The organism is Nocardioides sp. CFH 31398 (assembly GCF_022436705.1).
GTDB lineage: Bacteria > Actinomycetota > Actinomycetes > Propionibacteriales > Nocardioidaceae > Nocardioides.
The window spans coordinates 55,876-113,546 of record NZ_JAKUHT010000024.1 but is presented as its reverse complement, the minus strand read 5'-3'; the positions used below and the strand labels follow the sequence as shown (position 1 = coordinate 113,546).

Genomic DNA, 57,671 nt, shown 5'->3' with positions numbered 1-57,671 from the left:
CAGCTGGGCGACGACGCCCGCCCCCAGGTCGAGACCGGGGGTGCCCTGGCGCGTCGTGCTCCACGTCGCGGGCACGACCGCGGCCACCTCGGCGCGCATCGTCACGGGGACCTCGTAGCAGGAGCCGCAGACGTGGGGTCCCACCCAGGCTCGCAGGCCGGGGCCGGCGCCGAGCTCGCGCAGCCGTGCCACGGTCCGGGTGACGACGCCGAGCCGGACGCCCTCGCGGCCGGCGTGCGCGACGCCCAGGGCGCCGGTGCCGGGGTCGGCGAGCACCACCGGGACGCAGTCGGCGACCCGGACCATCAGGCCGACGCCCGGCCGGGCGGTGACGAGCCCGTCCCCGGTGGGGACGTCGTCACGGGGCCCCGGGCCGGGGTCGTCGGCGACCTCGTGGACGACGTCGCCGTGGACCTGCGTCATGCGCGCGAAGCACGCGCCCGTGGTGGCCTCGAGCCGCGCCAGGGCCTCGGCGAAGCCGTCCCGGGTGCCCTGGAGGTCCAGCTCGGTGTCGGTGAACCGGACCTCGACGGTGCCGGCCGCGGCCGGCACCGACGCGGAGTGGAGGAACACGCCTACTTGAGGAAGTCGGGCACGTCGAGGTCGTCGTCCTCGAACTCGACCGGCTTCGGCGCGGGCTTGGCCGGGGTCTCGTTCCGCTCCTCGCGGGGGGTGTCCCGGGCGGCGGGCGCCGGGGCCGGCGTCTCGCGCGGGGCGGGGGCGCCTGCGCGCTCGGCGGCGGGGCGGGGGCGCTCCTGGCCGGCGGAGGGGGTGCTGGGACGGGAGGCGCTGGCGCCACCGCCGGACGGCGACGGGGAGCCCGACGGGCCCGAGGTGCCCCCGGAGGCGGAGCCACCCGAGGCGCCCGCGCCACCCGAGGCGGGGCGGGCGCTGCGGCGCAGCGCCATCCCGTCGTCGCGGCGCTTGGGCATGCCGCCGTCGAACCCGGCGGCGATGACCGTGACCCGCACCTCGTCGCCGAGGGCGTCGTCGATCGTCGCGCCGAAGATGATGTTGGCCTCGCCGTGGGCCGCCTCCGCCACCAGCGCGGCGGCCTCGTTGATCTCGAACAGGCCGAGGTCGGAGCCGCCGGCGATGGACAGCAGCACGCCCTGGGCCCCCTCGATGGAGGCCTCGAGCAGCGGCGAGGAGACGGCCATCTCGGCCGCCGCCACGGCGCGGTCGTCGCCCCGGGCCGAGCCGATGCCCATGAGTGCGGAGCCGGCGTTGGCCATGACGGACTTCACGTCGGCGAAGTCGAGGTTGATCAGGCCCGGGGTGGTGATGAGGTCGGTGATGCCCGAGACGCCCTGCAGGAGGACCTGGTCGGCCTGCTTGAAGGCGTCGAGGACCGAGACGCTGCGGTCGCTGATCGACAGCAGGCGGTCGTTCGGGATGACGATGAGGGTGTCGACCTCCTCGCGGAGCGCGGCGATGCCCTCCTCGGCGGAGTTGGCGCGACGACGACCCTCGAACGCGAAGGGGCGGGTGACGACACCGATGGTCAGGGCGCCCAGCGAGCGGGCGATCTTCGCCACGACCGGCGCCCCGCCGGTGCCCGTGCCGCCGCCCTCGCCGGCGGTCACGAAGACCATGTCGGCGCCCTTCATGACCTCCTCGATCTCGTCGGCGTGGTCCTGGGCCGCCTGGCCGCCGACCTCGGGGTTGGCCCCCGCGCCGAGACCGCGGGTGAGCTCGCGGCCGATGTCGAGCTTGACGTCGGCGTCGCTCATCAGCAGCGCCTGGGCGTCGGTGTTGATGGCGATGAACTCGACGCCCTTGAGACCGACCTCGATCATCCGGTTGACGGCGTTGACGCCGCCGCCGCCGATGCCGACGACCTTGATGATGGCCAGGTAGTTCTGTGCTGCCACGGCGTGATCGCCTTCCGGTGGGGTGCCCGGTCGGGTTCCGGGGCCTGCTGGTGCTCTGGTCGGTTCGAGGGAAAACCTTAACCCTCTGGCTGAGGGTTATAGTTATGTCAACCTCGTGCAAGTAGAACGTTAGGGCCGGGCGGGGCACCGCGCGACCGACACGCCCGGTTCGGTGCCGAGCAAGTCACACGCGTCACTCCGGTCGGCCCCCGCGTCGGGGGCTCAGGCGCAGGCGGGGTCCGTGCAGTACGTCGGGTCGCTCGGCACGCTGACGTCGTAGGTCAGCGCGTCCTGGCGGAGCATGACGGCGAGGACCGACGACTTCTGCTCGGAGGACTCCGCGCTCCCCCACCGCACGGTGCGCCCGTCGCGCAGCGACAGGGTGATCGCGTCGACCGAGTCCACCCGGACCGCCTCGACGCGCTCGGCCAGGCCGGCCGGCATGGCGACGACGACCCGGGCGGCCTCGCGCAGCGCCTCCGCGGTCACCGAGGAGTCGGTCTCGACGCGCGGCATCGGCGGCGGGTCACCCTGGTAGCGGCGGAAGGCGACGCCGTCGACGTCCATCCCGCGCACCACCCCGCCGATCTCCACCAGGGCGACGGCCTCGCGCTCGACCACCGACACCCGGACCGCGTCCGGCCACTCGCGTGACACGTCCGCCTCCCGGACGGCGGCCAGCGACTCCACGCGGCTGCGGATGACGTCGAGGTCGACCCGCGCCAGCGGCTCGCCCTCCTCGACGGCCGCGGCCCGCCGCACCTGGTCGGGGGTCACCGTGTCGGTCGCGCCGGCGACCTCGACGCCCTCGACGTCGAGGACGTCGGACCAGCCGACCAGCCACACCCCGACGCCCACGAGCACGAGGACGAGCGACGCGGCGAGGGCGGCGCGCCACCCCCGCAGCCGCCGGGCCCAGCGCCGCCGGGTGAAGCGGCGCCGCTCGTCGCGTCCGCCCCGGGGGGTTCCGTCAGTCACCGTCGGCCTCCTCCCGCTCGGACAGCGCCGCCAGGGTGAGCGGCGCGAGCCGGGTGACGTCACCGGCGCCGAGGGTCAGCACCAGGTCCCCGGGCCGGGCGCGACCGGCCAGGAACGCGGGCACGGTGTCGGCGTCCGGCTCGTGACGCACCACGTCCTCGGGCAGCGGCACCGCGTCGGCGACGAGCGCGCCGGTGACCTCGGGGTCCGCGTCCTCGCGGGCCAGGTAGACGTCGAGGACGACGACCTCGTCGGCCGCGCCGAGCGCCGCGCCCATCTCCGCGCCCATGAGGCGGGTGCGGGAGACGAGGTGCGGCTGGAAGGCCACGAGCACGCGGCCGTCCCCCGCGACCGACCGGGCGGCCTGGAGGTCGCCGGCGATCTCCGCGGGGTGGTGGGCGTAGCTGTCGTAGACCGCGACGCCGCCGACCGTGCCCTTGTGCTCCATGCGACGGCGGGTGCCGGTGAACGCCTCCAGGCCGGCGCGCAGGTCGTCGAAGGCGTGGCCGAGCCGCAGCCCGCAGGCCAGGGCGGCCAGCGCGTCGAGGACGTAGTGGCGCCCGGGGATGCGCAGGCTGAGCGTGCCGAGCTCGACGCCGTCGTCGTGGACGGTGAACCGCGAGGTGGTGCCGGCGAAGACCAGCCCGCTCGCGCGGACGACGGCGTCCTCCGACTCCCCCACGGTCACGACCTGCAGGTCGCGCTCACGGGCGGCGTCGGCCAGCCGGGCCGCGCCCGGGTCGTCGACCACGAGGACGACGAGCCCGCCGGGGACGATGCGGTCCAGGAAGTCGGTGAACGCGGCGGCGTAGGCCTCCTCGGTGCCCCAGGAGTCGAGGTGGTCGGCCTCGACGTTCGTGACGATCGCGGCGTGCGGGGTGTAGACGAGGAAGGCGCCGTCGCTCTCGTCGGCCTCGGCCACGAAGAGGTCGCCGGTGCCCTCGCCGGCGTTGGTGCCGGTGGCGGTGAGGTCGCCCCCGACGGCGTACGTCGGGTCGGCGCCGGCGGCGAGCAGCGCGGAGACCAGCAGGCCGGTGGTGGTCGTCTTGCCGTGGGTGCCGGCGACGGCGACGGTGCGCCGTCCGGCCATGACGGCGGCCAGGGCCGCCGAGCGCGGCAGCAAGCGCAGCCCGCGGGCCTGCGCCTCCACGACCTCCGGGTTGGTCTCGCGGACGGCGGTCGAGACCACCACGGTGTCGCCGGCGCCCAGGTGGGCGAGGTGGGCGGCGTCGTGGCCGAGGTGGACCTCGGCCCCCTCGGCGCGCAGGGCCGCCAGCGTCGGGGAGTCGGTGCCGTCGCTGCCGGAGACCGCGATGCCGCGGGCGAGCATCAGCCGGGCGATGGCCGACAGCCCCGCCCCACCGATGCCGACGAAGTGCACGCGGCCCAGGTCGGCGGCGGGAAGGATGACGTCCGGGACGGCGACCCTCACGACGCCTCCCCCGCGGCCTCCAGCACCATGCGCGCGAGGCGCTCGTCCGCGTCGCGCGGCACCCGCCGGCGCGCCGCCTCCGACATCACGGCGAGCCGTGCGGGGTCGGTGATCAGGCCCGGGACGGTGTCGGCGACCCACTCGGGCGTGATGGCGTCGTCGGAGACGAGCAGCCCGCCGCCGTCGTCGACCACGCCGCGGGCGTTGTGGTCCTGCTCGCCGTTGCCGATGGGCAGGGGCACGAACACGGCCGGCAGGCCGACCACGGCGGCCTCGGTGACGCTGGACGCGCCCGCGCGGCACACGACGAGGTCGGCGGCGGCGTACGCCAGGTCCATGCGGTCCACGAAGCCCTCGACCCGGTACGGCGTCGCCACGTCGGGCGCCACGGTGAGGTCGGTGTTCTTGGGGCCGACGACGTGCAGCACCTGCACCCCGGCGGCGGCCAGGGCCGCCGCGGCCCCGGTGATCGCCTCGTTGAGGCGGCGGGCCCCCTGGGACCCGCCCGTCACCAGCAGGGTGGGGCGGTCGGGGTCGAGCCCGAAGTGCGCGCGGGCCTCGGGGCGCAGGGCCGCGCGGTCGAGGGTCGAGATCATGCGCCGGATCGGGAGGCCGACGTGCTCCGCCCGGGGCAGCGGGGTGTCGGGGAAGCTCACCGCGACACGGGCGGCGACGCGTGCTCCGACCTTGTTGGCCAGGCCGGGCACGGCGTTCTGCTCGTGGACGACGAGGGGCAGCCGGCGTCGTCGCGCCGCGAGGTAGACCGGCAGCGACACGTAGCCGCCGTACCCGACGACCACGGCGGGGTCGACGCGGTCGAGGACGGCGCCCGCCTCGCGGACGGCGGCCCGCAGCCGGGTCGGGACGCGGGCCAGGTCGGCCGACAGCGACCGCGGCAGCGGCACGGGTGGGATCAGCTCGAGGGGGTAGCCCGCGGCGGGCACCACCCGCGTCTCGAGCCCGCGGCTCGTGCCGACGCAGGTGACGGCCACCTCGCGGCCGGTCTCGGCGGCGAGGCGGACGAGGGCGTCGGCGGTGGCCAGCAGCGGCGAGGTGTGGCCCGCGGTGCCGCCACCGGCGAGCACGACCCGCAGGGTGCCGGGCGCGACGGGTCGGTGGGTGGCCTGGGGGTCATGGGGAGGGGAAGGGTCGTTCGACATCGTGGGTCCGAACCTAGCCGCGGCGGCGCTCGGCCAGCGCCCTGGCCGCCTCCGGCTGGCGTCGGGCGAACCCGATCAGCAGGCCGAGGGCGACGAGGGACGGCAGCAGCGCCGAGCCGCCGTACGAGACGAGGGGCAGGGGGATGCCGATCACCGGCAGCAGGGCCAGCACCATGCCGAGGTTGATGAGGCTCTGCCCGAGCAGCCAGACGACGATCCCGAAGCAGGCGTAGCGGACGAACGGCTCGGTGCTGGCGGCCGCGATGCGCACCGCGGCGTAGGCGATCGTGGCGAACAGCACGAGCACCAGCAGGGTCCCGACCAGGCCGAGCTCCTCGCCGAGGACGGCGAAGATGTAGTCGGTGTGCGCCTCCGGGAGGTAGCCCCACTTCTGCTGGCTCGCCCCGATGCCCTGGCCGAAGACGCCCCCGCTGGACAGGGCGTAGAGGCCGTGGGCGGGCTGCCAGCCCGCGTCGTGGTAGTCGGAGAACGGGTCGGTGAAGTTGAGCAGCCGCTCGCGGCGCTCGCTGCTGGTGGAGGCCAGCCACAGCGCGACCGAGGCGACCGCGGCGAAGGCGATGGCGAACAGCCGCAGCGGGGCGCCGACGACCCACAGCATCCCCAGCAGGATGGCGGCGAGGACCAGCGCCGTGCCGAGGTCGCGCTGCCACACCACCAGGCCGGTGACCGCCAGCAGGACCGGCGCGACGGGGACGAGCACGTGCGACAGCTCGCCCAGGCGCCGCTCCTTCAGCGCGTAGACGTGCGCGGCCCACAGCACGATCGCGAGCTTGGCGATCTCGGACGGCTGCACCCGCAGCGGACCCAGCGCCAGCCAGTTCGTGTTGCCGTTGACCGACGTGCCCAGCGGCGTGGCCGTGAGGGCGAGCAGGACGACCGCGACCCCCAGGGCGGGCCACGCGAGCCAGCGGATGGCGCGCAGGGGCAGCCGGGAGGCGACGTACGCACAGGGCAGGCCGATCGCGACCCACAGCAGCTGACGGGTGACGACGGCGTAGGAGTCGCGGTCGTGGACGTTGTAGCTGTAGACGCTGGAGGCGCTCAGCACCATCAGCAGGCCGATGGTCAGCAGCAGGCCCGCGGCGCCGAGCAGCAGGTAGTAGGTGGCGAGCGGCCGGTCCAGCGAGGTCCGCAGCGCCCGCCAGGCGTGCACCGGCGCGGCCAGCCTGGCGCGCAGCCCCGGGCCCGCCGGCGCGGCCGTGCCGCCGGCGTCCGGGCGGGCGCCCGTGGTGGAGCCCGTGGTGGTGGTGGGGCCGGGATCGAGGGTGGTCATCGTGTCCCTGCCTCCGGGTCGCGTCAGTCGGTCGGCCGGCCCAGCCGCTCGCGGACCGCCTCGGCGAAGGCGTCGCCGCGGGCGGCGTAGTCGGTGAACTGGTCCATCGACGCGCACCCCGGGGCCAGGAGCACGGTGTCGCCGGGCTGGGCGAGTCGTGCGGCGGCCTCGACCGCGCGGCCCATGGGGCCGGTCCGCTCCGCAGTCTCGTCGCCCTCGACGCGTACGACGGGGACATCCGGGGCGTGTCGCGCGAGAGCCTCGGCGATCAGGTGCTGGTCGTGCCCGAGCAGGACGGCGCCCCGTAGCCGGCCGGCGACGTCGCGGACGAGGTCGTCGAACCGGGCGCCCTTGGCGAGCCCGCCGGCGACCCAGACGACCGGGTCGTAGGCGAGCAGGGAGGACCGGGCGGCGTGGGGGTTCGTGGCCTTCGAGTCGTCGACCCAGCGGACGCCGCGGCCGGCCTCGCCCTCCGCCACGACGGCGATGCGGTGCCCGTCGGGCCGGAAGGACCGCAGCCCGTCGCGGACGGCGGCCTGCCCGACGCCGTGCGCGCGGGCCAGCGCGGCGGCCGCCAGGGCGTCCTCCACGACGTGCGGGGCCGGCGAGAACAGGTCGTCGATCGTGCACAGCTCCGCCGCGCTCGTCGCGCGGGCGGCGACGAAGGCGCGGTCGGCGAGGATGTCCTCGACCAGGCCGACCATCCCGACGCCGGGGGTGCCGAGGGTGAAGCCGATGGCGCGGGCCCCCTCGACGACGTCGGCGTCGCGGACGAGCTGCTCGGTGAGCGGGTCGGCGGCGTTGTAGACGCAGGCCCGCGAGACGCCCTCGTAGACCCGGCCCTTGTCGCGGGCGTAGGCGTCCATGTCGGGGTACCAGTCGAGGTGGTCCTCGGCGACGTTGAGGCAGACCGCCGACTCGGCGGCCACGGTCCGGGTGTGGTGCAGCTGGAAGCTGGACAGCTCGACGGCGAGCACGTCGTACGGCGTGGGGTCCATGACGGCCTCGGTCAGCGGCAGGCCGACGTTCCCGGCGGCGACGGCGCGGAGGCCCGCGGCGCGCAGGATCGACTCCAGCATCCGCACGGTCGTGGTCTTGCCGTTGGTCCCGGTGACCGCGAGCCACGGCGTCGACGTGCCGTCGGGGCGCTTCTCGCGCAGCCGCCAGGCCAGCTCGACCTCGCTCCACACCGGGATGCCGCGGCGCTCGGCCTCGGCGACGAGCGGGGCGTCGGGCCGCCAGCCCGGAGAGACGACGAGGACCTCGGCGTCGTCCGGCATCGCGGTGGCGGCGGTGCTGCCGGGGCCGAGGTGCACGTCCGCGCCGAGGACGCCGAGCAGCTCGGCCCTCTCGGTCAGGGCCTCGGTCTCGCGGTCGTCGACGGCGACGACCCGGGCGCCGACGTGGGTGAGGTTGTCGGCGGCGGCGAAGCCGGAGACGCCGAACCCGGCGACGACGGCACGCACGCCCTCCCAGTCGTCGCGGCCCAGCCGCTCGACGCGGGGGCCGCCCTGCGACTCAGACATTGGCCACCCACTCGCCGTAGAAGATGCCGAGGCCGGCGACGACGAACAGCCCGGTGATGATCCAGAAGCGGATCACGATGGTGACCTGCTCCCAGCCCAGCATCTCGAAGTGGTGGTGCAGCGGGGTCATCCGGAAGACACGGTGACCCGGCCCGACGCGGAAGACCCGCCGGAACAACCCGCTGGCACGGCTGGCCTTGAACACCGACACCTGGATCATCACCGACAGCGTGGTCAGCAGGAACAGCCCGCCGAGGATCACCAGCAGCAGCTCGGTGCGGGTCAGGACGGCGAAGCCGGCCAGCGCGCCACCGAGCGCCAGCGAGCCCGTGTCGCCCATGAAGATGGCCGCCGGGGAGGCGTTCCACCACAGGAACCCGAAGCAGGCGCCGGTGATGGCGGCGGCGACCACGGCGAGGTCGAGCGGGTCGCGGACGTTGTAGCAGGACGCCGTGGGGGTGGTCTGGCAGAACTGGTTGTTCTGCCAGATGTTCACGAACGTGTAGGCGCCGAACACCATCACCGAGGCGCCGGTGGCGAGGCCGTCGAGCCCGTCGGTGAGGTTCACGCCGTTGCTCGTGCCGGCGATGATGAACCAGATCAGCAGCACCGCCACGACGAACGGCAGCGTCAGCCAGTCGATCTCGCGGATGAAGGAGATCTTCTCCGAGGCCGGTGTCCGGCCGTTCTCGTCGGCCAGCCACGGCGACAGCGCGAGCGCGGCGAAGACGAGCGCCACGACGGTCTGCCCGACCATCTTGGCCTTGCTGCGCAGCCCCAGCGAGCGCTGCTTCCAGATCTTGATGAAGTCGTCGAGGAAGCCGACGAGGCCCAGGCCGACGAAGAGGAACAGCAGCAGCAGCGCCGAGGCCGACGGGACGCTCATCGTGAGGAGCTTGGCGACGAAGTAGCTCACCACCGTGGCCAGGATGATGACGATCCCGCCCATGGTGGGCGTGCCGCGCTTGGTGTGGTGGCTCGTCGGGCCGTCGTCCCGGATCTCCTGGCCGTAGCCCCTCTTCGACAGGACCGAGATCGCCACCCTGGTGCCGAGCAGCGACATGATGAGCGCCAGCCCGCCCGAGAGGAGGATCGCCCTCACGCCGGGTCTCCCTCCATCAGTGAGTACGCCACGTGCTCCAGGGCGACGCCGCGGCTGGCCTTGACCAGGACGACGTCGTCCGCCGCGACATTCTGGCCCACCCAGGCGACGGCCTCGTCGCGGCCCGCCGTGCGCACCACCACCGGGGTGTGCTCCACCACGCTCGCCGAGCCCGACCCCGAGCCCGACGTTGAGTCCGACGCCGAGCCCGACCCTGGGCCCGACGCTGAGTCCGACGCAGGGCCCGACGCCGTCTCCGCGCCGTCGGCGATCCCGGCGGCGGCCCCGCCGGGGGTGCCGTCGACCACCACGACGACGTCCACGCCCTCGCGCACGGCGGCGCGGCCCACCTCGACGTGGGCGTCGTACGTGGAGTCGCCGAGCTCCTTCATCTCGCCGAGGACGGCCACCGAGCGGCGGCGCGCGCCGGACTCGGTGGCGGTCATGTCGACCAGCGTCACCAGGGCGGAGACGACCGAGGCGGGGTTCGCGTTGTAGGCGTCGTTGAGCACGAGGAGCCCGTCGCCGCGCTCGGTGACCTCCATGCGCCAGCGGGAGTCGGGACGGGCGGCGGCCAGGCCCTCCGCGACCTCCCCGAAGCCCAGGCCGGCGGCGAGCCCCATCGCGGCGGCCGCCGTGGCGTTGGCCACCTGGTGGCGTCCGGGCAGCGGGAGGAGCATCTCGGTGCTCTCCCCGGCGTGGGCCAGCCTCATCTGGGCGCGGCCGCGGCCGTCGACCGCCCGGAGCTCCCCGACGACGTCCGCCCCGGGGCCGCCGAAGGTCACGACCCGTGCCGCCGTGCGCGGACGCATGGCGGCGACGCGGTGGTCGTCGGCGGCGAGGACGGCGGTCCCGTCGGGCGCGAGGGACTCGACGATCTCCCCCTTGGCCTGCGCGATGGCCTCGATGGAGCCGAACTCGCCGAGGTGGGCGGAACCGACGTTGAGCACGGCCGCGACGTCCGGGCGGGCGATGCGGCACAGCAGGCCGATGTGGCCGACGCCGCGAGCGCCCATCTCGACGACGAGGTAGCGGGTGGCGGGGGTTGCGCGGAGCACGGTGAGGGGGACGCCCAGCTCGTTGTTGAGGTTGCCACGTGTGGCGACCGTCCCCCCGTCGGACCCGGCGCCGGTGTGGGCCAGGAGCCCGGCGAGGTAGTCCTTCGTGCCGGTCTTGCCCTGGCTGCCGGTGAGCGCGAGGACGACGAGCCCCTGCCCCCCGGCGCTCCCCTCCGCCAGCACGTCGCGGACGTGGCGGGCGAGGCGGCCGAGGGCGTCGACGGGGTCACCGACCAGCACGGCGGGCGCACCCACCGGCCGCGACCCCAGCACGCCGGCCGCACCCGCGGCCACGGCACCGGCGGCGAAGTCGTGGCCGTCGACCCGCTCGCCCGCGATCGCGACGAACAGGCCGCCGGACGCGACGTCGCGGCTGTCCAGGGTCGCGGGGCCGGTGACGGTCTCGGAGCCGGTGGCGTCCGCGAGCCGGCCGCCCACCACCGCGGCGACCTCGGCGAGGGTCATCGCGATCACCGGGCGGCCCCCGTGCTCTCCCGGGCCGCGGCGCCCCGACGTCCGGTGGCGCGGGCCGCGAGCTCCTCGGCGGCGACGGCACGGTCGTCGAAGGCGTGGACGACCCCGGCCACCTCCTGCCCGGCCTCGTGGCCCTTGCCGGCCACGACGACCACGCCGCCCGGGCCGGCGAGCGCGAGCGCCCGTCGTACGGCCTCGCGGCGGTCGGCGACCTCCTCCAGCACGGCGTCGGCGCCCTCGTCGCGGGCTCCCCCGAGCACGGCGGCACGGATCGCGGCCGGGTCCTCCGAGCGGGGGTTGTCGTCGGTGACGACGACGACGTCGGACAGGCGGGCGGCCACCGCGCCCATCAGCGGTCGCTTGCCCGGGTCGCGGTCGCCCCCGGCGCCGATCACCGTCACGAGCCGGCCCGGGGTGAGCGTGCGCATCGCGGCCAGGGCGGCCTCGACCGCGTCGGGCTTGTGGGCGTAGTCGACGACGACGGTGAGGTCGTCGTCCGGGGTGCTGACGAGCTCGAGGCGACCGGGGACGCCGCCCGCGGTGGCCATGACCCCGGCCGGACCCGCGACGTCGAGGCCCGCCTCGCCGAGGGCGGCCAGGGCGGCGACCGCGTTGGCGACGTTGAACGCGCCGGGCAGCCCGACGCCGGTCTCGAGGCGGAGACCGTCCGGGCCCTCGAGCACGAAGGTGGACCCGGCGGCGTCGGAGCGGACGTCGACCGCCCGCCAGTCCGCGGCGGTGCCGATCCCCGAGAAGGTGCGGACGGGCAGGGTCGTCTCCCCCGCCAGGCGCCGCCCGTGGGCGTCGTCGGCGGTGACGAGCGCCCGGCGGGCGCGCTCGGGGGTGAAGAGGGAGGCCTTGGCGCGGTAGTAGTCCTCCACGGTCGGGTGGAAGTCGAGGTGGTCGCGACCGAGGTTGGTGAAGCAGGCGACGTCGAAGACCACACCGTCGACCCGGCCGAGGACCAGGGCGTGGCTCGAGACCTCCATGAGGCAGACCTCGACGCCCTCCTCGACCATCAGCGCGAACAGCGCGAACAGGTCGGGGGCCTCGGGGGTGGTGAGCTTGGTGGGCAGGTCGCGGCCCGCCACCCGGGTGCCCACCGTGCCGACGGCCGCGGCCCGGACGCCGGCGGCCTCGAGCGCCGACAGCGCGAGACGGGTCGTCGTGGTCTTGCCCTGCGTCCCGGTGACCGCGACGAGGCGCAGGCGGCCGGCCGGGTCGCCGTACACGAGGGCGGCGAGGCGTCCGAGGTGGCGGCGCGGGTCGTCCACGACGACGACCGGGACGCCCGCGTCGTCGGTCGCGCCCCGGGCGCGGCGGGCTCCCTCGGGATCGGTGAGGACGGCGACGGCCCCGGCCGCCAGGGCCTGCTGCGTGTAGTCGGCGCCGTGCGCGCGGGCGCCCGGCAGCGCGGCGTACAGGTCGCCGGGGAGGACCCGCGACGTCGCGAGGGTGAGGCCGCCCACCCGGACGTCCCCGGCGTCGTCGGCGCCGGCCCGGACCACCTCGACCGCGTCCACGTGCGCCCGCAGGGCGTCGGCGAGGTCCGTCAGCGCCACGGGCTCACGGTGACGCGGACGCGTCGCGCGCAGCGCCTCCACCTTGTCCTCCTCGACCACCCGGCGAGGTTATCGGCCCCTCACCGGCAGGTCGGTGAGGTGCACCCCGAGTCGGCACGTCTGCGCACCCACACGGCCTCGAGTCGGCACGTCTGCGCACCCAAACGGCCCGAGTCAGCACATCTGCGCAGGTGGCGATCCCCGTGACCCGAGTGCGCTCCGACCTCCGCACCGCCGTCCAGGTCGACGTCCTCGTCCAGCGGCTGCGAACGGCCCGCGGCCCACCGAGGAGGCTGCGCAGACGTGCCGACTCGACGTTCTCAGGCTGCGCAGACGTGCCGACTCGGCGCCTGCGTGGCGGGGCTACCACTCGATGGGGAGCTCGGGGGGTCGGGAGTTGGTGGGTGGGACGGCGTAGTGGCGCAGCAGCTGGCCCATGATCGAGGAGAAGGCCGGACCGCCGACGGAGCCACCGCCGCCGCCGTTGCGGGGGTTCTGGATGGCGACGTAGACGGTGAACCGGGGGGCGTCGGCGGGGGCGAAGCCGCCGAACGAGACCGTGAAGGTGCCGTCGTAGCACTGGCACTCGTCGTTCACGCGCTGGGCGGTGCCGGTCTTGCCGGCGACGCGGTAGCCGGGCACGGCGGCGCCGGGGGCGACACCGGTCTCGGGGTCCACGACCTGCTCCAGGACGTCGGAGGTCTGCCGGGCCGCGACCTCCGAGACCACCCGGCGGCGCTCCGTCTGGTCGGTGCCGACCTCCTCGCCGGCGGCCGTCGTGGCGCTCCCCCGCACCAGGCTGGGGCTGACGTGCACCCCGCCGTTGGCGATCGTGTTGATGCCGGCTGTCATCTGCAGGGCGTTGACCGACAGCGACTGGCCGAAGGCGATGCGGTCGGCGGCCATCGGTGTCCAGATCGCCCCGTCGGGCAGGATCCCCGCCGACTCGCCCCGGACGCCGACGTCGGTGCGCGACCCCTCGCCGAAGCCGACGAGGTAGTCGTGGAGCCGCTCGGGGTCCATGCGGCGGGCCGCCAGCACCGTGCCGATGTTGGACGACTGGGCGATCGCGCCGGCGACGGTGAGCCGGAGCGTGCCGTGGTCCCAGTAGTCGCCGATCGTGGTGTCGCCGCTGTCGAGCTCGGGCGGCACCGTGATCCTGGTGGTCGGGGAGACCTCGTCGGCGTCGAGGAGCGCGGCCAGCGTGAAGGCCTTCTGCACCGAGCCCGGCTCGTAGACGTCGCTCAGGGCGCGGGAGCCCAGGTCGGCCTCGTCGGACAGCAGCGGCTGCGAGGCGTCGAACGTCGGGTGGTCGGCCAGCGCGAGGATCTCGCCGGACTCCACGTCCTGCACGATCGCGACGCCGGAGTCGGCGTTCGCGCCCTCGACGGCGTTGCGGAGCGCCCGCTGGACGAACCACTGGACGTCGCGGTCGATGGTCAGCGTGAGGTCCTGGCCGTTCACCGGGTCGACGGTGCTCGTCTCCCCCAGCGGGATCCGGTTGCCGCCGCCGGTGGAGTAGCGGGCTTCGCCGTCCGTGCCGTGCAGCATCGGCTCGAAGGTCAGCTCCAGCCCCGCGCGCGGCTCGCCCTCGGCGCCCATGAAGCCGACGAGGTTCGCGGCGACGTCCTTCGCCGGGTAGTCGCGCACCGGGTCGGCCTGCAGGGTGATGCCGTCGAACCCGGCGTCCTCGACCGCCTCGAGCGTCTCGTTGGCCACGGTGGACGGGACGCGTCGCGCGACGTAGCGGAACTGGTAGCGCTGGTCGCGGACCTGGGCGAGGGTGTCGAAGTAGTCGACGTCCAACCGGTCGGACAGCAGGCGGGCGAGCTCAGGCGCGGCGTCCTCGGGCACCAGCTGGGGGTTGACGATGACCATCATCCCGTCGACCGAGCTCGCGAGGGCGACCCCGTTGCGGTCGAGGATCTCGCCCCGCTGCGCGGGCAGGACGGCGTCGACCGTGCCCTCCGCGGCGGCCATCTCGGCGTACGAGTCGGGGTCGACGCCCTGCAGCTGCACCAGGCGGGCGCCGAGCACGGACAGGGCCATGGCGATGACCACCATCGCGACCCGCAGGCGCAGCACCGACTGGCCGCGCAGGCTCGGACGGGGTCGGCTCACCGGGTGGCTCCTCCCTGGGTCCTGCGGTCACGGTCGCCGCGACGGTCTCCGGCACGGTCGGCGGCCCGGTCGGTGTCGCGTGCACCATTCCTAGCCCCCCGCGCGTCCCCGCGGCCGTCACGCGGGCCCGTGTCGCCCACCTGGTTCTGCTCGGCCGGCGGGTCGACGTAGCGCGGGGCGGGGTCGAGGACGCCGGGACGGGCCTGCGGCTGGGCCTCGATGCGCATCCCGTCCTCCGCGGTCGCGGGCTGGCAGGGGCCGCTGGTGCTGCCGTCGGCGAGCGACAGGAAGCACGTGCTGCGGCCGACGACCATGCCGGCGTCGCGCGCCGCGCGGGCGACCCGCTGCGGGTCGCGCAGGCCCTCGAGCTCCATCTGCAGCTTCTGCTCGCGCGCGGCGAGGGTGTCGGCGTGGCGCTCCAGGGCGCTCGCCGCGAAGGACGCCTGCTGCATGGAGGTGTTGAACAGGAGCAGCCCGACGACCCCGCCGAGGGCGACGAGGGCGACCACCACCACGAACGGGACCTTCGGCGGGCGCGGGCGACGGCGCGGCGCGAGCCGCAGGGGCGGCAGGGTGCGGCGGCTCGGCTGTCCCGGCTCGCGCCCGGGCTCGCGGGGACGGGGGTCGGGCAGACGGAGCGGGCTGCTCATCGGGCACCTCCGGAGGCACGACGCTGTGACCTGGTGGACGACTGGGACGACGGGGACGACGGGGACGACGGGCGGACGCGCTCGACCGCGCGGAGGCGGACGCTGGCGGCGCGGGGGTTCCGGGCGCGCTCGACGTCGTCGGCCTGCTCGGCCCCCCGGGTGACGGCGACCATCGCGGGCTCGAGCTCCGGCGGGACGACGGGAAGGTCGGGCGGCGCGCTGCTCGTGGTGGCCCGCGCGAAGGCGCGCTTGACGGCGCGGTCCTCCAGCGAGTGGTACGACTCGACGACGACCCGGCCCCCGACCCCGACGGCCTGCAGCGCGGCGGGCAGGACCCGGTCCAGGCCGCCCAGCTCGTCGTTCACCTCCATGCGCAGCGCCTGGAAGGTCCGTTTCGCCGGGTGGCCGCCCGTGCGGCGGGCCGGCGCCGGGATCACGTCGTAGAGCAGCTCGACGAGGCGTCCGGAGGTCGTGAAGGGCTCGGTGGTGCGCTCGCGCACGATCGCGTCGGCGATCCGTCGGGCGAACTTCTCCTCGCCGTACCGCGACAGGACCAGCGTCAGGTCGGCCGCGGGGTAGGTGTTGAGGACGTCGGCCGCGGTGCGACCGGTGGTGGGGTCCATCCGCATGTCGAGCGGCGAGTCCGCGCGGTAGGCGAAGCCGCGGTCGAGGCGGTCGAGCTGCATGGAGGAGACGCCGAGGTCGAGCAGGACGCCGTCCACGGTGTCGAGGCCGAGGTCGTCGAGGACGTCGGCGAGCCGGTCGTACGTCGCGTGGACGCCGGTGAAGCGGTCGCCGTGCGCCGCGAGCCGGTCGCCGGCCCGCTCGAGCGCGGCGGGGTCGCGGTCGATGCCGACGACCCGGGCCGCGGGGCAGGCCTCGAGGACCGCGGCGCTGTGGCCGCCGAGGCCGAGGGTGCCGTCGACGAGCACGGCGCCGTCGCGCTGCAGGGCCGGGGCGAGCAGCTCGACCACGCGCGCCAGCAGGACCGGCTCGTGTGTCGCGCCGTCCTGACCGTCCCCGCCGTCGGCGGTCGTCGGCGTCATCGCGCTACCGCCCCAGCGAGAGGACGAGGAGCAGGGCGACCGCGAGCGCGGTGGAGGCGAGGGCCGAGAACGCCATGACCGCGAGGACGTCGCGAGCCTGCTCGCGCACCCGGCGTACGGGTGGCGGCGGCTGGGGCGCCTGGCGCGTGCTCACGTGGTCTCGACCCTTCGGTGCTGCTGCCGGGTGGTGCCGGGTGGTGCCGGGTGGTGCCGGGTGGTGCGGGAGCTCGCGAGCGGGAGGCGCCGGTCCAGGTCCCTTGCCCGCCCGCCGGGTCCTCTGGCGCCGGGGAAGGTGCGTCAGATGACTCCTCGCGGGCGGGCCAGAGGCCTCGTCCTGCGCGTCCCGCTCTGGAGTTGTGGTGCTGCCGGTGGTGCCGGGTGCTGCTAGATGCCGGGGAAGATCTCGTGGTCGAGGCCCGCGAAGGCCGCCTCCTGCTCGGCGGAGTAGGCCGCCCAGGCCTCGGGGTTCCACATCTCGACGCGGTCCATCACGCCCGCGACGACGACCTCACGGTCGATCGAGGCGTACTCGCGCAGCGGGGCGGGCACGTTGACCCGGCCCTGCTTGTCGGGGATCTGGTCGTGGCCGCCGGTGAAGAGGACGCGGACGTAGGCGCGGACCCGGGGGTCCGTCATGGGCGCCTCGCGGAGCCGGGCGGCGGTGGCCTCGAGCTGCGCCTGGGTCTGGAGCTCGATGCAGCGCTCCTGACCCTTCGTCATCACCACTCCTCCCGCGAACGCGTCCCTGAACTTCGCCGGGAGGATCAGCCGGCCCTTGTCGTCCAGCTTGGGCGTGAAGGTCCCGATGAACATCCGGGCCTCCGTTCCCCTGCTCCTCCACTGCGCTCCACTCTAACCCACTTTCCTCCACTAGCAACCACTTGGTGGGTGTTTCGCTCCCCCGGTGCGCGCTTCTCCGCGCCCCGGGCCCGATCTCGTCGCTCCGTCCGGGCCGCCGGACGGCGCCCGGGGCGTCCCGACGGGGCCGGAGCGGGCCCGGTGGGCCCGGCTCGGAGCCCGGTGGAGCGCTGTGGAGGGCCAGGTGGGGCGCGAGGTGGAGCGCGGTGGAGGGCCCGGGTGGAGGAGGGTGGAGGACGCGGGTCGCGAGGCGCCCACGGCTGGGGGTCGCCGACTACGGTGGGGTCCTCATCCACCGGAGAGGCACCAGTGAACGGACCCGCAGCCGCGCCGTACGGCGCGCACGAGCCCCGACTGTCCTCGCAGGACCCCACGCCGGACCCCTCGCACGAGCGGGCCGCCCGCCGGGGCGGCGACCGGGGCGGCGACATCGAGACGTTGGTCGCGGTCGTCGACCGCGTGCGCCGCAACGTGGAGCGCGTCATCGAGGGCAAGCCCGACGTCGTGTCCTCCGCGCTCGTCGTCCTGCTCGCCGAGGGCCACCTGCTGGTGGAGGACGTGCCCGGGGTCGGCAAGACGATGCTGAGCAAGTCCCTGGCCCGCAGCATCGACGCGAGCGTGCGACGGATCCAGTTCACCCCGGACCTGCTGCCCTCCGACGTCACCGGCGTCTCGGTGTTCAACCAGGACACGCGGGACTTCGAGTTCCGGCCCGGGGGGATCTTCGCCAACCTCGTCGTCGGCGACGAGATCAACCGCGCCTCGCCGAAGACCCAGTCGGCGCTGCTGGAGTGCATGGAGGAGCGGCAGGTCACCGTCGACGGCACGACCTACCCCCTGCAGGCGCCGTTCATGGTCGTCGCCACCCAGAACCCCGTCGAGATGGAGGGCACCTACCCGCTGCCCGAAGCGCAGCGCGACCGCTTCATGGCGCGCGTCTCCATCGGCTACCCGGTCGAGGCGGCCGAGCTGGCGATGCTCGAGCACCACACGTCCGCCGACCCGCTGGACGACCTGGAGCCGGTGACCGACGCGGCCGAGGTCCGCAAGCTCGTCAGCACGGTCGCCGGGGTGTACGCCGCCCCCGCGGTGCAGCGCTACGTCGTCGCGCTGACCACCGCGACCCGCACCAGCCGCGAGCTGTCGCTGGGCGCGTCCCCCCGCGCCTCGCTGCACCTGCTCCGGGCCGCGAAAGCCCGCGCCGCGATGTCGGGCCGCGACTACGTGATCCCGGACGACGTGCGCGAGCTCGCCGAGCGGGTGCTCGCCCACCGGCTGCTGCCGTCGGTCGAGGCCACGATGGCCGGCCGCGGGACGACCGACGTCCTGCGCGGCCTGCTCGCCGCCGTCCCGGTGCCCGAGCCGGGCCGCTGAGGCGCGGACCGTGCGGGAGGCCCTGGCGGGACTGACGGTCCGCGGCCGCGCGTTCGTCGCGGCCGGGACGACGGCGGTCGTCTGCGCCGTCGTGCTCGGCCAGTCGGCCCTGGTGCGGGTCGGCGTCCTCGTGGCGCTGCTGCCGCTCCTGGCCGCGTTCGTGATCGGACGCAGCCGCTACCGGCTGACCCTGGAGCGGACCCTCTCCCCCGCCACCGTCACCGTCGGCGAGCCCGCCCGCGTCGACCTGCTGCTGGTCAACGAGGGACGCACCCCCACCGGCGTCCTCCTGCTGGAGGACCACGTGCCGCACGCGCTGGGCTCCCGTCCCCGCTTCGTGCTCGAGGGCATCGGCCACGGCTGGCGCCGCCACGTCTCCTACCCGGTGCGACCCGGGGTGCGCGGCCGCTACCCGGTGGGGCCGATGGACGTCCGGGTCAGCGACCCCTTCGGCCTCGTCGAGGTCGGCCGCTCGTTCCGCTCCGAGGCGTCGTTGGTCGTGGTCCCGGCGGTGGTGCCCCTCGCGCCCATCGGCCTCGGCGGCCAGTGGACCGGCGCCGGTGACGAGCGTCCGCGGTCGTTCGCCACCGGCAGCGCGGAGGACGTCACCGTCCGCGACTACCGCGTCGGCGACGACCTGCGGCGGGTGCACTGGCGCAGCTCCGCGCGGACCGGCGAGCTGATGGTGCGGCGCGAGGAGCAGCCCTGGCAGCCACGCGCGACGGTCATGGTCGACGACCGGGCTCGCGCCCACCGCGGGCAGGGTGCGGCGTCGTCCCTCGAGCTCGCGGTCGGGGCGGCGGCGTCCGTCGCGGTGCACCTGACCCGGCGCGGCTACCTCGTGCGCCTCGTGACCGCCTCCGGCGAGCACCCGACCGCCGGCTGGCACGACCGGGTCGGGGGCGTGGCCGACTCCACGGCGCTCCTGGAGGCGCTCGCCGTGCTCACCCCGACCAGCCGGATCGACCTCGACACCTCCTGGCTGACCGACGCCGCCCGCGGCGGCATCCTCGTCGCCGTGCTCGGGGGCTCCGAGCCGGGCGACGCGGCGAACCTGCGGCGGATGCGGCACCACGCCGGGACGGCGATCGCCCTGCCGGTCGACCTGTCCGGATGGGCCTCCGCCGGCTCGGCGCCACCCGCCGTGACCACGGCCGCCGTGGTCGCCGGGCAGGGCTGGCGGATGGCCGAGCTGCGCCCCTCCGAGCCCCTCGACGTGAGCTGGTCCCGCCTGGCCCACCCGGCGGCGGCGGGCGCCCCGGTCGCCGCGCCCGCGACGGGCGACCCGGTGGCGGGGGCGGCCCGATGAGCGCGGCGTACCGGCGCGGGCGCCTGCCCGGTGGTCGTGACCTGCTGCTCGCCGTCACCGCGTGCCTGACCGCGTGGGCCACGACCATGGCCTGGCGGGGGTTCACCGAGAACCCCGACCGCTTCCTCGTGCCCCTGCTGGCGATCGGCCTCGTCGTGGCGGTCAGCGGCACGGCGTTGCGGGCGGTCCGGACACCGGGCCCGCTCGTCGTCATGGTGCAGGTGGCCCTCGCCGCGCTCGGCGTCCTGCGCAGTGCGACGGGGTCGTGGCTGCCGACCCCCGAGACCCTCGCCCTGGCCGGTCGGGTGCTCGAGGACGCCGTCGTCAGCGCCGGTCGCTACGCGGCGCCCGTCGGGGGCGACGTCCCGCCGGTGGAGCCGCTGCTGCTCGTCGCGGGTCTCGCCTGCCTGCTGCTGGTCGACGTGCTGGTCTGCAGCCTGCGGATGGTGTCGCTGGCCGGGCTGCCGCTGCTGACCGTCTACACGCTGCCCGTGAGCATGCTGGGCGGCGACGTGGCGTGGTGGGTCTTCGCGGTGCCCGCGGCCGGCTTCGTGTGGATGCTGTACCAGAGCACCGCGGCCGACCTCGAGCGCTGGGACGCCCCCGACGGCACGAGCGACGAGACGCTGCCGGCCGGCACCGACAGCGGGACCGCCGGCGGGTTCGGCGTCCGCACCGGCGGTGTGCGCAGCACCGCCCTCGGGCTGGGCGCGTCGGCGACCGGGCTGGCCCTCGTCGTCCCGCTGGTGGTGCCGACCCTCGGGCTCGGGCTGCTGGACGGCGACGGGACCGGTGGCGGCGACCGGGAGATCTCGCTGACCAACCCGATGACGGACCTGCGCCGCGACCTGCGCCGGCCGGAGGACACCCCGCTGCTGCGGTTCTCGACCTCCGACCCCGACCCGTCGTACCTGCGGATCTCGGTGCTCAACCGCTTCTCCGACGAGGCGTGGACCAGCGGTGACCGCGACCTGCCCGACGACCAGAGCGCCAGCGGGCTCATGCCGGCCCCCGAGGGCGTCGCGGAGACGGTGGCGCGGCGCGAGGAGCAGTGGCGCTTCGAGGTCTCCGACGACTTCGTGTCCGCCTGGCTGCCCACGCCGTTCCCCTCGCAGCGGGTGGACGCCGAGGGCCTGTGGAAGTACGACCTCGCCACCCGCGACTTCATCGCGGCCGAGGAGGACCTCACCACCGCGGGCCTCAACTACACCGCCACCGGGCTGGACCTCGACGTCACCACGGCCGCCCTGAACGCCTCGACACCGAGCAGCAGCGCGGTCGGCGGCGAGTTCACCGAGCTCCCCGACGACCTCCCGCTCGAGGTGCGCCAGCTGTCGCGGGCGGTGACGGACGGGGCGCAGACCGACTTCGACCGCGCCGTCGCGCTGCAGCAGTGGTTCCGCCGCGACGGCGGCTTCACCTACAGCCTCGACGCCGACAGCGGCAACGGCGCCGACGACCTCGTCTCATTCCTCGACGACGGGCCCGACGGCCGGATCGGCTACTGCGAGCAGTTCGCCTCCGCGATGGCGGTCATGGCGCGTGCGCTCGACATCCCCGCGCGCGTCGCCGTGGGCTTCCTGCAACCGGAGCAGGTCGGCGGCGGCGCGGGCGCCGACGCGGTGTGGGAGTACTCCTCCGACGACCTGCACGCCTGGCCCGAGCTGTACTTCCCCGGCTCCGGCTGGGTGCGGTTCGAGCCGACCCCCGCGGGCCGGGCGTCGGCCGTCCCCGACTACACGCGCGGCCTCGGCGGCGACCGGGAGCCCGACGCTCCCGAGGCCGGTCCCGGCGCCGGCGACGCCCCGCTGCCCGAGCAGGGCGGCGGCCAGCAGGGCGTCCCCGAGCCGGCCCCCCGCACCCCGGCCGTCGAGGCCACCGCCGCCGCCACCTCCCCCTTCGCCGCCTGGCGCACCGCCGGCCTGACCGCCGGCGGCCTCGCCCTGGTGGCGCTGCTGCTGGCCGCGCCGTCGCTGCTCCGGCGCCGCACGCGTCAGGCCCGGCGCACCACGGCGGACCCCGTCGAGGCGGCGTGGGCCGAGCTGCGGGACACGGTCGTCGACCTGCGCCGGCCGTGGCCGCACGGTCGGTCGCCCCGCGAGGCCCTCGCCCTGCTCGAGCCGCTGCTCCCCCCCGACCCCGAGCCCGGGCCGCCGCCCGGGGCGCGCGACCACGCCGCCGCCGTCGCCGCGCTGCGCCGCCTCGCGGCCGCCGTGGAGCGGGAGCGCTACGCGCCGGCCTCCGCCGAGGGCGCGGGCCCGGGCGGTCCGGGCGGCACCGGCGCCTCCGACCTGCAGGCCGACGTCGAGGCCGTCCGCGTCGCCCTGGCCGCTGGGACCGGCGGCCGGCAGCGCCTGCTGGCGCGCTGGGCGCCCGCCTCGGCCCTGCCCGGCGCCCCCCGGACCTCCACGCCGACCGCGGCCACCCGTCGTACGGCGTCACAGGCGGGGCGTCCCGGCACCGTCGTCGACCGCCTCGCCTGAGCGGGCCCGCCGAGCCGGCACCCCCGCCGTACGGGGTCGAGTCGGCACATCGGCGCAGGCGTACGGGGTCGAGTCGGCACGTCTGCGCAGCCGTACGGCGTCGAGTCGGCACGTCTGTGCAGGCGTACGGGGTCGAGTCGGCACATCTGCTCAGCCGCACGGGGTCGAGTCGGCACGTCTGCGCAGCCTGGGCAAGATCCCCGGGTGGTAGGTCTTCCCGTCGAAGGTCTCGACAAGCTCGACCGGCGATGGTGACGGTGGCCGATCGGCGCGCTCAGCGGGTGCGTCCGGGCCGACTCGGCGCGCTCAGCGGGTGCGTTCGGGCCGACTCGGCGGTGTGCGGGTGGTGGGCTAGAAGCCCTGGCCGCCCTCGCGGCGTCGGCGCCACCGCTCCTCCATGCGCTCCATGAAGGAGCCGGAGGAGCGCTCGCGCTGGCGGCGCTGACGGTTGCGGCCGCGGCTGCGTCCGCCCTCGATGACGGTGAACGGGCCGCCGGTGGGCTCGTGAGCCGCGTCGGACGGGCCACCGTCGCCGACCTGCTGACGGCTGCGGATGGCCGCGATGCCGAGCGTGGCGGAGGCCAGCATGATCACGAACCCGACGACGCCGATGACGGTGTAGCCGGACACCGCGCCGCCGAGCATGACGGCGATGCCGCCGAGGAAGACCACCCCGGCCCCGATCGCGCGACGGCGAGCCGCGCGGCGCAAGGTCGTGCCCCGCAGCGTGGAGGCCAGCTTCGGGTCCTCCTCGACCAGCGCGCGCTCCATCTGCTCGAGCATGCGCAGCTCCTCTTCCGAGAGCGGCAAGGGGACCTCCCAGGTACACGAGGGTCCGGTCGGACCCCGAAGAGGATGAGGCGGCAATTCTAGGCAGCCTCCGACCCCGACGGTACCCAAGGTGGGGAAATCAGCAGTCCCCCGATCGGGGGCCGGTCGTTCAGGTCCGCGCGCCGCGTGCGACCACGTGCAGCTGGGTGGCGAGCGGGAAGAGCTCCGGGCGCGCGGCGGCGGCCTGCTCCAGCTCGACGAGGGCTTGCGCGGCACCCGGCTCGAGGTCGAGCAGGGCCCCCGGCACGAGGTCCGCGAACACGCGCACGCCGTGGACCGACACGACGTCCAGCCCGGCGTCGCCCAGCAGCGGGCGCAGCTCCTCGTGGGTGAACCGACGGCCCCGTCCCGGGCCACCGGCGGGGACGTCGCCCGGTCCGGCGGCGAGCAGCTCGCGTGCGGCCACCAGGTGGCCGGCCATGGCCCGGGCGAGGACCGCCGCGTAGCGCTGGGCCACGACGAGGCTGAGGACGCCGTCTGCGCGCAGGCACCCGGCGAGGGCGCCGAGGGCGGCCGCGGGGTCCGGTGCCACCTCCAGCACGCCGTGGCAGAGGACGGCGTCCACGGGCTCGACCGAGCCCAGGTCGGCGAGGTCGCCCTGGACGCCGCGGACCCGGTCGGCGACACCTCGCTCGTCGGCGCGGCGGGCCAGCATGGCGAGGGCGTCGGGGCTGGGGTCGACGACGGTCACACGGTGGCCGAGCTCGGCGACGCGGACGGCGAGACCCCCGGTACCGCCCCCGACGTCGAGGACGTCGCCCGGCTCCGACGGCAGCGCGTCGCGCAGCGTCGCCCACAGCACGGTCGTCCGCGCGGCGCCGCGACGTTCGGAGGGTCGCTCGGGTGTCGGCGCGGGCATGCGCCCACCCTAGTGTCGGACGGGCGTCCGGGCGGCTCCGCCCGACGGCGGCACGGGCCCGCTAGGCGGACGGCCGCTCGAGGTCGTGCAGCACGCGGCCCGCGACCGCCGTGCGCTGCGGGCCCGTCCGGTGGGGCACCAGGCCCAGGGCGGACTCGACCGTGGCGAGGAAGCGGTCGGCGTCGCGGACGAGGTCGTCGGCCTCGCGCTCGGTGACGGCGTCCCGCGCACCCGCCTCGGCCGCGGCCCGCTTCGGGGCACCGGCCGCGAAGAACTGGGCCCACTCCGTGAGCTCGGGCGCCACCCGGGTGAGCAGCACCCAGGCGTTGCGCTGCCGCCGACGCGGGTCGGGGTTGGCCCTGGCCGCCAGCAGCGCGGCCGCAGCCTGGAGGGCGGAGACGTGCGCGGTGGCGTAGCGGCGACGCACGTCGGGCGTGGCCACCGCCTCCGCCAGCGACGCCGCCGACCGGTCGAGGTAGGCGTGCGTCGTGGCCGGCAGGGCCTGGGGGTGCAGGAACGGCTCGGGTCGCATGCGCTGGCTCCTCCGGGTGCGAGGTGCGGGCGGCGCCGACCGCCCGTCGGGGAACGGGGACTCGACCCGGGGGTTGACCGCGGTGACGCCGGGGTCGAGGCGACGCCACCGCGGTCGATCGAACGCGTGTTCGATGAGTCAAGAGTAGGTCGGCCGACGGCCCGGGTCAAGCACCCTCCACCGTGCGGGTGGAGGAGGGTGTCAGGCCGTCGCGACCCGGGCCGGGCGGGCGAGCCACCGGGTCGTCGCGGGGTGCCACAGGCAGGCGAGGAGCGCGACGCAGGTGACGCCGGCGAGGACGGCGAGGACCGTGAAGGCGAGCGGCGCGCCGGTCCGCGTGGCCAGCACGGCGGCCAGCACGCCGCCGGCGGCCCCGGCCGTGAGCCAGGAGCGGACCCAGGCGGCCCGGTGGCGCAGCATCGCGGCGAGCACCGCGCCGATCGGCACGAGGGTGAGGAAGACGACCACGGCGAGCGGCACGAAGTCGGGGACGGCGACCGGCGACTCGTCGAGCGCGGTCAGCCCGCCCTCCTGGACGACGGCGTTGGCGGCCGGGTTGTCCGAGGCCCAGGCCGTGACCAGCACGTCCTCCCACAGCACGGTCGCCGCGACGAGGGCGGCGAGCAGCAGGCCCTGCAGCGCCATGACCGTCGAGGCCGCGCGCACCGAGGCGGGTGGCGCATCGGCGGCGGGCCCGGCGTCCACGGCAGCCCCGGCGACCACCTCGGGCCGTGTGACGTCGTCCATGGTGCCTCCCGCGTCCGTGTGGACCGCCCATTCTGCCGGTCGGGGTGAGGCCGCGCACGTCGAACGGCCGTGCCCCACCTAGCCTGGCGCCATGGCGCGGGTGGCGGTGGTGGGCGCCGGGTTCGGCGGACTGGCCGCCGCGGCTCGCCTGGTGCGGCTCGGCCACGACGTCGTCGTCCTGGACGCCGCCGCGGTCACCGGGGGCGCGTGCTCCCGCCTCGAGCAGGACGGGCACCGCTGGGACGCCGGCCCGACCTACACCCTGCTGCCCGCCGTGCTGCGCGACCTGTTCCGCAAGAGCGGGCGCCCCCTGGAGAAGGAGCTGGACCTCGTCCAGCTCGAGGTGCTCCGCGAGCACCGGTTCGCCGACGGCACGTCCCTCGCCCTCCCCGGCGGCTCCCGGGGCGCGCAGGTCCGCGCCGCCGACGCCCTGTCCCCCGGCCTCGGTGAGCAGTGGGCGTCGTACGTCGCGTCGTACACCGAGACCTGGGAGCTCCTGCGCACCGACCTGCTCGAGCGGCGCTGGTCGCCGGACGTCGGCCGTCCGGAGACGGCCCGCATGCTCGCGTCCCGCACCTCGCTGCGCCGGGCCGCGCGGCGCGGCCTCCGCGACCGGCGGCTGCGGCTCGTCGCCGCCCACCCGTACGACGTCGACGGCCACGACCTCTCCGGCGTCCCCGCGTGGGCGGGGGTCGTGGCCCACCTCGAGCAGCGCTTCGGCACCTGGACCACCCCGCACGGCATGGCGGTGGTCACCGAGCTCCTCGCCGCCCGGCTCGCCGAGCGCGGTGCCGACGTGCGGCTGCGCACGCCCGTGACCGACGTGGTGGTGCGCGGCGGCCGCGCCGTGGCCGTGGCCAGCGCCGACGGGGAGGTCGACGCCGACGTCGTGGTCTGCGCGATCGACCCGCGGCGGCTGCCCGCCCTCGCCCCGTACGTCGCCGCCTCGCAGCCCGCGATGCCACCGGTGGTCTCCCACCTGGGCCTGGAGGGCGAGCTGCCGCCGCTCGCCCACCACGAGACGGTCCTGCACGGCGACCCGCTGCTGGTCGTCCGGGTCCAGCCGCCGGGGTCCGCGCCGGACGGCGGGGCGGCCTGGACGGTGCTGGCGCGGGGCCGCGGCGCCGAGGACCCCGTGCGGGCGCTCGCCGAGCGCGGGCTCCACGTCCGCCCCCACGTGGTCACCCGGCTGGACCTCTCGCCGCGGGCCAGCGCCGAGCGGTGGGGCGGCTCACCGCTCGGGGTCCGTTGGGACGGCCGCGCCACCCAGCGGCAGCGGCTCGGCCCGCGGACGCCGGTGCCGGGCGTGCTCGCGACCGGCGCCCACGCCGCGGCGGGACCGGGCCTGGCCTTCGTCGGCCTCGCCTCCGCCCTGGTGGCCCAGGAGGTGCCGGCCGTCTGAGGGCGTTCCGCGGGCCCGCCCCGGACGGCTCAGGCGGCTCAGACGGCTCAGACGGCTCGGACGGCTCAGACGGCGATGCGCAGCGCCGAGAAGATCTCCCGCGTCGCCGTCGAGCGGTTGAGCGTGTAGAAGTGCAGCCCCGGCGCGCCCGCCGCGACGAGCTCCTCGCAGAGCTCGGCGGCCATCGCGATGCCCTCGGCCCGGACGGCCGCCCGGTCGTCGCCGCGGCGCTCGATCCGCTCGCGGACCTCGGCCGGCAGCTCGCGACCCGACAGCTCCGCCATGCGCGCCACCTGGCCGGCGTTCAGGATCGGCATGATCCCCGGCAGGATCGGGAAGGTCACGCCGCGCGCCGCCGAGCGCTCGAGCAGCGCCTCGTAGTCCGCGGCGCGGAAGACCATGTCGGTGATGGCGAACTCCGCGCCCGCGCGCTGCTTCGACAGCAGCACCTCGGTGTCCCGCTCGATCGACTCCGCGCCGGGGTGGACGCCGGGGAACGCGGCGACGCCGACGGTGAAGCCGCCCTCGGCGGCCAGCCGGACGAGCTCCTCGGCGTGGGTGAACCCGCCCCGGGTCGGCGTCCAGGGCGCCCGGGGGCCCTCCCGGGGGTCGCCGCGCAGCGCCAGCACGTTGTGCACCCCCGCGTCGGCGTACGACGCCAGGATCGACCGCAGCTCGGCCTCGGTGTGACCCACGCACGTGAGGTGGCCCATCGGCACCATCGAGGTCTCGCGCGCGATGCGGCCCGTCACCCGGACCGTGGTGTCACGCGAGGAGCCCCCCGCGCCGTACGTCACGGAGACGAAGGTGGGCCGGTAGGGCTCGAGCTCGCTGATCGCCGTCCACAGCTGGGCCTCGCCGGCCTCGTCCTTGGGGGGCATGAACTCGAAGGAGAACGACCGCTCCCCCGCCGCGATCAGGCCGGCGATGCTGCGCCGCGCGTCGCGGGGCTCGTGGAAGGCCTCCGGCACGGTCGCCGTCGGCTCCTGCTGCTGGTCATCGGCCACGGTGCTCGAGTCTAGGCAGGCGACCCGCACGCCCATCGGACCGTCCACCGGCGCCCCGACTAGCCTCGCCTCGTGCCCGACAGCGACGACGCCGACTTCCGCGCCGCGATCTCCGCGCAGGTGACGGCGCACCTCGACGCCATGGCCCGGCGGCTGGAGCCCCTCGGTGCGGACGCCGTCCGGCTGCTGGACGGCGCCCGCACGGCGACCGCCGGCGGCAAGCGGCTGCGGGCGGCGTTCTGCTGGTGGGGCTACCGCGCGGTGCGCCCCGAGGTGGCGGACGAGACCGCGCTGCTGCGGGCGTGCGCCTCCCTCGAGCTGCTGCACGCGAGCGCGCTGGTCCACGACGACTACATGGACGCCTCCGACACCCGCCGCGGCCGCCCCTCCACCCACCGCGCCCTCGAGACCGAGCACCGCGCCGCCGGGTGGGGCGGGCGCCCCGAGCAGTACGGCGCCGCCGGGGCGATCCTGCTCGGCGACCTGCTCCTCAGCTGGTCCGACGAGCTGCTGCGCCGCTGCGGCCTGGAGCCCGAGCGGGTCTCGGCGGCCCTCGACGTCCTCGACCTGTGCCGCACCGAGGTGATCGCCGGCCAGTTCCTCGACATCTCGGTGCAGGCCCGCGGGCTCGAGGACGTCTCCGAGGCCATGCGCGTGCTGCGCTACAAGTCCGCCAAGTACTCCGTCGAGCAGCCGCTGCACCTGGGCGCCGCCCTGGCGGGCGCGGACGCCGCCACCCAGGACGCGCTCGGCGCCTTCGGGCTCCCGCTCGGCGAGGCCTTCCAGCTCCGCGACGACCTGCTCGGCGTCTTCGGCGACCCCGCCGTGACCGGCAAGCCCTCCGGGGACGACCTGGTGGAGGGCAAGCAGACCGTCCTCGTCGCGCTCGCCCTGGACGGCCTGCGGGCCGCGGGCCGTCCCGGGGACGCCGACGAGCTGGCCGCGGCGCTGGGGCGTCCTCACGACGCCGCGACGCTGCGCCGCCTGCAGCGACTGATCGTCGAGAGCGGCGCGCAGCAGCAGGTGGAGGACGCCATCGGCGAGCTGGTGGCCCTCTCCGACGCGGCGCTCGACCGTGCCGGGCTGGACGACGAGGCCACCCGGGCCCTGCGCGCCCTCGGGGCTGCCGCGACGTCGCGCAGCGCCTGAGCGTCCGGGCCGACTCGGCGTCCTAGGCGCGTGCGTCCGGGCCGACTCGGCGTCCTAGGCGCGTGCGTCCGGGCCGACTCGGCGTCCTAGGCGCGTGCGTCCGGGCCGACTCGGCGTCCTGAGCGCGTGCGTCCGGGCCGACTCGGCGTCCTAGGCGCGTGCGTCCGGGCCGACTCGGCGTCCTGAGCGCGTGCGTCCGGGCCGACTCGGCGTCCTCGGCGCGTGCGTCCGGGCCGACTCGGCGTCCGCTAGAGCGCCATCGCCTGCGCGCGGCGCTTGACCTCGCTGCCCCGGTTCTCCCGCAGCGCGTCGATGGGGCGCCCCGGCAGCCCGAGGTCGGTGAACAGCCACGCGATGCACTCGCGGTCGTCGTACCCGCCGTCGTGCAGCACGGTCAGCAGCCCCGGCAGGCCCTTGACGATCTCGCCGTCCTGCACGAACGCCAGGGGCACCTGCTGACCGGCGCCCGGCCGGGGGACGGCGCCCGCGAGACGGTGCTCGGCCAGCAGGGTGCCGACGCGGGTGCGCGGCACGTCGAGGAGGTCGGCCACCGCCGCCCAGTCGCCCCACTCGTCGACGAGGGCGTCGAGGTCGGCCTCGGCGAGGGGGCCGTCCAAGGGGTCGTTCGAGGGCTGGGCGGGCGTGCTGCTCATGGGTCCATGGTGGCGCACCCGCGACACGGCCCGCGCGCGTGGCCCGTCCTCCGGGGGTGGGTCTTCGTACGATGGGCCACCACCGGCAGGGGGCCGGCCCGGCAGGAGGGACGATGAGCGACGGTCACGTGCGCGAGCGCGGCCCCGCCGAGGAGTCCCTCGAGGGGCGCCTCGTCGACGGCCGCTACCGCGTCGGGCCGAGGATCGCCCGGGGCGGCATGGCCACCGTGCACGTCGCCTCCGACACCCGCCTCGACCGCACGGTCGCCCTCAAGGTCATGCACAGCGCCCTCGGCGACGACGAGGAGTTCGTGGCCCGCTTCGTGCGGGAGGCGCGCTCCGCGGCCCGCCTGTCGCACCCCAACGTGGTCGCCGTCCACGACCAGGGGGAGGACGGCGGGCTGGTCTACCTGGTCATGGAGCACCTGCCGGGGCGCACGCTGCGCGACGTCGTCCGCGACGAGGCCCCGATGCCGCCGGCCCGCGCGCTGCGGACCCTGGAGCCGGTCCTCGCCGCGCTCGCCGCCGCCCACCGGGCCGGGATCGTGCACCGCGACGTGAAGCCGGAGAACGTCCTCATCGCCGACGTCAGCCCCGGCCACACCGAGGCCGGGGCCCGGGTCAAGGTCGCCGACTTCGGCCTGGCCAAGGCCGTCAGCGCCGAGAGCCAGCACACGGCCACCGGCGGCGTGCTCATCGGCACCGTGTCCTACCTCGCCCCCGAGCTCCTCACCGACGGCCGGGCCGACCCCCGCGTCGACGTCTACGCCGCCGGGATCGTGCTCCACGAGCTGCTCACCGGCCTCAAGCCGCACCGCGGCGACACCCCGATCCAGATCGCCTACCACCACGTGCACACCGACGTGCCCGCCCCGTCGGCGAGCGTGCCCGGCGTCCCGGCGTACGTCGACGCGCTCGTCGCGCGGGCCTGCGTGCGCGACCCCGGCCAGCGGCCCGCCGACGCGGGCGTGCTCCTGCGCCACGTCCGCCGGGTGCTGCAGGCGCTGGACGCCGGCGTCGTCGACGACCCGGACCTGGTGCAGGACCTGCGGCCCGTGCCCCCGCCGCCGCCCGAGGCGCCCACGCCGTACGACGCCGCCGGGCCCGACGGCGACCCCACGCACGAGGCCGCGGCCGTGGCGGCCCCGGCGGTCGGCGGGACCGAGGACAGCGACACGTGGCTGTTCGGCTCCGGACGGGGCGACGCGCCCTGGCCCCCCGCCGACGACGCGGCCGCGGCGGAGCCACCCGTCGCGCTCCCCCGGCCCGACCCGACGCGCGAGCGGGGCCCGCAGACGCGGGTCCGCCCCGGTGCCACCGACCAGCCCGACCAGCCCGACCGGCCCGACCGCTACGGACGCCGCGACACCCGGGACCTCCCGGCGGTGCCGGCGTACGCCCCGCCGGCGCCCGCCCCCGTGCCCCCGGGTGCCCGGCCGGGCGGCTCCGGCCCCCGGGGACCCGCCGCACGGACGGCCGGCTCCGGGCGTCCTGGCCGCGGGCGCTCGCGCCGCCGCGCCTGGCTCGTCGGGGCGCTGGTGCTCCTCCTCGCCGCGGGAGCGGGCGGCTGGTGGCTCGGCTTCGGCCGCTGGACCGACACCCCGGGCGTGGTCGGTCTCGACGAGCAGGCCGCCGCCGAGCGACTGCAGGACGTCGGCCTCGACGCCGAGGTCACCGAGGAGTACTCGGAGACCGTGCCCGCCGGCGAGGTCATGTCGACCGACCCCGCCCGGGGCGACCGGGTGCTCGACGGCGGCACCGTCACGCTGACGCTCTCCCTCGGGCCCGAGCGCGTCGAGGTGCCGCGGCTGCGGGGCCGCACGGAGGACCAGGCGCAGGACGCCCTGCTCGGGCTGGACCTGGTGGTCGGCGACGGCCTCGAGCAGTACAGCGACAGCATCGACGAGGGCGACGTCGTCGGGACGGACCCGGAGGCCGGCACCGAGCTCAGCCCCGGCAGCCGGGTCTCGATCGTGGTGAGCCTGGGCCCCGAGCCGGTCACCGTCGAGGAGCTGGCGGGCCAGGACGCCGACGAGGTGGAGCAGCGCTACACCGACGCCGGCCTCGAGGTCGTCCGCACCGAGGAGTCCTCCGACACCGTCGAGGAGGGCCTCGTGGTGTCGAGCTCCCCCGGCGCGGGCGAGGAGCTGCTGCCCGGCGAGACGCTCGAGATCGTGGTCTCGACCGGCGCGGAGGGCGTCGTCATCCCGGAGGGGATCGTGAACAGCACCGTCGACGAGGCCCGGCGCACCCTCGAGGACCTCGGCCTCGTCGTCGTCGAGGAGGGCGGCGGGATCTTCGAGCTCGGCTACGTCACCGACGTCGACCCCGGCGAGGGCGAGACCGTCGAGCCCGGGTCGACGGTGACGCTGACCGTCCTCTGACGGGCCGGCCCGCCGGCCGGCCCGGGACGGCTCAGCAGTCCGAGAGCCGCCAGCCGTCGTCGGTGAGGGTCCACTCCTCGTCCGACTGGACGAGGCCGTCCGCGCCCCGGAAGGTGTAGTCGACCGCCGCGACCTCCGTCGGCTCCCCGTCGACGTCCTCGCGCGAGGTCGTCGCGTCGTACGTCGCGAACGGCAGCGGCTCGCCGTACACCTCGCCGGCGCGGGTCACGATCAGCAGGTAGGTCCCCCGTGGCACGCGCGTCTGGCACTCGGCGGTGTAGAAGGCGTAGGCGAGCTCGCCGTCGCCGGTGAGGAGGGCGTCGCTGAAGGTGCGGACCGCGCCGCGCAGCTCCGTCGTGGCCTCGGCGACGTCGGGTGGCAGCGTCTCCGCGTCGGCCGACGGGTCGAGGGTCTCCCCCAGCGAGACCTCGTCCCCGGGACCCTCGGGCGCCGCGGCGTCGTCGTCACCGCCGCAGGACGCCAGCGCGGGGACGCCGAGGAGCAGCAGGGCAACGGGGAGGGCGGGCGCTCGTCGGCTCACGGACCCGACCCTAGGAGGCGCACCCTGGCGGGGGGGCAGGACGTCCGGGAGACAGGTGTGCGGTCAGTGGGTACCCCGAGGCCATGACCGAACCCGTCACCCCCGAGACCCCCGACGACGACCCCCGCGTGGAGGCCCTCCAGGCCGCCGTCGACCGCGTCGTCTCGTACGAGGAGTCCGCTCCCCGCGACACGATCCGCACCGAGCTCGACGGCGCCGTCTCCCAGGCCGGCGTCGAGGTGCCCGACGACGTCCTCGAGCGGCTCGTCGACGCCATCGACACCGACGACGGCGAGCACCTGGACGTCCGCACCTTCCTGGGCTGAGCCCCCGGGCCCGTGCCGGCGCCGCCGGAATCCCCCGCACCACCGCGGTGTTGCCCCGGTAGCACCGCACGACCGCACGACCGCACGCACGACGTCATCCACCGAAGGAGAACCGTGTCCTACACCGTCCCCGGACTGACCGGCGAGCAGGCCCAGACCATCATCGGTCTGCTGCAGGGCCGCCTGTCCGCGTACAACGACCTCCACCTGACCCTGAAGCACGTCCACTGGAACGTCGTCGGGCCGCACTTCATCGCGGTGCACGAGATGATCGACCCGCAGGTCGAGCTCGTCCGTGGCTACGCCGACGAGGTCGCGGAGCGCATCGCCACCCTCGGCGGCTCGCCCAAGGGCACCCCGGGCGCGATCGTCGCCGACCGGACGTGGGACGACTACTCCCTCGGCCGCGACAGCTCGCTCGCCCACCTCGGGGCGCTCGACCTCGTCTACACCGGCGCGATCACCGACAACCGCAAGGTGATCGAGACCTCCGGCGACATCGACCCGATCACCGAGGACATGGTGATCGCGCAGACCGCCGAGCTCGAGAAGTTCCAGTGGTTCGTGCGCGCGCACCTCGAGTCCATCTCGGGTGACCTCGTGACCGAGGGCGCCGGCAGCGAGGCGTCGGCCGCGGACGCGAGCCGCGCCGACGGCTGACCGCCGACGGACCCCACGGCCGGAGACGGCCGCACGACGGGCCGGGACCCTGCCGCTACCGTGGAGGGCTCCCGGCCCGTCGTCGTCCTGGAGGGAGGCCGTGATGTCGTCCGGCTGGTCCGACTGGCGCACCGACACCGCCGAGCGCACCCCGCTCCCCGTCGTCCCGGCGGACGAGCGCGACCTCGCCCTCCCGGCGTACCTGGGCCTCGGCGCGAGGCCGGACGACCAGGCCGGCGACGAGACCCGCTCCCTGCCGCCCGTCCTGGTCCCGGCGGAGCCCTCGGGCGACCTGCCGCGACCGCCCCGCTGGCCGCTGTACGCCGACGAGCCGTCGACCGGCACGACGGACCCGGTCCCCCCGACGACCCCCACCACGTCGACCGCCGACCGGCTCGTACCGGTGCCCGCGCAGGCCCCCGCGGCAGGCGGGTCCTCCGGCCCCGGGCGCGGGCCCCTGTCGCGACCGGTGCTGCCCTGGGTCGCCGCGGCGATGGCGGTCGCGCTGGCCGCCGGCACCGGAGTCTTCCTCGGCAGCCGGCCCGAGCCGGTCGTCACCACGAGCAGCGTGTCTCTCCAGGGCGTCCGCGACGACGGACGGCAGGAGGCCCGCTCGCCGGGCACCTCCCGCAGCGAGGGTGACCAGGGCCGGCAGGCCGGGCGGCCCCGTGGCGACGGGGACACCCGGCGGGGCGGGGCCCGCCAGGACGGCCCCCGTGAGGACGGGCGGCCCACCGGCGCCGCGCAGGCGCGGCGCGACGCCGAGCCCGTGACGTCGCTGACCAACGCCACGGCGCCGTCCACCGCCCCGCCGAACGAGGACCTCGCCGGCCGGACCGTCAGGTACGCCGCCCCGAACATGCTGGACGGCCGCGACGAGACCGCCTGGCGGATGGTCGGCGACGGGCAGGGCATGGTCCTGACCTTCACGTTCTCCAGCCCGGTGACCCTGACCACCGTGGGCCTGCTCAACGGCTACGCGAAGACCGGGTCCTCGGGGGGCCGGACGGTCGACTGGTACGCCGGCAACCGGCGCATCCGCCAGGTCGAGTGGTACTTCGACGACGGCTCGCGCGTCGTCCACTCTCTGGACGACGTCGCGCAGGTGCAGCGCACCGACATCCGCCCGCGCACCACCTCGACGCTGCGCCTGCGGCTGACCCGCGTGTCCGGTCCGGGCGGCGGGCCGGACCGGCGCGACTACACCGCGATCAGCGAGGTCGCGCTCGAGGGCGTCCCGCGCCCGGCACGCGACTGACGCCCGTGCTGGACTCGCTGGCGCCCGCACGGCGCCGCCTCGTGCTCCTCGTCGGTGGCGTGCTGGCGCTCGCGCTCCTCGCCGCAGCGGCCCTCGGAGCGACCGCCCTCCTCGGCGACGACGACCCGGTCGCCGTGGCGCAGGACGAGCCCGGACCGGTGCTGCTGGTGCCCGGGTACGGCGCGACCGGCGCCGGGCTGCAGCCGCTCGCCGACGCGCTCGAGGCCGAGGGACGCGAGGTGGTGGTCGTCGACCCGGTGGACGGCGGCACCGGCGACCTGCGCGCCCAGGCTGCGGCGCTGGGCCGGGTCGCCGCCGAGACGGCCCGCGAGGCCGGGGCGGACTCCGTCGACGTGGTGGGGCACTCCGCCGGCGGCGTCGTGGCCCGGTTGTGGGTCGCCGAGGACGGCGGCGACGCGCTGGCGCGGCGGGTCGTGACGCTCGGGTCGCCCCACCACGGCACCGAGGTCGCCGACCTCGGCGCCGGGCTCGCCCCCGACACCTGCCCCCAGGCCTGCCGCCAGCTCACCACCGACAGCGACCTCCTCGCCGGGCTGAACGCCGGCGACGAGACACCGGACGGTCCGCAGTGGGTGAGCATCTGGACCGAGGGCGACCAGGTCGTCGTCCCGCCGACGTCCGGCAGGCTGGACGGCTCCGTGGCGTACGCCGTCCAGGACGTCTGCGGTGGTCTCCGGGTCGAGCACGGCGCCCTGCCCTCCGACCCCGCCGTCATCGCGATGGTCCTCGACGCGCTGGGCGTCGACGTCCCGAGCGGCCCCCCGCGGGCCTCGGTCTGCTGAGCCATCGCGGCCGAGCGTAGGAGGCCGTGACGCGGCGCAGGTCGAGGCGCCAGGGAACCTCACCGGACCTCGACCCGCGGTTGTGGCGACCTACCGCGTGACGTCCTTCGTCGTGAAGTTCGCCCAGGCGGCACCCAGGAAGACCGCGACGTACAGCAGCTGCAGGCCGATCCCGCGCAGGATGTCGCGCCAGAAGATGGGGTCGCGGAAGAGGTCGGTGAACGCCAGCCAGTAGCGGGTGATCAGCCACGGGTGCAGGGCGCTCGCGGCGTCGAGGGTGAGCAGCAGGGTCGAGGCGATGAGGACGGCGATCGCGCCCAGCGCGGCGGCGAGCGGGGTGTCGACGAGCGTCGAGCAGAACAGCGCGATCGCGGCGACGCCGAGCATGCACAGCATCGCGTACGCCAGCGACATCAGGGTCCGCAGCACCAGCTCGGGGGTGGTCAGCGAGGTGCCCGAGAAGGTCGCCGTCCCGGTGGTGACGTCCTGCTGGCCGAGTAGCAGCACCCCCACGACGTACGCCGTGGCCGCCACGACGACCACCGCCAGCAGGGCGAACACGACGACCGCGACGAGCTTGGCGACGAGCAGCCGGGTGCGGCCGACCGGGCGGATCAGCACGTAGCGCAGCGTCCCCGCCTGGCCCTCGCCGGCGACCGCCTCGCCCGCGGTGACCGCGACGGCGACGGGCAGGAACAGCGGCACCACCATGGCCAGCGCCGCGAGCGGGTAGAGGGTGCCGTCCGTCAGCACCGCGGACAGGAACGCCGGGCCCGTGCCCGGCCGTGGACCCACCCCGGTGACGGCCAGCAGGACCGCCACGAGCACCGGCAGGGCGTCGATCAGCGCGATCGTCACCCACGTCCGACGGCTGCAGAGCAGCTTGCGGAGCTCGACGCGGATCACGAGGCCCTCTCCCTGCGGTCGCCGGCACCCGCGGACGCGGCGAGCACGACCTGCTCGAGGGTCCGACGCTCGGGCGCGAGCAGCGTGACCCGGCAGCCGGCCTCGACGAGGCGCCGGTTGAGGGTGCCCGTGTCGTCGGCCCGCACGAGCAGGCGGTCGCCGTCCCGGCCCTCGACCGCGTCTCCGAGCAGGGACGCCGCCCGGCCGGGGTCGTCGGTCACCACCTCGGTGCGACCCGTCGGGCCCTGCAGCGCCGCCAGGTCGTCCTGGAGCACGAGGCGCCCGCGGTCGAGCACGCCGACCCGGGTGCACATCTGCTCGATCTCGGCGAGCAGGTGGCTCGACAGGAACACCGTGACCCCACCCCGGTTCAGCTCGAGCAGCAGCTCACGGATCTCGTGGATGCCCTGCGGGTCGAGGCCGTTCGTCGGCTCGTCGAGGACGAGCAGGCGCGGCGAGCGCAGCAGCGCGGACGCGAGGCCGAGCCGTTGGCGCATGCCGAGCGAGTACGCCTTCACCGGCCGCCGGTCGATGCCGCCGAGCCCCACGCGCTCCAGCACCTCGCCGATGCGTCGCTCGCGGGTACGACGGCCTCCCGCGGGTCCGGCGGAGCCCATCGCGTCGAACAGGCGCAGGTTGGCGCGGCCCGACATCGACTCGTAGGCGCCGGGGCCCTCGACGAGCGCCCCCACCTGCGGCAGCACCTCCTGGCGGTGGCGCGGCATGGGCCGTCCGAGGACCTCCGCCTCGCCCCGGGTGGCGAGCACGAGGCCGAGCAGCATCCGCACCGTGGTCGTCTTGCCGGACCCGTTGGCGCCGAGGAACCCGTACACGTCGCCCTCGCGGACGTCGAGGTCGACGCCGTCGACCGCGGTGACGCGACCGAAGCGCTTGGTCAGCCCCGCGGTGCGGATGACGGGCTCGGTCACGGGGTGCCTCCGGTCGTCGTCATCGGGGCCGCGGTCGTCGTGAACGCCCACGAGGGGGTCAGGCTGCGCCCGGCGCGCACCAGGGTCTCGGGCGTCACCAGGCCGGTGACCAGCCACCCGTCGCCGTCGCCGTCGTCGGTCACGAGCACGCCGAGCGGCCCGAGGACCGCGACGGTCCGCTCGGGGGTCACCGACGCCCCGGGGGTCAGGGCGAGCTGCTCGCGCAGCGGGCCGGCCCCACGCTCGTCGAGCGGCAGGGCCATGACACGCGTCACCCCGCGCCCGTAGACGCCGACGGCGCCGGCGGAGTCCCGGGTCCGCGGCAGGCCGGCGAGGCGTCGCGGCGGCACCGCCTCGGCGAACCGGCTGACCGCGTCGACGATGTCGAGGACGTCCTCGTCCTCGACGACCACCCCGCGCGGCGGGTCGAAGGCGACCGTCGACGCGGCGGGCTCGGTGTCGTCGAACTCCGCGAACGCCGTCGACAGCACGGGGTCGTCGCCGTCGCCGTACACCTCCACCGAGAGCGGGACGGACGTCTCGGCGTCCGCCCAGACGTCCACCCGGCGGACGCTGGCCTGCGGCAGGGACGGCACGAGGCGCAGCCCGAGGGCGTCGCGGCCGGCCAAGCGCCGCGCCCCGATGCGACTGACCTCGTCGTCGCGGACGCCCGCGAGGACGTGGCGGGCGAGCTCCGGGGGCAGCAGGTCGACGGTGCGCGGCAGGCGGACGTCGGGGTCGCGGTAGCGCTCCGCGGTCCCCTCGGCGATGCCGGTCTCGTAGCTCCACTCGGTGGTGAGCGCGCCCTCGTGGCGCAGCCCCACCTCGCCGGCGGGGCGCAGCTCGTCGACCCGCCAGGCGTCCGGGCCGCGCCACCAGGCGCGCAGGCGGGTCTGCTCACCCAGCAGGTCGCCCACCGAGGAGAAGCGGTCGGCGTCGGGGAGCGCGAGGGTGCCCTGGGAGACGACGTACCCCGACCAGGGACGGTCGACGGAGTCCTGGACGCGGTCGGCGAGCGTGGCGGCGTCCACGTCGTCGTCGGCGGCGGGCCAGGACCGGACGACGACCGCGACGGCGACGAACACCGCCAGGCCGAGGGTGACCGCAAGCCATCGCCGTCCCGCGGACCTGACCCCTCCCATGTCCCCCGACGCTACGGGGCGGCCCCACGGACCGACCGAGTCCGTTCCGTGACCTCCCAGCCATGGACGAAGCGATCCGGGCCGGGTTAGAACGGTGTGCGCCCCCACGACCGCACTGGTCCAGACCGGTCAGCATCTCTCGGGTCCCGGCCGCCGCCGCGGGGAGCGCCGCTCGCAGCACCTCTCGGAACCCCCTCTCGGAACGGACCACTCTGTGAATCCCTCACCCCTGCGCGCGCGCCGACAGCGCCGCGCTCTCACCGCGGTGGCCACCCTCGCCGCCGCGGCCGTCACCGCCACCACCCTCGGCTCGGTTGCCCCGGCGTACGCCGCACCCGGCGGCTCCGGTGGCGCAGCCGGCGGTCCCGCCGGGGTCGTCGCCGACCCGGCGGAGGTCGGCACCCCCGACAAGACCTTCGGGCCCGTCGACCAGCAGCGGCTGGCCGCCGCCGAGGAGGCGGGCGAGCGTCGCGTGTCGCTCCTCGTCGCCGCTGGCGAGGGCGAGAGCGACGCCGCGCTCGCCGACCTCGCCGACCTCGGCGGTCGGGTCGAGGCCCGCGACGAGTCCGTCGACTACCTCCGCGTCTCCGTGCCGATCGAAGCCGCCGAGGAGGTGCCGCGGCTCGGCACCGTCAAGGCCGTCGACGTCGACGGCGTCGTCGAGCTGGACGACCCGCGCCCGGTCGGTCGCGGCCAGGAGGACCCGAAGCCGCAGCCGGCGCCCGACGCCGACACCCCGCGGGTCAACCCCTACATGCCGACCCAGGACACCGGCGCGGCCCAGTTCGCCCGGGGCGCCCGCGACGGGCGCGGCGTGACCGTCGCGATCCTGGACTCCGGCGTCGACATGGACCACCCCGCCCTGCGCAGCACCTCGCAGGGCCAGCGCAAGGTCGTCGACTGGTACAACGCCAACTCCCCCACCTCGGGCGACGGCACCTGGCTGCGGATGTCGTCCACGACCGTGACCGGTGAGTTCACCACCGGCGGCCAGACGTGGACGGCGCCGTCCAGCGGCGGCCCGTACAGCTTCGCCGTGCTCAACGAGGGCGCCCAGGACCTCGGCCAGGCCGGCAGCGACTTCGGCGCCGACCTCGACCGCGACGGCGTCCTGCGCGAGAACATCGGCGTCCTGCAGGACACCACCACCAAGGAGGTCCTCGTCGACCTCGACGGCGACCGCGACTTCACCGACTCCAAGCGGATGATCGACTACAAGGTGAAGAAGGACGTCGGCTTCTTCGGCGTCGACGACGAGCAGACCGCGATCCGCGAGCGCATGGCGTTCGTCGTCCAGACGGACCGGTCGCAGTACGGCTCCGGCATCCCCTGGGTCGGGATCGGCATCTCCGGCAGCCACGGCACGCACGTCGCGGGCATCGCGACCGGCCACTCCCTGTTCGGCGGGGCCATGGACGGCGCCGCCCCCGGCGCCAAGGTGATGGCGATCAAGGCCTGCCTCGCCTCGACCTCGTGCACCAGCTCCGGCCTCGTCGACGGCGTCCTGTACGCCGCCCGCAACGGCGCCGACGTCGTCAACATCTCGATCGGTGGCCTGCCCGCCCTCAACGACGGCGACAACGCCCGCGCGGAGCTCTACAACCGCGTCATCGACGAGTACGACATGCAGCTCGTCATCTCCGCCGGCAACTCCGGCGCCGGCCTCAACACCGTCGGCGACCCGTCGGTGTCCAGCAACGCACTGAGCGTGGCGTCGTCCATCACCGACGACACGTGGCTGTCGAACTACGGCGCCGAGGTGACGGCCGCCGAGGACCTGCACCAGTTCTCCTCCCGCGGCCCCCGCGAGGACGGCGGCTTCAAGCCGCAGCTCGCCGCCCCGGGCTCGGCGATCTCCACCACGCCGCCGTGGCAGCCGGGAGGCCCCGTCGCCGGGACCTACGCCCTGCCCCCGGGCTACAGCCAGTTCAACGGCACCTCGATGGCCGCGCCCCAGACGACGGGCGCCGTGGCGCTCCTCATCGGCGCCTACAAGCGCCTCAACGACGGTGAGCGTCCCTCGGCCGAGGCCCTGCGGACCGCGCTGATGTCCGGTGCCCGCTTCATGCCCGAGGCGGACGCCGCCGAGCAGGGCACTGGTGTCGTCGACGTCGCCGCCGCCTGGCAGCTGCTCAAGGCCGGCGTCGACAGCGAGACGATCGACACGCGGGTCCAGGTCAACACCGTCCTCGCCGACCAGCTCGCCGAGCCCGGGGTCGGGGTCGGCATCCACGACCGCGAGGGCGTGACCGGCAGCTACACCCGCACCTACTCGGTGACCCGCACCGAGGGTCGTCCGGGCACCCACCCGTTCGCCATCTCGTGGGTCGGCAACGACGGCACCTTCTCCTCGCCGTCCAGCGTGGACCTGCCGCTCGGCCAGGCGGTCGACGTCCCCGTCCGCATCACCCCGAAGGGCAGGGGCGCGCACTCCGCGGTCATGCGCCTGGACTCCCCCGACACCACCGGTGTCGACGGCCAGACGATGAACGTGGTCGTGAACCCGAACGTCGCGGGCGAGGGCAACGGGTTCACCGTGCGCAAGCGCGGCACGGTGGGTCGCAACGAGACGAAGAGCCTGTTCGTCCGCGTGCCCGAGGGCGCCACGGCGCTCCGCGTCGACCTGGCGGGCGGCGGCGAGGCCGCCGGTGCCGGGCAGATCCGCTTCAGCCGCTTCAGCCCCGACGGCCTGCCCGTCGACCCGGCCGGCTCGCTGTCCTGCTACACCCCGGTGGTCACGCCGGGCGGCAGCTGCGCCACCGGTGAGCCGACGAGCCGCACCACCCTGAACCCGACCCCGGGCGTCTGGGAGGTCGTGGTCGACGGACGTCGCACCTCCGACACGAACACGGCGCGCTACACCGTCGAGGCGACCGTCCTCGGTGCCGTGGTCTCGCCCGACCCGGACGTGGTCGAGCAGGCCGTGGTCGGTGAGCCCGTCGCGCGGAGCTACGAGATCACCAACCAGTTCGCGGCCTTCGAGGGCCGGGCGACCGGCGGGGCGCTGAGCAGCGCCTTCATCGACCGGCCGACGATCGCGGACCTGGCGCAGACCGAGCAGGAGATCGAGGTGCCGACGGGCGCCACGTCGTTGTCGGTGCAGATCGGCAACCCGTCCGACGCCGGGTCCGACCTCGACCTGTTCCTCTACTTCTGCGCCACGGAGGACAACTGCGTCCTGCGGGCCCAGTCGGCCGGCGGCACCTCCGAGGAGGCCGTCCGCGTCGCCAACCCGCAGGCGGGCACGTGGATCGCCGAGGTCGACGGGTACGCCGTCCCCTCCGGGACCACGGAGTACGACTACCGCGACGTCGTCGCCGCGCCGGGCTACGGCACGCTCACGCTCGACGACACCGACGCCCAGCGGGCCACCGGCGAGACGTGGACCGTCACCGGCGAGCTGACCGCGGAGTCCGACCCGGGCGAGGGCCGCTCCCTGCTCGGCGAGGTCGCCGTGGTCGACACCGACGGTGACCGCGTCGGGTCGGGCCAGGTGCTGGTCGAGGAGGTCGTGGGCGCGCAGGACTGACGCGCCCGCCCTCACAGCGACGACGGCCCCACCTCCCCCGTCCGGGGAGGTGGGGCCGTCGGCGTCGGGCCTCCCGCGGGACCGACAGCTAGACCGACAGGACGTCGCGCAGGACCGTCGCCGCCCGCTCGACCTGCGCGGTGTCGACGTCGAGGTGGGTGACCACCCGCAGCGTCCGCGGGCCCACGGCCCCGACGCGGACGCCCTGCGCGGCGGCCCGTCGTACGGCCTCGGCGGCGCCGCCGGGCACGTCGACGACGACGATGTTGGTGTCGACCTCCCCGGGGTCGACGCCGCACGCCTCGGCCAGCAGCCGGGCGTGGGCGTGGTCCTCGGCGAGGCGCTCGACGTGGTGGTCCAGCGCGTGGAGGCCCGCGGCGGCGAGGACGCCGACCTGCCTCATGCCGCCGCCCATCCGCTTGCGCCACGCCCGCGACTCCGCGATCGCGTCGGCGCTGCCGAACACGAGCGAGCCGACCGGCGCGCCGAGGCCCTTCGACAGGCACACGGCACCGACGTCCACCAGGCGGCCGTAGGTCGCGAGGTCGACGCCGGTGGCGACGTGGGCGTTCCAGATCCGGGCGCCGTCGAGGTGGACGGCGCACCCCTGGGCGTCCGCGAACGCCCGGACCCGCTGCAGGTCCGCCAGGGGCAGCACCGCGCCGCCGGCGAAGTTGTGCGTGTTCTCCAGCGCGATCGCCGCGGTCGGGACGAAGTAGGGCCCGAGGTCGGGGGCGTACATGCGCTCGAGCTGCTCGTGGTCCACGCCGCCGCGGGGGTGGTGCCAGGTCCGCATCGTCAGCCCCGTGTACGCCGCGTGGGCACCCAGCTCGGCGCGGGCGATGTGCGCGGAGGCCTCGCACAGCACCTCCTGGCCCACGCCGACCACGGTGCGCACCGCCAGCACGTTCGCCATCGACCCCGTCGGGGTGAAGAGGGCGGCCTCGTGGCCGAGCGTCGCGGCGACCCGCTCCTCGAGCGCGGCGACAGTGGGGTCCTCGCCGTACACGTCGTCCCCGACGTCCGCGCGGGCCATCGCGGCCCGCATGGCCTCGGTGGGCCGGGTGACGGTGTCGGACCTCAGGTCGATCGGTGCGTCCACCCTCCGAGCCAACCAGACGCCGCGCGGCTGCTCGTGGGCGGCCGGGTGCCGGTCCGTGGGCGCTCGTCGTGGGCGGCTCGCGGGGTCGGTCGCGGGGTTTCACCAGCCGGCTGACGATGTGCCGACCTGGCCCCCGAAGTTCCGGGGGCCAGGTCGGGGTTTCACCAGCCGGCTGGTGAAACCCGAGGCGGGTGAGTCCCCTGGGACCGCGACGCGCTCAGGCGCGGCGGAGCATCTCCGCGACGAGGAAGGCCAGCTCGAGGGACTGCACGCGGTTCAGGCGCGGGTCGCAGACGGACTCGTACCGGTTGTGCAGGTCGATCTCGGCGAGCTCCTCGCCGCCGCCGACGCACTCGGTGACGTCGTCGCCGGTGAGCTCGACGTGGATGCCGCCGGGCCAGGTGCCGAGGGAGCGGTGGACGTCGAAGAAGCCCTGCACCTCGTCGGTGACGTCGTCGAGCCGACGGGTCTTGTAGCCGGACGACGCCTCGAAGGTGTTGCCGTGCATCGGGTCGCAGATCCAGGCGACGGCCAGGCCGGCGGCGGTGACCTTCTCGACCAGCGACGGCAGCCCGTCGCGGATCTTCTGCGCGCCGAAGCGGGTGATGAACGTGAGCCGGCCCGGGGTGTTGTGCGGGTTCAGGCGCTCGGCCAGCGCGATGGCGTCGTCCGCGGTGGTGGTGGGCCCGAGCTTCACGCCGATGGGGTTGCGGATGTGGCGCAGCAGCTCCACGTGGGCGCCGTCCAGCTGTCGGGTGCGCTCACCGATCCACACGAAGTGCCCCGAGACGTCGTACGGCGCCTGGGTGCGGGAGTCGATGCGGGTCATGGCGTGCTCGTACTCGAGCACCAGCGCCTCGTGGCTCGAGTGCACCTGGGTGGTCGCGAGCTCGCTCGGGTCGGCGCCGATGGCCTTCATGAAGGTCATCGCGCGGTCGATCTCGCCGGCGAGCATCTCGTAGCGCTGGCCGGCGGGCGAGTCGCGCACGAAGTCGGTGTTCCAGGTGTGGACCTCGCGCAGGTCGGCGTAGCCGCCGGTGACGAAGGCACGCACGAGGTTCAGCGTCGCGGACGACGAGTGGTAGACGTCGACGAGCCGCTCGGGGTCCGGGATGCGGGCCTCGGCAGTGAAGGGGAAGCCGTTCACGGCGTCCCCGCGGTACGCCGGGAGGGTCACCTGCTCGCCGTCGACGACGCGGGTCTCGGTGTCGGAGGAGCGCGGCTTCGCGTACTGCCCGGCGATCCGACCGACCTTCACGACCGGCACGGAGGCGGCGTAGGTCAGCACGACCGCCATCTGCAGCAGCACGCGGAGCTTGTTGCGCACGTTGTCGGCGGTGACGCCGGCGAAGGTCTCGGCGCAGTCGCCGCCCTGGAGCACGAACGCCTCGCCGCGCGCGACCGCGGCCAGCTGGTCGGTGAGCGCGTCGCACTCGCCGGCGAAGACCAGGGGCGGGTACGTGCGCAGACGGGCCACGGCGGCGTCGAGCGCGGCACGGTCGGGGTACGTCGGCTGCTGGGCCGCTCCGCGCGCGTGCAGGCTCTCGAGGTCGGGGATCGTCACCGGCTCAGGGTACGGCGGCCGGACCGTCGGCTCCGAACCGGCGGCGGGCGGTGGACAGGCGGTGTCGGCCCCCGGCACTAGGGTCCGGGGGTGGCGATCCTCATCGACCCGCCGGCCTGGCCGGCGTACGGGCGGCTGTGGTCCCACCTCGTCAGCGACACCTCGCTGGCCGAGCTGCACCACTTCGCCGCGGCGCACGGCCTGAGCCGCCGGCTCTTCGAGGGCGACCACTACGACGTCCCGGACACCGCGTACGCCGACCTCGTCGCCGTCGGTGCCCGCCCGGTGACCTCACGTGAGGTCGTGACGGCGCTACGGGCCGCCGGCCTGCGTCTGCGCAAGCGCAAGGGCGAGCGCCCCGTCGAGCGGCTGTTCGGCGCCGACCTCGGGGACGGAGTCCCCCGCGACGTCGACCTGCTGCTGTCGGACTGGCAGCCCCCGCCCGAGCGCACCTACGCCGCGAGCGTGCTGCTGCGGGACGCCCGGGGCCGCTGCGCGGTGGTGTACAACACGCGCCGCCGGGTGTGGGGGCCTCCCGCGGGCAGGACCGAGCCGGGCGAGGACGCCGTCGCCACCGCCGTCCGTGAGGTCGCCGAGGAGACCGGCGTCCGGTTGCGACCCGCCCAGCTGACGTTGCTGGGTCACGAGGTGTTCCGGCCGGCCATGGCCCCCGGCCGTGACCTGCTGGCCTTCCTGACCGCCACCGTGGACGGCGACGGCGCCGACCTGCACGGCATCGACGACGAGACCACCGGACACGCCTGGGTCACGCCCGCCGAGATGGAGCGGCGCTGCTCGGGGGAGTTCTGGTGGCCCCTGGTCGGCTACGTCCTCGCGCTGGGGCCGTGGCGACGACCCTCCCGCTAGTCCCCGCCGCCGCGCCTACTCGAGGTGCTCGATGTCGCGGAAGCCGGTCTTCTTGGCGCGGACGCCGCGGTTCGTCAGCCAGGTCAGGGCCCACAGCGCGACCCCGAGCGCCAGCAGACCGCCGGCGACCTCGTACTGGATCCAGTCCTCGGGGTCCCGCGCCCACGGGCCGACGAGGAAGGCGCTGGCCACGGCGCCGACCAGCGGCAGCACGGTCGGGGCACGGAAGGCGCCCTGGGGGGTGGGGTCGCGCCGCAGCACGAGGCAGGCGACGTTGACGATGGTGAAGACGACGAGCAGCAGCAGACCGGTGGTCCCGGCGAGCGCGGAGACGACGGTGGTGTCCCCCATCGTCGAGACGATCGAGATCACCCCGAGGGCGAGCACGGTGGTGAAGAGGATCGCCGACCAGGGCGACTGGCGCTTCGGCAGCACCATCGCCAGCGAGCGGGGCAGCACGTCCTGCTTCGCCATGCCGTAGACCAGCCGGCTCGCCATGAGCATGTTGATGAGCGCGGTGTTCGCGACGGCGAAGACGGTGAGGAACGGGAAGATCGTGTCGACCGGCAGGTCCGGCGCCCCGACCCGGACGACGTCGAGCAGGATCCCGGCGTCAGGGTTGACGGGGTCGGCGATGTCGCCGGCGGGGATCACGGCCACGACCATGACCGCGATGACCATGTACAGCAGCACCGCGATGCCGAGACCGGTGAGCATCGTGCGCGGGAAGATGCGCTGCGGGTCCTTGGTCTCCTCGACCATGTTCACCGAGTCCTCGAAGCCGACCATCGCGAAGAACGCGATCGCGGTGGCGACGGTGACCGCCGCGAACGCGCCGCGGTCCCCCGCGGACTCGAAGACCACGACGCGGCCCAGGTCGCCGTCCCCCCGGCCGATGGCCCAGAACCCCACGCCGATCACGATCGCGAGCGCCGCGAGCTCGACCATCGTCAGGACCACGTTGAACTTCACGCTCTCGCCCACGCCGCGCAGGTTGATCGCCGCGAGCAGCACCATGAACCCGAGCGCGACCGGCAGCGCCGGGGCGTCGTCGAACCCGAGGCCGATGAGCAGGTTGCTCGCCAGCAGGTTGGACGACGTCGACGCGCTGGTGATGCCGGAGCAGACGACCGCGAACGCGACGAGGAACGTCACGAAGTGGATGCCGAACGCCTTGTGCGTGTACAGCGCGGCCCCCGCGGCCTGCGGGTACTTCGTGACGAGCTCCAGGTAGGAGAACGCGGTGAGGGTCGCGATCGCGAAGGCGACGAGGAACGGCAGCCACGCCATGCCCCCGACCTCGCCCGCGATGTCGCCGGTGACGGCGTAGATGCCGGCGCCGAGGATGTCGCCCACGATGAACAGCAGGAGCAGCCGCGGACCCAGCACCCGCTTCAGCGGTGGCTCCGTCGCGGTCCGTCCCCCGAGGTCCTGACCAGCCAGGTCCGACATGACTCCCCTTCTGGTGTGCATCACGTGGTGCAGCCGGGCGGCGGCGACGCCCCCCAGCGCGGCCGTGACGTCCCACTGTGGCCCGCCCACAGGACGATGTCCACGACATCGGGGGATCCGGGCCCATGCCGTCCGGCCGGGCGTCGCCGTCGCCGGACGCGAATAACCGGGTGAGAGGCGTCGGTGGGTCCGCCTACTGTGGACCATCGTGTCGACCACCACCCGGACCTCCGAGACCTCCGCCGTCCCGGACCCCCACGCCGGGGTGGCCGACGACCCGGCCCGCCGCCTCGACCTCGCGCGGCTGCGTGGGGCGCGCGCCACCGTCGCCGTCTCCGTCGCGGCCCTCGGCGCCCTGGGCTCCGCCCTCGGCAGCGTCGTCACCGGCCGCATCGCCGCCGGTCCGACCGCGACGCTGGCGGCCCTGCTGGCGCTCTGCGTGGTGGGCGGCGCCCTGCTGGACACGGCCGGGCGCACGGTCTGGTCGGCCGTCGTGGACCGCGCCGAGGGCCGGCTGCGGGCCGACCTGGTCAGCGCCGCGCTCTCGCAGCCCCTCGCCGCCCTCTCGGAGCAGGCCGTCGGCGAAATCCTGGACCGCGTCGACGACGACACCCACGAGATCGGCACCCTGCTGCGCGGTCCCGCCTGGGAGGCCCTGCGCACCACGCTCATCGCGCTGCCGCTGTGGGTCGTCGCCGGCGTCACCTGGTGGCCGATGTGGCTGCTCTTCCCGCTCGCCGCGGCCCTGTCCCTGGTCGCCGTCCGTCGCACGCTCGGCGAGATCAAGCGGCTCCGCGTCATCGAGGAGATGGCCTGGACCGACCACGCCGCCGCGATGGAGGAGGGCATCGCCGGGCGCGACGACCTGCGCACCAGCCTCGGTCGCGCCTACCTGCTGCGTCGGACCAGCGAGCTCGCGGCCGCCTGCCACGCCCGGTTCGACGACGTCCTGCGCCTCGAGGTGTCCGTGACCCGGCGTGCCGGGCTGATCCTGCACCTGCTGCTCGCCGGGATCGCCGTCGGCGGCGTCGCCGTCGCGATCGGCGGCGGGATGGGGGTCGGTGCCCTGGTCACCCTCTTCCTCGTCACCTCCACCTTCGTCGGCCAGGTCTCGCGCCTCGCCGAGCAGCTCCCGGACCTGCAGGCGGGTCTGGGCGCCGTCGTCCGCCTGCGGCAGCTGCTGGAGGTGCCGCCGGAACCCGTCGGCGGGCGCCCGCTGCCGCCGGGCTCGCTCGACCTGGAGCTGCGCGACCTGCACTTCCGCTACCCCACCGAGTCCGGGGGCGGCGCCTTCGCGTTGAGCGGGCTCGACGTGCACCTGCGCGCGGGGCGCACCCTCGCGCTCGTCGGCCGCACCGGGTCGGGCAAGTCCACGGTGGTGTCCCTGCTGTCCCGCGCCGTCGAGCCGCCGCCCGGCAGCGTGCTCCTGGGTGGCCGGGACGTCCTCGAGGTGGACCTCGAGGAGCTGAGGCGCGGGGTCGGGGTGGTCAGCCAGCGCACCGAGATCGTCGCCGGCACCCTGGCGGAGAACATCGCGCTGTACGGCGACGTCCCCCGCCACCGCATCGCCTCCGCCGTGGCCGAGCTCGGGCTCGAGGCCTGGGTGGACGGGCTCCCCCGCGGGCTCGACACCCTCCTCGGCCCCGGCGGCGTCACCCTGTCGGCCGGCGAGGAGCAGCTGGTCGCGTTCGCCCGGCTCCTGGTGCGCGACGTGCGTCTGGTCGTGCTCGACGAGGCGACGGCGCGGATGGACCCGCACACGGAGGCCCAGGTCGTCCACGCCGCCGACCGGCTGCTCGCGGGTCGCACCGGCGTCCTGGTCGCCCACCGCCTGGCCACCATCGCCCGGGCGGACGACGTCGTCGTCCTGGAGGCCGGCCGCGTCGTGCAGCAGGGCCCCCGGCGCCGGCTGGCCGGCGAGCCCGGTCCGTTGCGCGAGCTGCTGGCCGCCGCCGGCTTCGGCGAGGAGTTCGGCGCCGAGGTCGAGGCCCCGCCCGCGCCCTCCGGCCCGGACGGCGGCCCGGTCGCCGTCGGCGGCCGCCGGCGCACCGGCACCCCGCCGGAGCGCCACAACCCCGGCCCGGGCCTCCCCCTCGCGAAGCTGACCCGCCGCGTGCTGTCGATCCACCCGTGGTGGGGCCTGTTCTGCGCCTTCCTGTTCCTGCTCTGCTCCCTGGTCGGTGCGTTCGGCGCGGTCACGGGCCTCGCCTGGGGACTGGCCGTCGAGGACCTCCGCGACGGGGGCCGCCCCTGGTGGCTGCTCGTCGGCGTCACCGTGTCCCTGCTGGCCTCGCCGCTGCTCATCGCCCAGGCCATCCGCGGCTACCCGCGGTGGTGGATCGCGGTGATGCTGCGGGTGCGCACCTCCGTGCTCGCGGCGCAGACCGACCAGCACCGCCTGCCCCGGACTCCGCCCGGCGAGGTGGTCGCACGGGCGATGGACTCCGACCGGCTCGCCCGGTACGGCGACCGCTGGGTCGACGTCACCAACGGCCTGCTCGTCGCGGTCATCACCGCCGCCCTGGGGCTGAACCTCGGCGCCGGGCTCGTGCTGCTCGTCGTCATGGGCGTCTCGGCGATCGCGTCGGTCATCGGGGCGCCGTACGCCGGTCGCGCCGCCGCCGGCGCCTCGGCCAGCCGCGCGGGCTTCGGCCGCGCCCTGGTCTCGGCCCTCGACTCCGCCCGCACCCTCAAGCTCGCCGCAGCCACCCGCGACGCCCGCGCCCACCTCGCCGCCGTCGACGGCGGCCGGGTGGACGCCGCCGTCAAGGAGCACCGCATCCTCGCGCTGCTCGAGGGCGTGCCGGTCGTGATGGTGCAGGTCGGCGTCGTCACCGCCTGGGTCGTCTACCTGCAGGGCGGCTGGGACCTCGCCACCGCGCTGCTGGTCTCCGGCGCCGTCCTCGGCTTCGGCTGGTTCGGCCAGGTCGCGGCCCGGGTCATCACCGAGGCCCCCGGCGTCCGTGCCTGGGCGGCGGAGACCTCACGGTTCGCCGGCGGACGCGACCTCATGGCGCTCCCGGACGGCGTCGACCTCGTCACCGGCGCCGCCCCCGCTCCCCCGCCCGCCGTGCGTGAGCCCCTCGCCAGCGTGGAGCTCACGGGCGTCGACGCCCTCCACGACGACGGCACGATCGGTGTCTCCGACGTCGACCTGCGGGTCGACGCCGGTGACCTCGTGCTGCTGGTCGGCCAGGTCGGCGCGGGCAAGTCGAGCCTGCTGTCCACCCTGGCCGGGCTCGTCGAGCACACGGGCTCCATCCGATGGAACGGCCAGGAGGTCACGGACCCCGAGCACGAGCTGCGCCCCGCCCGGGTCGCGCACGTCGCGCAGGTGCCCCGGGTCCTGTCCGGCACCTTCGGCGACAACGTCCTGCTCGACCACGCCGACCGCACCCTGCACCCCGCGGTCGACGACGCGCGGCTCGGTCGCGACCTCGAGGAGGCCGGCGGCCCGGACTCGCTCGTCGGGCACCGCGGCGTCCGCCTGTCGGGCGGGCAGGTGCAGCGCCTCGCCCTGGCCCGCGCCCTGGCCACCGACGCCGAGCTGCTCCTCGCCGACGACGTCTCCTCCGCGCTCGACGCGACCACCGAGATCGAGCTGTGGTCGGCGCTGCGGGAGCGCGGCACCACCGTCCTCGGCTCGACGTCCAAGGCAGCGGCGCTCGCACTGGCCGACACCGTCGTCGTGCTCGTCGACGGTCGTGTCGCGGCGCAGGGGCCGTGGGCGGAGCTGTCGTCGTCCTGGGGCCACCTGGCGGGCTGAGCGGCCCGAGCGGCCGGAGCGGCTCAGCCGAAGAAGACCTGCGCCTCGGCGTACTCGGCGGGGCTGACGAGCTTGAGCTCGCCCGTGGCCTCGGCGAGGGGCACGCGGACGACGTTCGTGCCGCGCAGCGCGGTCATCACACCGAACTGCTTCTCGGCGACGGCGTCGATCGCGTGCAGGCCCAGGCGGGTGGCGAGCCAGCGGTCGAACGCCGTCGGCGTGCCGCCACGCTGGATGTGGCCGAGGACGACGGAGCGCGCCTCCTTGCCGGTGCGGTCCTCGATGGCCTTGGCGAGCTGGTCGCCGATGCCACCGAGCCTCACGTGACCGAACGCGTCGGTCTCCCCGCCCTGGAGGGCCATCTGGCCGTCCTTCGGCGTCGCGCCCTCGGAGACCACGACGATCGGCGAGTACTGGCTGCGGAAGCGCGACTCGACCTGGGCGCAGACCTCCTCGATGTCGAAGGGGACCTCGGGGATCAGCACGATGTTGGCGCCACCCGCGATGCCGGAGTGCAGCGCGATCCAGCCGGCGTGACGGCCCATGACCTCCACGACCAGCACGCGGTGGTGCGACTCGGCCGTGGTGTGGAGGCGGTCGATGGCCTCGGTGGCGATGTTGACCGCGGTGTCGAAGCCGAAGGTGAAGTCCGTGCCCGACAGGTCGTTGTCGATGGTCTTCGGCACTCCGACGACGTTCACGCCGAGGTCGGCGAGCTTCGTCGCGACGCCCAGGGTGTCCTCCCCGCCGATGGCGACCAGGGCGTCGACGCCGTCCGAGGCGAGGTTGTCCTTGATGCGCTCCACGCCGTTGTCGAGGGCGAACGGGTTGGTGCGCGAGGAGCCCAGGATCGTCCCGCCGCGCGGGAGGATGCCACGGCACTGCTCGACGCCGAGCGGCATCGTGTAGCCCTCCAGCGGGCCCTTCCAGCCGTCGCGGTAACCGACGAACTCGAAGCCGTGCTCGGCCACGCCCTTGCGGACCACCGCCCGGATCACCGCGTTCAGCCCGGGGCAGTCGCCGCCTCCGGTGAGCACTCCGACGCGCATCGCACCTCCAGGGTGGATCGGGGTTGGATCGATCACATCGGCGCCCACCCTAGGTGCCCCGCGCCACACGTGACGAGGGTGAGCACCCGGCGAGACGCCGGCGCCGCCGAGAATGCCGAGACCGCCGGGGGCCGCGGCCCGCGCCCGGCGCCGGGGACGGCGGCGGGGACGGCGGCGGAGGCGCACCGGCGTCCGTGCCTAGGCTGACCCGGTGACCTTCTCCATCGTGGCCCGATCCACCGACGGCGAGTCGTGGGGCGTGGCCGTCGCCTCGAAGTTCCTGGCCGTCGGCAGCGCCGTCCCGGCCGCCGTCGCCGGGGTCGGGGCCATCGCCACCCAGGCCGACGCGAACGTCGCCTACAAGGGCCTCGCGCTCTCGCACCTCGACGAGGGCGCCACCGCCCCGGTGGCGCTGCAGCGCCTGCTGGAGGAGGACGAGGGCCGCGACCACCGGCAGGTGGGGATCGTCGACATGGACGGGACGGCCGCCAGCCACACGGGCGACTCGTGCTTCGACTGGGCCGGCGGGCGCACCGACGACGGCGTCGCGATCCAGGGCAACATCCTCGCCGGGCCCGAGGTGGTCGACGAGATGCTCGCCGCCTGGCAGCGCTCCGCGGGCGAGCCGGACCTCGCCCGGCGGCTGCTGGCCGCGCTGGCTGCGGGCGACGAGGCCGGCGGCGACATGCGGGGCCGTCAGTCGGCCGCGCTGCTCGTCGTCCGCGACGAGGCGGGGTACGGCGGCCGCGACGACATCGCGGTCGACCTGCGGGTCGACGACCACGCCGACCCGGTGACGGAGCTGGCGCGGCTGCTCGACCTCAACGACCTCTACCTCACGGCGTCGACCGACGAGGAGAAGGTGGCCGTGGACGACGACCTCGCCTCCGAGCTGCAGAGCCTCGTCGAGGGTCTCGGGCACCCCGACCTGCACGCCTGGGTCGGCACGGAGAACCACGAGATGCGCGTCGCGGACGACGGGTCGTGGATCGACCGGCGGGTCCTCGCCATCCTGCGCGAGCAGGCGCACCGGCCGCAGGGCTAGCCCAGCCGGTCGAGGGCAGCCCGCGCGGCCTCGTGGTCGCGTTCCGCGGCGTGGAGCGCGTCGCGGGCGTCGGCGCGCTCGTCCTCGGCGGCCTCGAGGTCGTCGTCGACCTGCTCGGCCTGCTCCTCCAGCTCGGCGAGCGCACGGCGGTGCTCGTCGATCTCGGCCTGCAGCTGCAGCCCACGGGCCTCGAGCGCGCTGACCGACTCCTCCGCCTCCCCGGCGGCGGAGCGCGCCTGCTCCAGCGCCTCGAGCGCCTCGTCCAGCGCCTCCTGCGCGGCCGCTCGCGCCTTGGCCTCGGCGTCCGGGTCGGGGACGACGCGCAGCGCGGGACCCGCCGGCCCGGCGGCGTCGCCACCGCCCCCCGCTCCCTCGACCTCCCGCGGCAGGAAGCCGGCGGCCTCGGGGACGGCGGCCGCGTCGGCGGGGTCCTCGGGGTCGGTCATGCCGGGACCGGTGGCGGACACGGTGGTGACGAGCAGCCCGCTGCGGACCAGGGCGGCGCAGGACTCGTCGAGCATCGCCGCGGTCAGCGAGCCCTCGACCTGGTCGGCGACGGCCTCGGTGACCTTGTGCCCGGACTCGCGGGCCAGCCGGCGGGCCCGGGTGGTGACCGCGGCGGTCAGCTGCCGCCGCTGGGTGGTGAGCTCGCGCATCGCGGCCGCGTCGAGGTCCGAGGCGGCGTCGCGCAGCGCCCGCCCGACGGCCAGCACCTCGTCGACCTGGCCGGCCTCCCGACGGACGAGGAGGTTGAGGACCCACGCGGCCACCGACGGCTTGCGCAGCTTCTTGACCCGGGCCGACAGCTCCGCGGCGCCGTCCTCGCCGGAGGCCTTGAGCTCCTTGGCCCGTGCGTCCCGCGCGGCCGTGAAGTCGCCCGGCAGCAGCCCGTACAGCGCGTCGGCCTCGGCGAGGACGGGGTCAGCGGGCATCCGCCGATCGTAGGGCCAGCTCGACCTCGGTCGGCCAGGGCGGGAACGGTGTCCGTCGGGTGCGACCGGTCGGCGTCCACCCGTGCCGCGCGTAGAGCGCCAGGGCGCGGGCGTTGCGCTCGAGGCACCACAGGGTGGAGCCGGCGCCGTGGGTCGCGGCGAAGCGGGCCAGCGCCGCGGAGCCGATCCCGAGCCCCCAGGCGGCGGGGTCGACCGACAGGTGCCGCAGCAGCCCCTCCTCGTGGCACAGCAGCGCGACGGGACGGTTCTCGCCGTCGAGCACCTCCGTGACGACCCCGGGCTCGACGAGGGTGGCCCGCCAGCGCGCGAGCACCTCGTCGTCCGGGAAGGGCTCGGCGCCGAAGACGTGCCCGAACCCGGCGAGGTTGGCGCGGCGCTCGAGGTCGCGCAGCGCGACGGCGTCCCCGAGCCCGGCCGTGCGCCAGGGCAGCGGCTCGGTCGTGGTGGCGCTCAGCCGTCCAGTCCTCGCTCGATGGCCCACCGGGTGAGCTCGACCCGGTTGTGCATCTGCAGCTTGCGCAGCGTGTTCTGCACGTGGTTCTGCACCGTGCGGTGCGACAGCACCAGCGTCTCGGCGATCTGCTTGTACGAGAGCCCGGTCGCCACCAGCCGGAGGATCTCGACCTCGCGGTCGGTGAGCTCGGGGGCGGGGTTCTCGGGCTCCGCGGGCCCGTCGGCCATGCGTCGGAACTCCCCGAGCACGAGCCCGGCGAGCCCGGGGGTGAAGACCGTGTCGCCGGCGGCCACCCGCCGCACGGCGTCCAGCAGCTCGGCGGCCGAGGCGGACTTCACCAGGTAGCCGGTCGCCCCCGCCTTGACCGCGGCGAGGACGTCGGCCTGCTCCCCGGACGCCGACAGGATCAGCACCCGCGCGGACGGGTCGTGGGCCAGCACCTCGCGGGTCACCTCGACCCCGTTCGGCTCGGGGATCTGGAGGTCGAGGACGACGACCCGGGGGCGCGCGGCCTTGAAGCGGGCGACGGCCTGAGCCCCGTCCGCGGCGACGGCGACGACCTCGCAGCCGGCGGCGGCGAGGTCCCGCTCGACCGCGTCGCGCCACATGGGGTGGTCGTCGACGACCATCACGCGCAGCGGCGCCTCCGCCGACCCGGCCGACCCCGCTGCTTCCTCCACGCGCGGAGGTTAGCGCGGGTCAGCGCGAGGCGGCCCCCGGACGGCGGTAGCGGCCGCGGCGGTGCTCGAGCGGTGCGCGGCGGCCCTCGTCGTCCGGGTCGTCCTCGCCGTCCTCCCCGCCGATCTCGACGTGCTCGGCGACACAGGTCACCTGGGTCGACCAGCCCACCGTCGCCGTCGACTCGAGTCGCACGTCCGCCCACGTCGTCGCGCTCGCCAGGCGGGGCCCGTGGTCGGTGTCGACGAACGCCGCCTGGGCGAACATGCCTCCGGGCGCCGGCGCCTGCCCGGCGAACACGTCGGCCAGCGCCCGCTGCTCCCAGGTCAGCAGGGCCACGACGGCCCGGCCGGTGCGCTCCAGCGCGTCCAGCAGGTCGGAGTCGGGGTCGAGCATGGCGACCACGCGGGTCTCCTCCCCCGCCACCACCAACCACGAGCTGACCGTGAGCCCGGCGCGCTCCCCGCCGGCGAGCGCGCCGCCGGCGGTCCACAGCGAGACGGTGCCGGTCAGACGCCCCCGGAGCCGGCGTCCCGGTTCACGGGCGCCCTCGGGGTCGGCGAACGGGTGGGTGTCGTGGATCGTCACCCCGCCACGCTAGCCAGCGGCGTGCGCCGTGCGACGCGGCCACGTCAGCTCCCAGGACGTGCCGGAGGGCCCGGTGGTGAGCTCCGCCGTCCCGCCCAGGTCGGCCAGGCGGCCGCGGATCGAGCCGGTGACCCCGAGGCGCCCGTCGGCCTCGGCCTGCTCGAGGCGACCGGGCGCGATGCCGGGGCCGGTGTCGCGGACGGTGAGGACCACCGCGGCGGGGGTGTCCTCGAGCAGGACGAAGGCGGGGGCGTCCTCGCCGACGTGGCGCGCCACGTTGTCGAGACAGGCCCCGACGGCGTCGACGAGCTCCGTGGCGACCTCGGCGGGCACCAGGACGGGCGCCCCGGTGCCCACCAGCGACGCCGACGGCGGTCGGCGGGCGACGCGGGCGGCCAGGGCCTCGCTGAGGTCCAGGGTGCTGTCGCCCTCGGGACGGACCAGGGCGTCCTGGCGGTTGATCAGTGTGCGCAGCGAGCTCTCCTGCTCGCCCGCGAGGCGGCCGAGCTCGGCGCCGTCCGGGCCCAGCGAGGGTCCGCGCCTCTGGACCATCGCGAGGACCTGGAGGACGCCGTCGTGGACGGCGCGCGCGAGGCGGGCGCGCTCCTCGGCGACCGCGGCCGCCCGCTCGGCGGCGTCCCGCTGGGCGGCCATCTCCTGCAGGGAACCGCAGAGGTAACCGACGATGGGCCCGCCGATCAGCACGAGGAAGACGTTGCCGAGGTTGGTCTGGGTGATCTCGGGGCGGACGGCCAGGTCGCAGGCGCTGAGCACGACCGCCGCGAGCAGCCCCCCGGGCCAGCGCAGGCACACCGCCCACACCAGCAGCGGCGCCATGACCCAGAAGCTCGGCAGCGACGTGGTGAAGTCGGGCCCCTCCACGACCGGGGACAGCAGCAGCGTCCCGGCACCCACCGCCAGGTCGAGGACCAGCACCGGCAGGGTGCGGCGCCGGGCCCGGCGCAGGACGACCACGACGACGACCGACCAGACGACCAGGAACGCCATCACCGCCAGGCCGAGCAGCGGCCGGTCGAGGCCGTCGTAGCGGAGCGCGAAGACGGCCAGCGTGTTCGCGAGCACCAGCGCCCGCAGCACGGCGAGCGCCCGGACCATGCGGTCCTGGACGGCGACCGCGGCCGTCCGCCCCGACGCCGCGGCCGGGCCGGACCTCGCCGCGCCCACGGTCAGGACGCCTTCGCCTCCGGCGCGCCGCCGTCGTCGTCGCGGGCCTTGCGCGCCTCCTGCTCGGCGGCCTTGACCTTGGCGGCGTACTCGTCGACGTACTCCTGGCCCGACAGCTTCATGATCTCGTACATGATCTGGTCGGTGACCGACCGGAGGATGTAGCGGTCGCCCTCCATGCCCTCGTACCGGGAGAAGTCCAGCGGCTCACCGAACCGCACCACCGGGCGGGTGACGCGGCCGAACTTCTTGCCGGGAGGGGCGACCTCGTCGGTGCCGACGACCGCCACCGGGATCACCGGGACGCCGGTCTCCAGGGCCAGCCGGGCGACCCCGATCTTGCCGCGGTAGAGGCGACCGTCGTGGGAGCGGGTGCCCTCGGGGTAGATGCCGAACAGCTCGCCGCGGCCCAGCACCTTCTTCGCCGACATCAGGGCACCCTCGGCGGCGTCGACGCCGGACCGGTCGATGGGGATCTGCCCGGAGCCGGAGAAGAACGTCTTCTGCAGCCAGCCCTTCACGCCCGGGCCGGTGAAGTACTCCGCCTTGGCGACGAAGCTGACACGGCGCGGAAGCGTGAGCGGCATGAACAGCCAGTCGGCGTACGACAAGTGGTTGCTCGCGAGGACGGCGGGGCCCTCCTCGGGGACGTTCTCGAGACCCTCGGCGCGGGGCCGGAACACGATGCGCAGCGCGGGGCCGATGGCGATGAGCTTGAGGAACCAGTAGAACACCGCAGATCCCCTCTCGACGCCGCCCACCCGACGGGTCGGCTGGCTGAAGCGTAGACCCCCACGGCGGCACCGCGGAGGTGCGGCATGATCGCGCCATGACCGGCCCCGGCACGCCACCCGCCGTCCGCGACCCGCGCGCGGAGGCGGTGGCCATCGAGGCCCGCCCGGACCTGACGGCCGGCCGGCGCGTCGGCGTGCTGCTCTCCCACGGGTTCACCGGGTCCCCCGCGTCGATCCGTCCGTGGGCGACGGCGCTCGGCGAGCGCGGGTACGGC

Annotated in this window: 50 protein-coding genes (2 of these 50 only partly in view); 15 read left to right on the top strand and 35 right to left on the bottom strand. The window is 75.6% G+C overall.

Annotated features, from left to right (window positions below; translation table 11 throughout):
- From MJ876_RS17285 to mraZ, 15 genes are all read right to left on the bottom strand, one after another.
- A protein-coding gene (locus tag MJ876_RS17285; RefSeq protein ID WP_240238248.1) for a polyphenol oxidase family protein crosses the window boundary here: on the bottom strand, window positions 1-573 show its 5' portion. It extends 132 nt beyond the left edge of the window; the window shows 573 of its 705 coding nt (coding positions 1-573); it begins with the start codon at window positions 571-573; its stop codon lies beyond the left edge, outside the window.
- Between the two features lie 2 nt (window positions 574-575).
- The gene (gene ftsZ, locus MJ876_RS17280) at window positions 576-1,874 is read right to left on the bottom strand and encodes a cell division protein FtsZ (protein WP_240238246.1); all 1,299 of its coding nucleotides are present in this window, start codon (window positions 1,872-1,874) and stop codon (window positions 576-578) included.
- A gap of 222 nt (window positions 1,875-2,096) precedes the next feature.
- Complete coding sequence (locus MJ876_RS17275; protein WP_240238244.1) at window positions 2,097-2,852, bottom strand: FtsQ-type POTRA domain-containing protein; 756 nt, start codon at window positions 2,850-2,852, stop codon at window positions 2,097-2,099.
- Window positions 2,845-4,284 carry a UDP-N-acetylmuramate--L-alanine ligase gene (murC, locus tag MJ876_RS17270; protein ID WP_240238242.1) on the bottom strand — a complete coding sequence of 480 codons (1,440 nt, stop codon included), beginning with the start codon at window positions 4,282-4,284 and terminating at the stop codon, window positions 2,845-2,847. Before murC ends, MJ876_RS17275 begins: the two co-directional genes overlap by 8 nt.
- On the bottom strand, window positions 4,281-5,378 hold the full coding sequence (gene murG / locus MJ876_RS17265) for an undecaprenyldiphospho-muramoylpentapeptide beta-N-acetylglucosaminyltransferase (protein ID WP_240238270.1): 1,098 nt from the start codon (window positions 5,376-5,378) through the stop codon (window positions 4,281-4,283). Before murG ends, murC begins: the two co-directional genes overlap by 4 nt.
- Window positions 5,379-5,457: 79 nt before the next feature.
- A complete protein-coding gene (gene ftsW / locus MJ876_RS17260) occupies window positions 5,458-6,738 on the bottom strand; it encodes a putative lipid II flippase FtsW (protein WP_240238241.1) in 1,281 nt (426 codons plus the stop codon).
- Window positions 6,739-6,761: 23 nt separating this feature from the next.
- Window positions 6,762-8,264 (bottom strand): UDP-N-acetylmuramoyl-L-alanine--D-glutamate ligase, encoded by a 1,503-nt coding sequence (gene murD / locus MJ876_RS17255; protein WP_240238239.1) that lies wholly within the window; start codon window positions 8,262-8,264, stop codon window positions 6,762-6,764.
- Entirely contained in the window at window positions 8,257-9,366 is a 1,110-nt protein-coding gene (mraY, locus tag MJ876_RS17250; RefSeq protein ID WP_240238237.1) for a phospho-N-acetylmuramoyl-pentapeptide-transferase, read from the bottom strand. The genes murD and mraY overlap by 8 nt, the downstream gene beginning before the upstream one ends.
- Entirely contained in the window at window positions 9,363-10,889 is a 1,527-nt protein-coding gene (gene murF, locus MJ876_RS17245; RefSeq protein ID WP_240238268.1) for a UDP-N-acetylmuramoyl-tripeptide--D-alanyl-D-alanine ligase, read from the bottom strand. The genes mraY and murF overlap by 4 nt, the downstream gene beginning before the upstream one ends.
- A gap of 5 nt (window positions 10,890-10,894) precedes the next feature.
- Window positions 10,895-12,520, bottom strand: a complete 1,626-nt coding sequence (locus MJ876_RS17240; protein ID WP_240238235.1) for a UDP-N-acetylmuramoyl-L-alanyl-D-glutamate--2,6-diaminopimelate ligase — start codon at window positions 12,518-12,520, stop codon at window positions 10,895-10,897.
- Between the two features lie 303 nt (window positions 12,521-12,823).
- Window positions 12,824-14,581: a penicillin-binding protein 2 gene (locus MJ876_RS17235; protein ID WP_240238233.1), complete on the bottom strand. Its 1,758-nt coding sequence runs from the start codon at window positions 14,579-14,581 to the stop codon at window positions 12,824-12,826.
- Window positions 14,578-15,231: a hypothetical protein gene (locus MJ876_RS17230; protein WP_240238231.1), complete on the bottom strand. Its 654-nt coding sequence runs from the start codon at window positions 15,229-15,231 to the stop codon at window positions 14,578-14,580. The genes MJ876_RS17235 and MJ876_RS17230 overlap by 4 nt, the downstream gene beginning before the upstream one ends.
- Window positions 15,228-16,277 (bottom strand): 16S rRNA (cytosine(1402)-N(4))-methyltransferase RsmH, encoded by a 1,050-nt coding sequence (rsmH, locus tag MJ876_RS17225; protein ID WP_240238229.1) that lies wholly within the window; start codon window positions 16,275-16,277, stop codon window positions 15,228-15,230. The genes MJ876_RS17230 and rsmH overlap by 4 nt, the downstream gene beginning before the upstream one ends.
- 4 nt (window positions 16,278-16,281) lie before the next feature.
- The gene (locus MJ876_RS17220) at window positions 16,282-16,431 is read right to left on the bottom strand and encodes a hypothetical protein (protein WP_240238227.1); all 150 of its coding nucleotides are present in this window, start codon (window positions 16,429-16,431) and stop codon (window positions 16,282-16,284) included.
- Between the two features lie 230 nt (window positions 16,432-16,661).
- Complete coding sequence (mraZ, locus tag MJ876_RS17215) at window positions 16,662-17,090, bottom strand: division/cell wall cluster transcriptional repressor MraZ (RefSeq protein WP_240238225.1); 429 nt, start codon at window positions 17,088-17,090, stop codon at window positions 16,662-16,664.
- 399 nt (window positions 17,091-17,489) lie between these two features.
- On the opposite strand from mraZ, the gene MJ876_RS17210 reads away from it, so the two are divergent.
- From MJ876_RS17210 to MJ876_RS17200, 3 genes are read left to right on the top strand one after another with little or no spacing between them, the layout of a single operon-like run.
- Entirely contained in the window at window positions 17,490-18,509 is a 1,020-nt protein-coding gene (locus MJ876_RS17210; RefSeq protein WP_374202484.1) for an AAA family ATPase, read from the top strand.
- Window positions 18,510-18,519: 10 nt separating this feature from the next.
- Window positions 18,520-19,818, top strand: a complete 1,299-nt coding sequence (locus tag MJ876_RS17205; protein ID WP_240238223.1) for a DUF58 domain-containing protein — start codon at window positions 18,520-18,522, stop codon at window positions 19,816-19,818.
- Window positions 19,815-22,301 carry a DUF3488 and transglutaminase-like domain-containing protein gene (locus MJ876_RS17200; RefSeq protein WP_240238221.1) on the top strand — a complete coding sequence of 829 codons (2,487 nt, stop codon included), beginning with the start codon at window positions 19,815-19,817 and terminating at the stop codon, window positions 22,299-22,301. Before MJ876_RS17205 ends, MJ876_RS17200 begins: the two co-directional genes overlap by 4 nt.
- A 351-nt stretch (window positions 22,302-22,652) precedes the next feature.
- Here MJ876_RS17200 and MJ876_RS17195 read toward each other — a convergent pair whose 3' ends face one another.
- The 4 genes from MJ876_RS17195 to MJ876_RS17180 form a co-directional block, all read right to left on the bottom strand.
- Entirely contained in the window at window positions 22,653-23,111 is a 459-nt protein-coding gene (locus tag MJ876_RS17195) for a DUF3040 domain-containing protein (RefSeq protein ID WP_275695181.1), read from the bottom strand.
- 130 nt (window positions 23,112-23,241) lie between these two features.
- On the bottom strand, window positions 23,242-23,991 hold the full coding sequence (locus MJ876_RS17190) for a methyltransferase domain-containing protein (RefSeq protein ID WP_240238216.1): 750 nt from the start codon (window positions 23,989-23,991) through the stop codon (window positions 23,242-23,244).
- Between the two features lie 61 nt (window positions 23,992-24,052).
- Window positions 24,053-24,523 (bottom strand): SAV_6107 family HEPN domain-containing protein, encoded by a 471-nt coding sequence (locus MJ876_RS17185; RefSeq protein WP_240238214.1) that lies wholly within the window; start codon window positions 24,521-24,523, stop codon window positions 24,053-24,055.
- 201 nt (window positions 24,524-24,724) lie between these two features.
- Window positions 24,725-25,270, bottom strand: a complete 546-nt coding sequence (locus MJ876_RS17180) for a hypothetical protein (RefSeq protein ID WP_240238212.1) — start codon at window positions 25,268-25,270, stop codon at window positions 24,725-24,727.
- Window positions 25,271-25,361: 91 nt separating this feature from the next.
- Here MJ876_RS17180 and MJ876_RS17175 point away from each other — a divergent pair, with 91 nt between their 5' ends.
- Window positions 25,362-26,672, top strand: coding sequence for an NAD(P)/FAD-dependent oxidoreductase (locus MJ876_RS17175; RefSeq protein ID WP_240238210.1), 1,311 nt, complete (start codon window positions 25,362-25,364; stop codon window positions 26,670-26,672).
- A gap of 65 nt (window positions 26,673-26,737) precedes the next feature.
- On the opposite strand, the gene MJ876_RS17170 is transcribed toward MJ876_RS17175, so the two are convergent.
- Entirely contained in the window at window positions 26,738-27,679 is a 942-nt protein-coding gene (locus tag MJ876_RS17170) for a methylenetetrahydrofolate reductase (protein ID WP_308192615.1), read from the bottom strand.
- Between the two features lie 72 nt (window positions 27,680-27,751).
- Here MJ876_RS17170 and MJ876_RS17165 point away from each other — a divergent pair, with 72 nt between their 5' ends.
- Window positions 27,752-28,828: a polyprenyl synthetase family protein gene (locus tag MJ876_RS17165; RefSeq protein WP_240238208.1), complete on the top strand. Its 1,077-nt coding sequence runs from the start codon at window positions 27,752-27,754 to the stop codon at window positions 28,826-28,828.
- Between the two features lie 248 nt (window positions 28,829-29,076).
- On the opposite strand, the gene MJ876_RS17160 is transcribed toward MJ876_RS17165, so the two are convergent.
- On the bottom strand, window positions 29,077-29,481 hold the full coding sequence (locus tag MJ876_RS17160) for an Rv2175c family DNA-binding protein (RefSeq protein ID WP_240238205.1): 405 nt from the start codon (window positions 29,479-29,481) through the stop codon (window positions 29,077-29,079).
- A 113-nt stretch (window positions 29,482-29,594) separates the two neighbouring features.
- Between MJ876_RS17160 and MJ876_RS17155 the strand changes: the two genes are divergently transcribed.
- Complete coding sequence (locus tag MJ876_RS17155; RefSeq protein ID WP_240238203.1) at window positions 29,595-31,865, top strand: Stk1 family PASTA domain-containing Ser/Thr kinase; 2,271 nt, start codon at window positions 29,595-29,597, stop codon at window positions 31,863-31,865.
- A 31-nt stretch (window positions 31,866-31,896) separates the two neighbouring features.
- Here the strand turns inward: MJ876_RS17155 and MJ876_RS17150 are convergent, their stop codons facing one another.
- The gene (locus MJ876_RS17150; RefSeq protein ID WP_240238201.1) at window positions 31,897-32,406 is read right to left on the bottom strand and encodes a hypothetical protein; all 510 of its coding nucleotides are present in this window, start codon (window positions 32,404-32,406) and stop codon (window positions 31,897-31,899) included.
- 83 nt (window positions 32,407-32,489) lie between these two features.
- Between MJ876_RS17150 and MJ876_RS17145 the strand changes: the two genes are divergently transcribed.
- From MJ876_RS17145 to MJ876_RS17130, 4 genes are all read left to right on the top strand, one after another.
- Window positions 32,490-32,732 carry a hypothetical protein gene (locus MJ876_RS17145; protein ID WP_240238199.1) on the top strand — a complete coding sequence of 81 codons (243 nt, stop codon included), beginning with the start codon at window positions 32,490-32,492 and terminating at the stop codon, window positions 32,730-32,732.
- A gap of 114 nt (window positions 32,733-32,846) precedes the next feature.
- Window positions 32,847-33,392 (top strand): Dps family protein, encoded by a 546-nt coding sequence (locus MJ876_RS17140; RefSeq protein WP_240238197.1) that lies wholly within the window; start codon window positions 32,847-32,849, stop codon window positions 33,390-33,392.
- 103 nt (window positions 33,393-33,495) lie between these two features.
- Window positions 33,496-34,650, top strand: coding sequence for a hypothetical protein (locus MJ876_RS17135; RefSeq protein WP_240238195.1), 1,155 nt, complete (start codon window positions 33,496-33,498; stop codon window positions 34,648-34,650).
- A gap of 5 nt (window positions 34,651-34,655) precedes the next feature.
- Complete coding sequence (locus MJ876_RS17130; RefSeq protein WP_240238193.1) at window positions 34,656-35,453, top strand: alpha/beta fold hydrolase; 798 nt, start codon at window positions 34,656-34,658, stop codon at window positions 35,451-35,453.
- Window positions 35,454-35,543: 90 nt separating this feature from the next.
- Here the strand turns inward: MJ876_RS17130 and MJ876_RS17125 are convergent, their stop codons facing one another.
- Genes MJ876_RS17125 through MJ876_RS17115 form a run of 3 tightly spaced genes read right to left on the bottom strand, consistent with a single transcriptional unit; the run spans window position 35,544 to window position 38,430 of the window.
- Complete coding sequence (locus MJ876_RS17125) at window positions 35,544-36,359, bottom strand: ABC transporter permease (protein WP_240238191.1); 816 nt, start codon at window positions 36,357-36,359, stop codon at window positions 35,544-35,546.
- Complete coding sequence (locus MJ876_RS17120; protein WP_240238189.1) at window positions 36,356-37,288, bottom strand: ABC transporter ATP-binding protein; 933 nt, start codon at window positions 37,286-37,288, stop codon at window positions 36,356-36,358. Before MJ876_RS17120 ends, MJ876_RS17125 begins: the two co-directional genes overlap by 4 nt.
- The gene (locus tag MJ876_RS17115) at window positions 37,285-38,430 is read right to left on the bottom strand and encodes a hypothetical protein (protein WP_240238187.1); all 1,146 of its coding nucleotides are present in this window, start codon (window positions 38,428-38,430) and stop codon (window positions 37,285-37,287) included. The genes MJ876_RS17120 and MJ876_RS17115 overlap by 4 nt, the downstream gene beginning before the upstream one ends.
- A 265-nt stretch (window positions 38,431-38,695) precedes the next feature.
- On the opposite strand from MJ876_RS17115, the gene MJ876_RS17110 reads away from it, so the two are divergent.
- Window positions 38,696-41,959, top strand: coding sequence for a S8 family serine peptidase (locus tag MJ876_RS17110; protein WP_240238184.1), 3,264 nt, complete (start codon window positions 38,696-38,698; stop codon window positions 41,957-41,959).
- Between the two features lie 88 nt (window positions 41,960-42,047).
- Here MJ876_RS17110 and MJ876_RS17105 read toward each other — a convergent pair whose 3' ends face one another.
- Together MJ876_RS17105 and MJ876_RS17100 are read right to left on the bottom strand one after the other, a co-directional pair.
- Window positions 42,048-43,061, bottom strand: coding sequence for a threonine aldolase family protein (locus tag MJ876_RS17105; RefSeq protein WP_308192614.1), 1,014 nt, complete (start codon window positions 43,059-43,061; stop codon window positions 42,048-42,050).
- A 217-nt stretch (window positions 43,062-43,278) separates the two neighbouring features.
- The gene (locus MJ876_RS17100; protein WP_240238182.1) at window positions 43,279-44,625 is read right to left on the bottom strand and encodes a class II 3-deoxy-7-phosphoheptulonate synthase; all 1,347 of its coding nucleotides are present in this window, start codon (window positions 44,623-44,625) and stop codon (window positions 43,279-43,281) included.
- A gap of 90 nt (window positions 44,626-44,715) precedes the next feature.
- Here MJ876_RS17100 and MJ876_RS22335 point away from each other — a divergent pair, with 90 nt between their 5' ends.
- Window positions 44,716-45,492 (top strand): DUF4031 domain-containing protein, encoded by a 777-nt coding sequence (locus MJ876_RS22335; RefSeq protein ID WP_240238179.1) that lies wholly within the window; start codon window positions 44,716-44,718, stop codon window positions 45,490-45,492.
- 15 nt (window positions 45,493-45,507) lie between these two features.
- Here MJ876_RS22335 and MJ876_RS17090 read toward each other — a convergent pair whose 3' ends face one another.
- Window positions 45,508-46,944, bottom strand: coding sequence for an APC family permease (locus tag MJ876_RS17090; RefSeq protein ID WP_240238176.1), 1,437 nt, complete (start codon window positions 46,942-46,944; stop codon window positions 45,508-45,510).
- A gap of 208 nt (window positions 46,945-47,152) precedes the next feature.
- Between MJ876_RS17090 and MJ876_RS17085 the strand changes: the two genes are divergently transcribed.
- Entirely contained in the window at window positions 47,153-50,710 is a 3,558-nt protein-coding gene (locus MJ876_RS17085) for an ABC transporter ATP-binding protein (RefSeq protein ID WP_240238174.1), read from the top strand.
- Between the two features lie 23 nt (window positions 50,711-50,733).
- Here MJ876_RS17085 and MJ876_RS17080 read toward each other — a convergent pair whose 3' ends face one another.
- A complete protein-coding gene (locus MJ876_RS17080; protein ID WP_240238172.1) occupies window positions 50,734-51,759 on the bottom strand; it encodes a 6-phosphofructokinase in 1,026 nt (341 codons plus the stop codon).
- A 211-nt stretch (window positions 51,760-51,970) separates the two neighbouring features.
- Between MJ876_RS17080 and MJ876_RS17075 the strand changes: the two genes are divergently transcribed.
- Window positions 51,971-52,804 (top strand): DUF1028 domain-containing protein, encoded by an 834-nt coding sequence (locus MJ876_RS17075; protein WP_240238170.1) that lies wholly within the window; start codon window positions 51,971-51,973, stop codon window positions 52,802-52,804.
- Here the strand turns inward: MJ876_RS17075 and MJ876_RS17070 are convergent.
- From MJ876_RS17070 to MJ876_RS17045, 6 genes are all read right to left on the bottom strand, one after another.
- The gene (locus tag MJ876_RS17070) at window positions 52,801-53,736 is read right to left on the bottom strand and encodes a hypothetical protein (RefSeq protein ID WP_240238168.1); all 936 of its coding nucleotides are present in this window, start codon (window positions 53,734-53,736) and stop codon (window positions 52,801-52,803) included. The two genes, MJ876_RS17075 and MJ876_RS17070, sit on opposite strands and share 4 nt — an antisense overlap.
- Window positions 53,726-54,238: a GNAT family N-acetyltransferase gene (locus MJ876_RS22330; RefSeq protein ID WP_240238166.1), complete on the bottom strand. Its 513-nt coding sequence runs from the start codon at window positions 54,236-54,238 to the stop codon at window positions 53,726-53,728. Before MJ876_RS22330 ends, MJ876_RS17070 begins: the two co-directional genes overlap by 11 nt.
- Window positions 54,208-54,840, bottom strand: a complete 633-nt coding sequence (locus tag MJ876_RS17060; RefSeq protein ID WP_240238260.1) for a response regulator transcription factor — start codon at window positions 54,838-54,840, stop codon at window positions 54,208-54,210. Before MJ876_RS17060 ends, MJ876_RS22330 begins: the two co-directional genes overlap by 31 nt.
- A 70-nt stretch (window positions 54,841-54,910) precedes the next feature.
- Window positions 54,911-55,477, bottom strand: a complete 567-nt coding sequence (locus tag MJ876_RS17055) for a flavin reductase family protein (protein ID WP_240238164.1) — start codon at window positions 55,475-55,477, stop codon at window positions 54,911-54,913.
- 9 nt (window positions 55,478-55,486) lie between these two features.
- Window positions 55,487-56,662: a MacS family sensor histidine kinase gene (gene macS / locus MJ876_RS17050; protein ID WP_240238162.1), complete on the bottom strand. Its 1,176-nt coding sequence runs from the start codon at window positions 56,660-56,662 to the stop codon at window positions 55,487-55,489.
- Window positions 56,663-56,664: 2 nt separating this feature from the next.
- Window positions 56,665-57,396: a 1-acyl-sn-glycerol-3-phosphate acyltransferase gene (locus MJ876_RS17045; protein WP_240238160.1), complete on the bottom strand. Its 732-nt coding sequence runs from the start codon at window positions 57,394-57,396 to the stop codon at window positions 56,665-56,667.
- 95 nt (window positions 57,397-57,491) lie between these two features.
- Between MJ876_RS17045 and MJ876_RS17040 the strand changes: the two genes are divergently transcribed.
- On the top strand, window positions 57,492-57,671 hold the 5' end (the start) of the coding sequence (locus tag MJ876_RS17040; protein WP_240238157.1) for a carboxylesterase. Its footprint extends 627 nt past the window's final position; only the first 180 of its 807 coding nucleotides appear in the window; its start codon is at window positions 57,492-57,494; the stop codon falls past the right edge of the window.

What these genes read in the sequence shown, in the direction of transcription:
- MJ876_RS17160 (WP_240238205.1), bottom strand. Translation starts at nt 29,481, where the DNA reads ATGAGCAGCACGCCCGCCCAGCCCTCGAACGACCCCTTGGACGGCCCC.
- murD (WP_240238239.1), bottom strand. Translation starts at nt 8,264, where the DNA reads ATGTCTGAGTCGCAGGGCGGCCCCCGCGTCGAGCGGCTGGGCCGCGAC.
- rsmH (WP_240238229.1), bottom strand. Translation starts at nt 16,277, where the DNA reads ATGACGCCGACGACCGCCGACGGCGGGGACGGTCAGGACGGCGCGACA.
- MJ876_RS17135 (WP_240238195.1), top strand. Translation starts at nt 33,496, where the DNA reads ATGTCGTCCGGCTGGTCCGACTGGCGCACCGACACCGCCGAGCGCACC.
- murF (WP_240238268.1), bottom strand. Translation starts at nt 10,889, where the DNA reads ATGACCCTCGCCGAGGTCGCCGCGGTGGTGGGCGGCCGGCTCGCGGAC.
- mraZ (WP_240238225.1), bottom strand. Translation starts at nt 17,090, where the DNA reads ATGTTCATCGGGACCTTCACGCCCAAGCTGGACGACAAGGGCCGGCTG.
- MJ876_RS17155 (WP_240238203.1), top strand. Translation starts at nt 29,595, where the DNA reads ATGAGCGACGGTCACGTGCGCGAGCGCGGCCCCGCCGAGGAGTCCCTC.
- MJ876_RS17090 (WP_240238176.1), bottom strand. Translation starts at nt 46,944, where the DNA reads ATGTCGGACCTGGCTGGTCAGGACCTCGGGGGACGGACCGCGACGGAG.
- MJ876_RS17070 (WP_240238168.1), bottom strand. Translation starts at nt 53,736, where the DNA reads ATGCCCGCTGACCCCGTCCTCGCCGAGGCCGACGCGCTGTACGGGCTG.
- MJ876_RS17115 (WP_240238187.1), bottom strand. Translation starts at nt 38,430, where the DNA reads ATGGGAGGGGTCAGGTCCGCGGGACGGCGATGGCTTGCGGTCACCCTC.
- MJ876_RS17200 (WP_240238221.1), top strand. Translation starts at nt 19,815, where the DNA reads ATGAGCGCGGCGTACCGGCGCGGGCGCCTGCCCGGTGGTCGTGACCTG.
- MJ876_RS17230 (WP_240238231.1), bottom strand. Translation starts at nt 15,231, where the DNA reads ATGAGCAGCCCGCTCCGTCTGCCCGACCCCCGTCCCCGCGAGCCCGGG.
- MJ876_RS17080 (WP_240238172.1), bottom strand. Translation starts at nt 51,759, where the DNA reads ATGCGCGTCGGAGTGCTCACCGGAGGCGGCGACTGCCCCGGGCTGAAC.
- MJ876_RS17180 (WP_240238212.1), bottom strand. Translation starts at nt 25,270, where the DNA reads ATGGACGACGTCACACGGCCCGAGGTGGTCGCCGGGGCTGCCGTGGAC.
- MJ876_RS17060 (WP_240238260.1), bottom strand. Translation starts at nt 54,840, where the DNA reads ATGGTCGTCGACGACCACCCCATGTGGCGCGACGCGGTCGAGCGGGAC.
- ftsW (WP_240238241.1), bottom strand. Translation starts at nt 6,738, where the DNA reads ATGACCACCCTCGATCCCGGCCCCACCACCACCACGGGCTCCACCACG.
- MJ876_RS17185 (WP_240238214.1), bottom strand. Translation starts at nt 24,523, where the DNA reads ATGCGACCCGAGCCGTTCCTGCACCCCCAGGCCCTGCCGGCCACGACG.
- MJ876_RS17175 (WP_240238210.1), top strand. Translation starts at nt 25,362, where the DNA reads ATGGCGCGGGTGGCGGTGGTGGGCGCCGGGTTCGGCGGACTGGCCGCC.
- MJ876_RS17145 (WP_240238199.1), top strand. Translation starts at nt 32,490, where the DNA reads ATGACCGAACCCGTCACCCCCGAGACCCCCGACGACGACCCCCGCGTG.
- MJ876_RS17190 (WP_240238216.1), bottom strand. Translation starts at nt 23,991, where the DNA reads ATGCCCGCGCCGACACCCGAGCGACCCTCCGAACGTCGCGGCGCCGCG.